This window comes from Acinetobacter sp. YH12129 (genome assembly GCF_013418685.1).
Lineage (GTDB): Bacteria > Pseudomonadota > Gammaproteobacteria > Pseudomonadales > Moraxellaceae > Acinetobacter > Acinetobacter amyesii.
This window is the reverse complement of the sequence record NZ_VPBP01000003.1, coordinates 57672-115342: the sequence shown is the minus strand read 5'-3', so window position 1 is coordinate 115342 and position 57671 is coordinate 57672. Positions and strand designations below refer to the sequence as shown.

Annotated in this window: 52 protein-coding genes (2 of these 52 cut by a window edge); 32 read left to right on the top strand and 20 right to left on the bottom strand. The window is 41.3% G+C overall.

The annotated features are described in order from the left end of the window. From FTU65_RS03005 to FTU65_RS02935, 15 genes are all read left to right on the top strand, one after another. Positions 1-32, top strand: the end of a protein-coding gene (locus FTU65_RS03005; protein ID WP_078191105.1) for an NADH-quinone oxidoreductase subunit B family protein. 646 nt of this gene lie to the left of the window's left edge; 32 of the gene's 678 nt are visible here — the last part of the coding sequence; its start codon lies off the left edge, out of view; its stop codon occupies positions 30-32. 87 nt (positions 33-119) lie between these two features. After that, positions 120-1907, top strand: a complete 1788-nt coding sequence (gene nuoC, locus FTU65_RS03000; protein ID WP_078191104.1) for an NADH-quinone oxidoreductase subunit C/D — start codon at positions 120-122, stop codon at positions 1905-1907. Positions 1908-1921: 14 nt separating this feature from the next. Beyond that, positions 1922-2431, top strand: coding sequence for an NADH-quinone oxidoreductase subunit NuoE (gene nuoE, locus FTU65_RS02995; protein WP_078191103.1), 510 nt, complete (start codon positions 1922-1924; stop codon positions 2429-2431). Next, positions 2428-3759, top strand: a complete 1332-nt coding sequence (gene nuoF, locus FTU65_RS02990) for an NADH-quinone oxidoreductase subunit NuoF (protein ID WP_168378564.1) — start codon at positions 2428-2430, stop codon at positions 3757-3759. Before nuoE ends, nuoF begins: the two co-directional genes overlap by 4 nt. 11 nt (positions 3760-3770) lie before the next feature. Beyond that, positions 3771-6449: an NADH-quinone oxidoreductase subunit NuoG gene (gene nuoG, locus FTU65_RS02985; RefSeq protein WP_180064947.1), complete on the top strand. Its 2679-nt coding sequence runs from the start codon at positions 3771-3773 to the stop codon at positions 6447-6449. A 3-nt stretch (positions 6450-6452) separates the two neighbouring features. Further along, positions 6453-7469, top strand: coding sequence for an NADH-quinone oxidoreductase subunit NuoH (gene nuoH / locus FTU65_RS02980; protein ID WP_078191100.1), 1017 nt, complete (start codon positions 6453-6455; stop codon positions 7467-7469). 18 nt (positions 7470-7487) lie between these two features. Then, positions 7488-8030 (top strand): NADH-quinone oxidoreductase subunit NuoI, encoded by a 543-nt coding sequence (gene nuoI / locus FTU65_RS02975; RefSeq protein ID WP_078191099.1) that lies wholly within the window; start codon positions 7488-7490, stop codon positions 8028-8030. Next, on the top strand, positions 8030-8548 hold the full coding sequence (gene nuoJ / locus FTU65_RS02970) for an NADH-quinone oxidoreductase subunit J (RefSeq protein ID WP_171262661.1): 519 nt from the start codon (positions 8030-8032) through the stop codon (positions 8546-8548). The genes nuoI and nuoJ overlap by 1 nt, the downstream gene beginning before the upstream one ends. Further along, positions 8548-8856, top strand: coding sequence for an NADH-quinone oxidoreductase subunit NuoK (nuoK, locus tag FTU65_RS02965; RefSeq protein ID WP_067665227.1), 309 nt, complete (start codon positions 8548-8550; stop codon positions 8854-8856). Before nuoJ ends, nuoK begins: the two co-directional genes overlap by 1 nt. Next, entirely contained in the window at positions 8853-10742 is a 1890-nt protein-coding gene (nuoL, locus tag FTU65_RS02960) for an NADH-quinone oxidoreductase subunit L (RefSeq protein ID WP_180009861.1), read from the top strand. Before nuoK ends, nuoL begins: the two co-directional genes overlap by 4 nt. 1 nt (position 10743) lies before the next feature. Continuing rightward, positions 10744-12357 carry an NADH-quinone oxidoreductase subunit M gene (nuoM, locus tag FTU65_RS02955; protein ID WP_180009860.1) on the top strand — a complete coding sequence of 538 codons (1614 nt, stop codon included), beginning with the start codon at positions 10744-10746 and terminating at the stop codon, positions 12355-12357. 3 nt (positions 12358-12360) lie between these two features. Beyond that, positions 12361-13905 carry an NADH-quinone oxidoreductase subunit NuoN gene (gene nuoN / locus FTU65_RS02950; protein ID WP_078192290.1) on the top strand — a complete coding sequence of 515 codons (1545 nt, stop codon included), beginning with the start codon at positions 12361-12363 and terminating at the stop codon, positions 13903-13905. Positions 13906-14031: 126 nt separating this feature from the next. Then, a complete protein-coding gene (gene upp / locus FTU65_RS02945; RefSeq protein ID WP_078192289.1) occupies positions 14032-14667 on the top strand; it encodes a uracil phosphoribosyltransferase in 636 nt (211 codons plus the stop codon). Between the two features lie 86 nt (positions 14668-14753). Continuing rightward, positions 14754-15047, top strand: a complete 294-nt coding sequence (locus tag FTU65_RS02940) for a cold shock domain-containing protein (protein ID WP_168378567.1) — start codon at positions 14754-14756, stop codon at positions 15045-15047. 97 nt (positions 15048-15144) lie between these two features. Continuing rightward, positions 15145-15897: an excalibur calcium-binding domain-containing protein gene (locus FTU65_RS02935; RefSeq protein ID WP_180009859.1), complete on the top strand. Its 753-nt coding sequence runs from the start codon at positions 15145-15147 to the stop codon at positions 15895-15897. Positions 15898-15940: 43 nt separating this feature from the next. On the opposite strand, the gene gigC is transcribed toward FTU65_RS02935, so the two are convergent. Further along, on the bottom strand, positions 15941-16825 hold the full coding sequence (gene gigC / locus FTU65_RS02930; protein WP_078191091.1) for a LysR family transcriptional regulator GigC: 885 nt from the start codon (positions 16823-16825) through the stop codon (positions 15941-15943). Positions 16826-16910: 85 nt separating this feature from the next. Here gigC and FTU65_RS02925 point away from each other — a divergent pair, with 85 nt between their 5' ends. After that, on the top strand, positions 16911-17672 hold the full coding sequence (locus tag FTU65_RS02925; protein WP_180009858.1) for a ferredoxin--NADP reductase: 762 nt from the start codon (positions 16911-16913) through the stop codon (positions 17670-17672). Positions 17673-18101: 429 nt separating this feature from the next. On the opposite strand, the gene FTU65_RS02920 is transcribed toward FTU65_RS02925, so the two are convergent. The 5 genes from FTU65_RS02920 to FTU65_RS02900 all read right to left on the bottom strand — a co-directional run bounded on the left by FTU65_RS02920 (position 18102) and on the right by FTU65_RS02900 (position 22046). Beyond that, positions 18102-18845 (bottom strand): amino acid ABC transporter ATP-binding protein, encoded by a 744-nt coding sequence (locus FTU65_RS02920; RefSeq protein WP_373683439.1) that lies wholly within the window; start codon positions 18843-18845, stop codon positions 18102-18104. Then, positions 18842-19525: an ABC transporter permease subunit gene (locus tag FTU65_RS02915; protein WP_078191088.1), complete on the bottom strand. Its 684-nt coding sequence runs from the start codon at positions 19523-19525 to the stop codon at positions 18842-18844. Before FTU65_RS02915 ends, FTU65_RS02920 begins: the two co-directional genes overlap by 4 nt. Next, entirely contained in the window at positions 19525-20268 is a 744-nt protein-coding gene (locus FTU65_RS02910; RefSeq protein WP_078191087.1) for an amino acid ABC transporter permease, read from the bottom strand. Before FTU65_RS02910 ends, FTU65_RS02915 begins: the two co-directional genes overlap by 1 nt. 70 nt (positions 20269-20338) lie before the next feature. Continuing rightward, on the bottom strand, positions 20339-21286 hold the full coding sequence (locus FTU65_RS02905; protein ID WP_180004747.1) for a transporter substrate-binding domain-containing protein: 948 nt from the start codon (positions 21284-21286) through the stop codon (positions 20339-20341). A 337-nt stretch (positions 21287-21623) separates the two neighbouring features. Continuing rightward, on the bottom strand, positions 21624-22046 hold the full coding sequence (locus FTU65_RS02900) for a hypothetical protein (RefSeq protein ID WP_078191199.1): 423 nt from the start codon (positions 22044-22046) through the stop codon (positions 21624-21626). Between the two features lie 349 nt (positions 22047-22395). Between FTU65_RS02900 and FTU65_RS02895 the strand changes: the two genes are divergently transcribed. From FTU65_RS02895 to FTU65_RS02880, 4 genes are all read left to right on the top strand, one after another. Beyond that, positions 22396-22674: a hypothetical protein gene (locus tag FTU65_RS02895; RefSeq protein WP_078191085.1), complete on the top strand. Its 279-nt coding sequence runs from the start codon at positions 22396-22398 to the stop codon at positions 22672-22674. A gap of 274 nt (positions 22675-22948) precedes the next feature. After that, on the top strand, positions 22949-24727 hold the full coding sequence (locus FTU65_RS02890; protein ID WP_180066336.1) for a mechanosensitive ion channel: 1779 nt from the start codon (positions 22949-22951) through the stop codon (positions 24725-24727). 69 nt (positions 24728-24796) lie between these two features. Next, on the top strand, positions 24797-24979 hold the full coding sequence (locus tag FTU65_RS02885) for a hypothetical protein (RefSeq protein WP_180066334.1): 183 nt from the start codon (positions 24797-24799) through the stop codon (positions 24977-24979). Between the two features lie 124 nt (positions 24980-25103). Beyond that, entirely contained in the window at positions 25104-25265 is a 162-nt protein-coding gene (locus tag FTU65_RS02880; RefSeq protein ID WP_180066332.1) for a hypothetical protein, read from the top strand. A gap of 92 nt (positions 25266-25357) precedes the next feature. On the opposite strand, the gene FTU65_RS02875 is transcribed toward FTU65_RS02880, so the two are convergent. The 5 genes from FTU65_RS02875 to FTU65_RS02855 form a co-directional block, all read right to left on the bottom strand. After that, on the bottom strand, positions 25358-26557 hold the full coding sequence (locus FTU65_RS02875; RefSeq protein ID WP_180025848.1) for an NAD(P)/FAD-dependent oxidoreductase: 1200 nt from the start codon (positions 26555-26557) through the stop codon (positions 25358-25360). A gap of 33 nt (positions 26558-26590) precedes the next feature. Next, positions 26591-27481: a 1-aminocyclopropane-1-carboxylate deaminase/D-cysteine desulfhydrase gene (locus FTU65_RS02870; RefSeq protein WP_180025847.1), complete on the bottom strand. Its 891-nt coding sequence runs from the start codon at positions 27479-27481 to the stop codon at positions 26591-26593. 130 nt (positions 27482-27611) lie between these two features. Continuing rightward, a complete protein-coding gene (locus tag FTU65_RS02865) occupies positions 27612-28730 on the bottom strand; it encodes an HlyD family secretion protein (RefSeq protein WP_180007511.1) in 1119 nt (372 codons plus the stop codon). 62 nt (positions 28731-28792) lie between these two features. Next, positions 28793-30442, bottom strand: coding sequence for an MFS transporter (locus FTU65_RS02860; RefSeq protein ID WP_180064940.1), 1650 nt, complete (start codon positions 30440-30442; stop codon positions 28793-28795). Positions 30443-30448: 6 nt separating this feature from the next. After that, complete coding sequence (locus FTU65_RS02855; RefSeq protein ID WP_180064939.1) at positions 30449-30997, bottom strand: TetR/AcrR family transcriptional regulator; 549 nt, start codon at positions 30995-30997, stop codon at positions 30449-30451. Positions 30998-31304: 307 nt separating this feature from the next. Here FTU65_RS02855 and FTU65_RS02850 point away from each other — a divergent pair, with 307 nt between their 5' ends. Continuing rightward, on the top strand, positions 31305-31508 hold the full coding sequence (locus FTU65_RS02850) for an NF038215 family lipoprotein (RefSeq protein WP_180004753.1): 204 nt from the start codon (positions 31305-31307) through the stop codon (positions 31506-31508). Positions 31509-31746: 238 nt separating this feature from the next. Here FTU65_RS02850 and FTU65_RS02845 read toward each other — a convergent pair whose 3' ends face one another. Continuing rightward, on the bottom strand, positions 31747-32205 hold the full coding sequence (locus tag FTU65_RS02845; protein WP_180004754.1) for a DIP1984 family protein: 459 nt from the start codon (positions 32203-32205) through the stop codon (positions 31747-31749). A 171-nt stretch (positions 32206-32376) separates the two neighbouring features. On the opposite strand from FTU65_RS02845, the gene FTU65_RS02840 reads away from it, so the two are divergent. Next, positions 32377-33000: a LysE family translocator gene (locus tag FTU65_RS02840; RefSeq protein ID WP_078192408.1), complete on the top strand. Its 624-nt coding sequence runs from the start codon at positions 32377-32379 to the stop codon at positions 32998-33000. 49 nt (positions 33001-33049) lie between these two features. On the opposite strand, the gene FTU65_RS02835 is transcribed toward FTU65_RS02840, so the two are convergent. Next, complete coding sequence (locus tag FTU65_RS02835; RefSeq protein WP_067764607.1) at positions 33050-33406, bottom strand: hypothetical protein; 357 nt, start codon at positions 33404-33406, stop codon at positions 33050-33052. A gap of 334 nt (positions 33407-33740) precedes the next feature. Here FTU65_RS02835 and FTU65_RS02830 point away from each other — a divergent pair, with 334 nt between their 5' ends. Beyond that, positions 33741-34523 carry a restriction endonuclease gene (locus FTU65_RS02830; RefSeq protein WP_180066330.1) on the top strand — a complete coding sequence of 261 codons (783 nt, stop codon included), beginning with the start codon at positions 33741-33743 and terminating at the stop codon, positions 34521-34523. A gap of 116 nt (positions 34524-34639) precedes the next feature. Here FTU65_RS02830 and metG read toward each other — a convergent pair whose 3' ends face one another. Further along, positions 34640-36697, bottom strand: a complete 2058-nt coding sequence (gene metG / locus FTU65_RS02825) for a methionine--tRNA ligase (protein WP_180004973.1) — start codon at positions 36695-36697, stop codon at positions 34640-34642. Between the two features lie 171 nt (positions 36698-36868). On the opposite strand from metG, the gene FTU65_RS02820 reads away from it, so the two are divergent. Both FTU65_RS02820 and FTU65_RS02815 read left to right on the top strand, forming a co-directional pair. Continuing rightward, entirely contained in the window at positions 36869-37663 is a 795-nt protein-coding gene (locus tag FTU65_RS02820) for a hypothetical protein (RefSeq protein ID WP_180066359.1), read from the top strand. Between the two features lie 242 nt (positions 37664-37905). After that, positions 37906-38316, top strand: a complete 411-nt coding sequence (locus FTU65_RS02815) for a hypothetical protein (protein ID WP_180039684.1) — start codon at positions 37906-37908, stop codon at positions 38314-38316. 49 nt (positions 38317-38365) lie between these two features. Here FTU65_RS02815 and FTU65_RS02810 read toward each other — a convergent pair whose 3' ends face one another. Beyond that, entirely contained in the window at positions 38366-38704 is a 339-nt protein-coding gene (locus FTU65_RS02810; RefSeq protein ID WP_168379311.1) for a hypothetical protein, read from the bottom strand. 661 nt (positions 38705-39365) lie between these two features. Between FTU65_RS02810 and apbC the strand changes: the two genes are divergently transcribed. Continuing rightward, positions 39366-40637: an iron-sulfur cluster carrier protein ApbC gene (gene apbC, locus FTU65_RS02805; protein ID WP_180064936.1), complete on the top strand. Its 1272-nt coding sequence runs from the start codon at positions 39366-39368 to the stop codon at positions 40635-40637. 501 nt (positions 40638-41138) lie between these two features. Here the strand turns inward: apbC and FTU65_RS02800 are convergent. Genes FTU65_RS02800 through FTU65_RS02790 form a run of 3 tightly spaced genes read right to left on the bottom strand, consistent with a single transcriptional unit; the run spans position 41139 to position 44627 of the window. Beyond that, positions 41139-43151 (bottom strand): TRAP transporter permease, encoded by a 2013-nt coding sequence (locus tag FTU65_RS02800; protein ID WP_180064935.1) that lies wholly within the window; start codon positions 43149-43151, stop codon positions 41139-41141. Continuing rightward, complete coding sequence (locus tag FTU65_RS02795; protein ID WP_257222191.1) at positions 43148-43642, bottom strand: DUF1850 domain-containing protein; 495 nt, start codon at positions 43640-43642, stop codon at positions 43148-43150. Before FTU65_RS02795 ends, FTU65_RS02800 begins: the two co-directional genes overlap by 4 nt. After that, a complete protein-coding gene (locus FTU65_RS02790) occupies positions 43620-44627 on the bottom strand; it encodes a TAXI family TRAP transporter solute-binding subunit (protein WP_067764588.1) in 1008 nt (335 codons plus the stop codon). The genes FTU65_RS02795 and FTU65_RS02790 overlap by 23 nt, the downstream gene beginning before the upstream one ends. A 430-nt stretch (positions 44628-45057) precedes the next feature. Between FTU65_RS02790 and FTU65_RS02785 the strand changes: the two genes are divergently transcribed. From FTU65_RS02785 to FTU65_RS02760, 6 genes are all read left to right on the top strand, one after another. After that, positions 45058-45651 (top strand): LysE family translocator, encoded by a 594-nt coding sequence (locus FTU65_RS02785; RefSeq protein ID WP_078192265.1) that lies wholly within the window; start codon positions 45058-45060, stop codon positions 45649-45651. Positions 45652-45763: 112 nt separating this feature from the next. Further along, positions 45764-46333, top strand: a complete 570-nt coding sequence (dcd, locus tag FTU65_RS02780) for a dCTP deaminase (RefSeq protein ID WP_005008040.1) — start codon at positions 45764-45766, stop codon at positions 46331-46333. A gap of 244 nt (positions 46334-46577) precedes the next feature. After that, a complete protein-coding gene (locus FTU65_RS02775; RefSeq protein WP_180021280.1) occupies positions 46578-48638 on the top strand; it encodes a hypothetical protein in 2061 nt (686 codons plus the stop codon). A gap of 10 nt (positions 48639-48648) precedes the next feature. Next, positions 48649-49338, top strand: coding sequence for a hypothetical protein (locus tag FTU65_RS02770; RefSeq protein ID WP_180064934.1), 690 nt, complete (start codon positions 48649-48651; stop codon positions 49336-49338). Positions 49339-49368: 30 nt separating this feature from the next. Continuing rightward, a complete protein-coding gene (locus FTU65_RS02765; RefSeq protein ID WP_180064933.1) occupies positions 49369-51549 on the top strand; it encodes a DUF6160 family protein in 2181 nt (726 codons plus the stop codon). Positions 51550-51599: 50 nt separating this feature from the next. Then, positions 51600-52901 carry a hypothetical protein gene (locus FTU65_RS02760; protein ID WP_180064932.1) on the top strand — a complete coding sequence of 434 codons (1302 nt, stop codon included), beginning with the start codon at positions 51600-51602 and terminating at the stop codon, positions 52899-52901. 62 nt (positions 52902-52963) lie between these two features. Here the strand turns inward: FTU65_RS02760 and FTU65_RS02755 are convergent, their stop codons facing one another. Then, complete coding sequence (locus tag FTU65_RS02755) at positions 52964-54679, bottom strand: proline--tRNA ligase (protein ID WP_180064931.1); 1716 nt, start codon at positions 54677-54679, stop codon at positions 52964-52966. A 96-nt stretch (positions 54680-54775) separates the two neighbouring features. Beyond that, positions 54776-57671 carry the 3' portion of an efflux RND transporter permease subunit gene (locus tag FTU65_RS02750; RefSeq protein ID WP_180064930.1) on the bottom strand. The gene runs 209 nt beyond the window's last position, so 2896 of the gene's 3105 nt are visible here — the last part of the coding sequence; the start codon falls outside the window, past its right edge; the stop codon is at positions 54776-54778.

Below are 57671 nucleotides of genomic sequence, written 5' to 3'. Positions count from 1 at the left end.
AAAACTTACGCTCAATGGATGAAATTAAATAATCACTGCGACGAAATATTGATACACCCGGACTGGGTGTAATTGTCGTTTTGATTGACTGAATTTGTATTAAATAGGAAGCCAAGCCAATGGCTGAAACTGACATTGCTATGCCAGAATCAACTCCAGTTGATTCCCGCCCTGCATTTGCAATTGTAGAAGAGCTCAAAACCAAATTTGGTGAGAACTTCTACGTGCAAACGACTTTTGAAGACTTTCCAACAGTCTGGGTTGAGCGCGCACGTGTACAAGAAGTTTTAATGTTCTTGCGTACGGTGTCACGTCCATACGTGATGCTGTTTGACTTGTCTGCGGTTGATGAGCGTTTACGTACACACCGCGATGGTCTGCCTGCATCTGACTTCACTGTGTTCTATCACTTGTTATCGTTAGAGCGTAACAGTGATATTCGTATCAAGGTTGCATTAGCTGAGAATGATGTAAACATTCCAACGGCAACCAATATTTGGCCGAATGCCAACTGGTACGAACGTGAAGCTTACGACATGTTTGGTATCAACTTCGAAGGGCATCCAATGCTCCGTCGTATCTTGTTGCCAACATATTGGGAAGGTCACCCGTTACGTAAAGAATATTCTGCACGTGCGACCGAATACACGCCTTATCGCCAAAACCAAGCGAAACAGGACTACGAACAAGAACATCTTCGTTTCGTACCTGAAGATTGGGGTATGAAGCGTGGGAACGATGATGAAGACTTCATGTTCCTAAACTTGGGTCCTAACCATCCATCTGCGCACGGTGCCTTCCGTGTGATCTTGCAGTTGGACGGTGAAGAAGTGAAAGACTGTGTACCTGACATCGGCTATCACCACCGTGGTGTGGAAAAAATGGCTGAGCGTCAAACATGGCACTCATTCATTCCGTATACAGACCGTGTTGACTACTTAGGTGGTTGTGCGCAAAACATGCCTTACGTTCTTGGCGTAGAGCAAATGGCAGGGATTACCGTTCCTGACCGTGCACAATGTATCCGTGTCATGATGTCTGAATTGTTCCGTATCAATAACCACTTGTTGTTCATTGGTACTGCGATTCAGGATGCCGGCGGTATGACCCCTGTATTCTATATGTTCGCTGACCGTCAAAAAATCTATGACGCGATCGAAGCGATCACGGGTTACCGTATGCACCCAGCATGGTTCCGTATCGGTGGTACAGCGCACGACTTGCCAAACAACTGGCAGCACCTCATTCGCGAAATCCTAGATTGGATGCCGAAGCGTATGAACGAGTACTACACTGCGGCACTGAAAAACTCAGTGTTTATCGGTCGTACCCGTAATGTTGCTCAGTATGATGCAAAATCAGCATTGGCTTGGGGTGTAACAGGTACAGGCCTACGTGCTACAGGTATCGACTTCGACGTTCGTAAATATCGTCCGTATAGCGGCTACGAAAACTACGACTTCGATGTGCCTTTAGAGTACGAAGGCGATGCTTATGCACGTGTTCTTGTTCACTTCCGTGAAATTGAAGAATCACTGAAAATCATCAAACAATGTTTAGACAACATGCCTTCTGGTGCATACAAAGCAGACCATCCATTGGCTGTTCCACCACCAAAAGATAAAACTTTACAAGACATCGAAACATTGATTACGCACTTCTTGAGCGTGTCATGGGGTCCTGTAATGCCAGCAGGCGAAAGCTCTGTAATGGCGGAAGTGGTAAAAGGTGCGTCGAACTACTACTTGACTTCAGACAAGTCAACGATGAGTTACCGTACACGTATCCGTACACCAACCTTCACGCACTTACAGCAAATGCCTTCTGTGATTAACGGCAGCTTAATGTCTGACTTAATCATTTATTTAGCGACAATTGACGTCGTAATGGCTGACGTGGATCGCTAAGGGGTAATCGCATTATGATGATTTTGACTGACAAAAAACCACGTGTGAACGTTGAAGGGATTTTAACTGCGGAAGAAATCCACGATATCGAACATCACATTGGTCACTATCCGTACCCACGCGCAGCATGTCTTGATGCGTTGAAGTGTGTACAACGCCGTAATGGCTGGGTAGATGATGCACAGATGAATGCTATTGCTCAATTGCTTAGCATGAGCCTTGCAGACCTAGAAGGTGTTGCTACTTTCTATAACCGTATTTACCGTCAACCAGTTGGTCGCCACGTAATTTTATTATGTGACTCGATTGCTTGCTTCTTGATGGGCGCGGAAACACTTGCTGAAGCATTCCAGCGTGAATTAGGCATTTCATTTGGTCAAACGACTGCAGATGGTCGCTTTACTTTATTGCCAATTTGCTGCCTAGGTAACTGTGACAAAGGTCCGACGTTAATGATTGACGAAGACACTCACGGTCTAGTTGAAGTGACTTCAATTAAACAGTTATTGGAGAAGTATGTATGAATACTGAACCAAAACCAATTTATGGCGACGGTAACCCAGAAACTCACCCATTAACTTGGCGTTTGAGCAAACAGGAACACGTACGCAGTGCAGATGATTACGAAGCACTTGAAGGTTATGCTGGCTTTAAGAAAGCTGTTGGCATGCAACCGAAAGAAGTGCTTGAAGTGATCAAAGCTGCGACTGTAAAAGGTCGTGGTGGTGCGGGCTTCCCAGCAGGGATCAAATGGTCGCTTATGGCACCAAATGATAACTCAGGTCCTCGTTACCTCATCTGTAATGCCGATGAAATGGAACCAGGTACCTTTAAAGACCGTCTGTTGATGGAAAAACTTCCTCATCAGTTGATTGAAGGTATGTTGATTGCTGCTTATACATTAGAAGCAACACAAGGTTATATCTTCATCCGTGGTGAATATATCGAAGCGGCTCAATACTTAAATGAAGCATTGGACCAAATTCGTGCCAAAGGTTACTTAGGCGAAAACATCCTAGGTACTGGTTGGAACTTTGAGTTACACGTGCATACCGGTGCGGGTCGTTATATCTGTGGTGAAGAAACTGCATTGATTAACTCGCTTGAAGGTCGCCGTGCGAACCCTCGTACTAAACCGCCATTCCCACAAGTTGCAGGTGCTTGGGGTCGTCCTACGATTGTTAACAACGTAGAGACTTACAACAACTTACCAGCAATTATGCTTCGTGGTCCTGAATGGTATATCGGTTTATCTGAAGGTAAGTCGAAAGATCCAGGTACTAAAATCTACGGTGCATCAGGTAAGGTAACTTTCCCAGGTCTTTGGGAACTTCCATTTGGTACAACTGCGCGTGAAGTGATTGAAGATCATGCCGGTGGTATGCGTGATGGTTTAAAACTCAAAGCATGGTTACCGGGTGGTGCTTCTACAGACTTCCTTGCTGCTGAACACATTGACCTTCCTATGGATGCTGAAAGCATCATGAAAGCAGGTTCACGTTTAGGTACGTGTTTGCTCATGGTGGTTGATGAAACTCAGTGTATGGTTTCTGCGACACGTAACTTAGAAGAATTCTTTGCGCGTGAATCTTGCGGTTGGTGTACACCATGCCGTGATGGCTTACCTTGGGCGGTTAAAGCGCTTAAAGCCTTGGAAGATGGCACAGGTAAGAAAGAAGATATCGATCACTTACAAGAACTTACTCGTAAGCTTTGGATTGGTAAAACTTTCTGTGCGCATGCTCCAGGTGCGATGGAACCGTTAATGGGCGCACTCAAACATTTCCGTGGCGAGTTTGAAGCTAAAGTCGTAAATGCGGCAGCTCAAACTAGCAACGTAGAACAAGCTTAAGGAATTCGACTATGGCTACAATTCATGTCGATGGAAAATCGTATGAAGTCAACGGCTCAGAGAACTTGCTACAAGCATGTCTTAGCCTTGGCATCGACATCCCATACTTTTGTTGGCATCCATCCTTAGGTTCTGTCGGTTCTTGCCGTCAATGTGCTGTGACTCAATACGCGAATCCTGAAGATACTCGCGGTCGTTTAGTTATGTCATGTATGACGCCTGCATCTGACAATACCTACATCTCGATTGAAGATAACGAAGCAAAGAATTTTCGTGCTTCTGTTGTTGAATTCTTGATGACCAACCACCCACACGACTGTCCAGTGTGTGAAGAGGGTGGTCACTGTCATTTACAAGATATGACTGTAATGACTCAGCATGACCGTCGTCGTTACCGCTTCACAAAACGTACGCATTACAACCAAGAGCTAGGCTCTTTCATTTCTCATGAAATGAACCGTTGTATCGCGTGCTACCGTTGTGTGCGTTACTACAAAGATTATGCGGGTGGTACGGACTTTGGTGTGTATGCAAACGCTTCGCGTGTTTACTTTGGTCGTCCAGAATCAGGTACTTTAGAATCTGAATTCTCTGGTAACTTGACTGAAGTTTGCCCAACAGGTGTATTCACAGATAAAACTCACTCTGAACGCTATAACCGTAAATGGGACATGCAGTATGCGCCAAGCGTATGCCAAGGCTGTTCTTCAGGTTGTAACATCTCTCCGGGTGAACGTTATGGCGAACTACGTCGTGTAGAAAACCGCTTTAACGGTGACGTGAACCAATACTTCCTTTGCGATAAAGGTCGTTTCGGTACAGGTTATGTGAACCGTGAAGATCGTCCACGTCAACCACAATTCCGTTCTGGTGCAAATGTGACTACAGTTTCTGTAGACCAAGCATTGGATACCGTAATTGAAAATATCCAAGGTAAAAAAGTATTGGGTATCGGTTCACCACGTGCGTCACTTGAATCAAACTTCGCACTTCGCGAACTTGTAGGTCAAGACAACTTCTCAACCGGTATGGCTCAAAAAGAGCAAAAACTTGTTGAACTTGCAGCTTCTATTATGCAAACCGAAGGTGTTTATAACCCTGGTATGCGTGAAATCGAAAGCTACGATGCTGTGTTGATTTTGGGTGAAGATCTGACTCAAACTGCGCCTCGTATGGCTCTATCTGTTCGCCAAGCTGCGAAAAATAAAGCTAAAGAAATGGCTGCAGAGCGCCGTACGCAAGAGTGGTTGGCTGAACCTGTACAACGTATTGCTCAAGATGCCAAATCTCCGATTTACATCCTTGCTGCAACTCAAACACGTTTAGCTGATGTTGCAACAGGTGAAGTTGTTGCATCACCTAACGACATTGCACGTTTAGGTTTTGCGGTCGCTGCTGCTGTCAAAGGTGAAGTGATCTTAGGTTTGGATGACGATGCAAAAGCATTTGCACAAACCATTGCTGACACTTTAAAAGCTGCGAAAAAACCACTCATCATCTCTGGTACAAGCTTGCAAGACGCATCAATCATGGAAGCTGCTGCACAAGTTGCACAGAACCTTGGTAATGCGGGCTTAACATTGACTGTTCCTGAAGTGAACTCAATGGGCTTAGCGATCTTTGGTGGTCAAAGCTTAGAACAAGCATTTGCACAAGATTACGATACCGTGATCGTGGTGGAAAATGACCTTTATCGTCGCTTACCAGCCGCGCAGGTGAATGCTGCACTTTCTGGTAAAGAAGTGATCGTACTTGATCATTCTGAAACTGAAACTGTGAAAAAAGCCAACATCGTACTTTCTGCTGCTTCATTTGCTGAAGGTGACGGTACTGTTGTCTCTCAAGAAGGCCGTGCACAACGTTTCTACCAAGTGTATGACCCAAGCTACTACAAACCTGAACTTGCGATCAAAGAATCTTGGCGCTGGTTACATGCCATTGAAACTGGCGTGAAAGGCAAAGCGATTTCTTGGACACTTCTTGATGATGTTATCGAGTCAGTAGCGAAAAACGTTCCTGCACTTGAAGCGATTCAAGACGTAGCACCAGATGCTGGCTTCCGTGTACATGGTCTGAAAGTGGCACGTGAACCACGTCGTTACTCAGGTCGTACAGCGATGCGCGCACCACTTTCTATTCATGAACCAAAACAACCAGTCGATAAAGACTCTGCGTTGACGTTCTCTATGGAAGGTTATGTAGGTAACCAAACTCCAGCTTCACTTGTACCATTTGCTTGGTCTGCAGGTTGGAACTCTCCACAAGCTTGGAACAAATTCCAAGACAACGTGGGTGGTCACTTAAAAGGTGGTGATGCAGGCGTTCGTTTATTCGATCGTTTAGCGAAACGTCCAGCACGTACTTTCGTTGCACCTGCACCTGTTGCGGTTAATGGTGAAAGCTTCCGTCTTGTACCGATGCATCACATCTTCGCTTCTGGTGAATTTACAGTGAAAACACCTGCGATGGAGTCGCGTATTCCTGAAGCAATGTTTGCTGTGGGTGAACAAGATGCAGCACGCTTAAATGTTCAAGATGGTCAACGTATCGCTGTGAAAGCAGGGGATGCTGAAATCGTCCTTCCAGTTCAAGTGATTGAATACTTACCTACAGGTTATATCGGTTACCCAGTGGGTCTAGCACCTACAGTATCGCTTGCAGAACCTGTTTCAGTCGCGGTAGGAGTGTAATTCATGGAACAAGAATTAATCCGTCAAACGCCGCTGTGGGCTGAAAACTGGCCAATCGCCTATTCAGTTCTTCAAGCAATTGTGATCTTACTGGTTGTGGTATTGATCGCTGCGTTGATGTCTTTTATTGAACGTCGTTTACTCGGCTTGTGGCAAGACCGTTACGGTCCGAACCGTGTAGGTCCGGGCGGTATGTTCCAGATTGTTGCCGACATGCTGAAAATCATGTTCAAAGAAGACTGGACACCAAAATTTGCTGACAAATTGACTTTCCGTATGGCTCCAGCAGTTGCGATGGCAACTGCGGTGCTATCGTTCATGGTTATTCCTGTTTCACCTTATCTAGGTGTTTCAGACATGAGCATCGGTCTATTGTTCTTTATGGCAATGGCTGGTATTGCGGTATACGCAGTATTGTTCGGTGGTTGGTCATCAAATAACAAATACGCATTACTTGGTGGTTTACGTTCTGCTGCTCAAACCATTTCTTATGAAGTGTTCTTGGGTATTTCACTAATGGGTGTGGTTGCGATTGCAGGCTCATTCAACATGCGTGAAATTGTTGAAGCTCAACGTGATGTTTGGTTTGTTATTCCTCAGTTCTTAGGTTTCTTGATCTTCGTGGTTGCGGGTGTTGCGGTAACTCACCGTCATCCATTTGACCAACCAGAAGCAGAACAAGAATTGGCGGAAGGTTACCATGTCGAATACGGCGGTATGAAATGGGGTATGTTCTTCGTTGCGGAATACGTCAACGTCGTATTGATCTCTGCATTAATCGTGACTTTATTCTTCGGTGGTTGGTTAGCGCCTTTCAACCTAGATATTCCATTCATTCCAGCTGCGTTCTGGTTCATTATTAAAACAGCATTCTTTGTAATGATGTTTGTCTTGGCTCGTGGTTCTTTAATGCGTCCACGTTATGACCAAGTTATGAACTTTGGTTGGAAAATTTGCTTGCCATTGGCGTTGGTTAACCTTCTGGTAACTGGTGCTGTGATTCTGATGAATCAGGCCTAAGACAGCAGGGAGAATAAAATGTTTAAATTTCTAGCTGGATTTGGGTCAATTGTACGTTCGTTGTGGATGGTATTCTCACACGCGACACGTAAACGTGACACCATTTTATATCCAGAGGTTAAAGCGGAAGACATCGTACCACCACGTTTCCGTGGTCGTATCGTGTTAACGCGTGACCCTGATGGTGAAGAGCGCTGCGTTGCATGTAACCTTTGTGCGGTTGCATGTCCAGTCGGCTGTATTTCACTACAAAAAGCTGAAAAAGAAGATGGTCGTTGGTATCCGGAATTTTTCCGTATCAACTTCTCACGTTGTATTTTCTGCGGTATGTGTGAAGAAGCATGTCCTACGACTGCGATTCAAATGACACCTGACTTTGAGTTAGGTGAGTATGTTCGTCAGGACTTAGTATATGAGAAAGAAAACCTTCTTATCTCAGGTCCTGGTAAATACCCAGACTATAACTTCTACCGCGTAACAGGTATGGCTGTTGCTGGTAAAGATAAAGGTCAGGCTCAACGCGAAAGCACACCAGTTGATGTACGGAGTCTATTACCATGATGTGGCCATTTTATTTGATGGCGCTTGTGGCCATCGTCTCTACCGTTCGTGTTGTAACTAACACGAACCCAGTACACGCTTTATTAAGCTTGATTATCTCTTTACTTGCAGTTGCAGGTATCTTCATGATCGTGGGTGCGCCGTTTGCCGGTGCCCTCGAAATTATCGTTTACGCTGGCGCAATCATGGTGCTATTCGTATTCGTCGTGATGATGCTGAATCTTGGTCAAAATACAGTTGAACAAGAAAGCAAATGGCTGACTTCTTCAGCGTGGGCATATCCTGCGTTGATGAGCTTTCTAATGGGTCTAATCCTTGTTTGGATGTTGAAGTCAGACTACACAACTGCAGGCACTGTCATGGGTGCTCAAGTTGTCGGTCCGAAAGAAGTGGGTACTTCACTCTTTACTCAGTACTTATTGCTGGTTGAAGTTGCTGCGATGTTATTGCTTGGCGCACTTGTCGCTGCATTCCATCTTGGCAAACGTGAGCCAGGTGCAGAAGAGGACAAAGAATAATGGGCAACATCCCTTTAGAACATGGTTTGATCGTTGCAACCATTCTTTTTGCACTGGGTTTTTACGGTGTGATGGTTCGACGCAACCTACTATTTATTTTAATGAGCCTTGAAATCATGATGAACGCTGCTGCTTTAGCGTTCGTTTTGGCAGGAAGCGCATGGGCACAGCCAGATGGTCAAGTGATGTTTATCTTGATCTTAACGCTTGCTGCAGCAGAGGCTTGTATCGGTCTTGCGATCGTCCTTCAGTTCTATCATCGCTTCCATCATCTGGATGTGGATGCTGCTAGTGAGATGCGCGGATGAGTTATTTATATTTAACAGTACTTTTCCCGCTAATTGGTTTTATCCTGTTGGCGGCAGGTCGTAAAAATCTTCCTGAATCAGTTGCTGCAATTATTGGTGCAGGTTCAGTTGGTCTTTCAGCTTTATTTGCATTAATTGCCGGTATCGATTTTGTTAATAATGGTTCAGTTGCAACAACTCAGCATCTTTGGACTTGGTTCAGTGCAGGTAACTTAGCACCGGGCTTCACGCTTCATTTAGATGGCTTATCATTATTGATGATGGGCATGATCACAGGTGTGGGTTTCTTAATTCACATCTTTGCAACATGGTACATGCGTGGCGAAGAAGACTTTGCACGTTTCTTCTCATACTTCAACCTATTCGTAGCAAGCATGCTGCTTTTAGTGTTGGGTGACAACTTAGCGTTGTTATTCCTCGGTTGGGAAGGTGTAGGTCTATGTTCATACCTATTGATTGGTTACTACTACCAAACACCTGCAAACGGTTTTGCTGCAATTAAAGCATTCACTGTGACACGTGTGGGTGACGTATTCTTACTGATCGCATTGTTCTTGATCTACCAACAATTCGGCACTTTAAACATTGCAGAAGTTGTAGCTGCTGCGCCAACAGTTTTGGTTCAGAGTTCTTCAATTGCGATTTGGACTGCATTGATGTTGTTCTTGGGTGCTGCAGGTAAATCTGCTCAGATCCCATTACAAACATGGTTAGCAGATGCGATGGCTGGTCCTACACCAGTATCTGCATTGATCCACGCAGCAACAATGGTAACAGCAGGTGTTTACCTATGTAGCCGTATGTTCAGCGTGTTTGAACAAGCGCCAGAAGTGATGATGTTCATCTCAATCACAGGTGCGGTGACATTGTTAGTTGCAGGCTTTGCTGCATTGGTACAAACAGACATCAAACGTATTCTTGCTTACTCAACTATGAGTCAGTTGGGTTATATGTTTATGGCTGTAGGTGCTGAAGCTTACCAAGCTGGTCTATTCCACATGCTGACTCACGCATTCTTCAAGGCATTATTATTCTTGTCTTCTGGTGCAGTGATTTTGGCTTACCATCACGAACAAAACATCTTCAAGATGGGTGGTCTATTCCACAAAAACAAATTCTTGTTTGCTTGTTTCGCGATTGGTGGCGGTGCATTGGCTGCGATTCCATTCATCACGATCGGCTTCTTCTCGAAAGATGCGATTCTTGGTGCGGTATGGGTGAAAGGTCAAGCGATTGCAGTTTATGACTGCTTGTACTGGACTGGTGTAGCAGGTGCGTTCTTAACTTCAATTTATACATTCCGTCTTATTTGGGTTGTATTCTTTGGTAAAGAAAACACGCCTTACCACGAAATCAAAGGTGTTACTTACTGGGGTCCATTGGCGATTCTTGCAGTGCTTTCAACTGGTTTAGCTTATGTATTAAAAGCACCAGTAACGAATATTTTAAATGCTGCACAAATCCCAGCGTTTAATATTCCAGAAGCACTAGAACACGGTATGCATAGCGCTGAATACACAGCTGTTGGTATTGCACTTGCAGGTCTTGCAGTTGGTGTGGTGTTATTTGCCTTTGCTTATGGTGCAGTGAAATCGTTCGCGAAAACTTCACTGGGCGCGGGTCTTGCAAATATCTGTCGTAATGCACTTGGTTTCGATGCTTTGTATAACATTGTTTTCGTTAAGCCTTATTTGCTACTGGCTAAAATCTTTGGTCGTGATCCAATTGACGGCTTATGGCTTGTATTGCCTGCACTTGTTAAAGGCGGTAATAGCTTTACAAGTTCACGTCAAACAGGTTCATTGCGTGAATACGCATCTAGTATGGCATTCGGTACGTTTGCATTACTATTGATCCTGGTCGTGATTCAGGTCGTGGGGAAATAAAATGGAAACTCCAAACAATTTAATTCTACCCGCTCTGATCCTTATTCCGTTCATTGCAGGTTTTGTATGCTGGCTTGTCGATAAACTCGACAAGCACTTACCACGCTATATTGCCTTAATTGGTATGCTATTAACGTTGGTGTTAACCGTCGTTTTATGGCAAAGCGGTACTTATAACTACGAGTTGGGTACACAAGCTCCACAGTGGGCTGCTCAATTTAACCTACCGTGGATTACCACTTTAGGGATTAACATTCACCTTGCGGTGGATGGTCTTTCACTGCTTATGGTGGGTTTAACTGCATTACTGGGTGTACTTGCGGTCGGCTGTTCATGGGGTGAGATTCAAAAGAACGTTGGTTTCTTCCACTTAAACCTACTTTGGTCTTTAGGTGGTGTGATCGGTGTATTCTTAGCGATTGACATGTTCCTATTCTTCTTCTTCTGGGAGATGATGCTAGTACCAATCTACTTCTTGATCGCACTTTGGGGTCATAAAGGGGCAGAAGGTAAGTCACGCGTTTACGCTGCAACTAAATTCTTTATCTATACTCAGGTTGCGGGTCTGATCATGTTGATCGGTATCTTGGGTCTAGTGGTTGTTGGCTTCCAACTTCACGGTCAAATCAGCTTTAACTATGACTTCTTGATGAGTGTTGCACACACTGTTGAGGCGAAAGCTCCAGCACTTGCGTATGCATTCATGATCTGTATGTTCATTGGTTTTGCGGTAAAACTTCCAGTTTTCCCTTTACACGGCTGGTTACCAGATGCACATGCGCAAGCACCTACAGCGGGTTCTGTCGACCTTGCAGGTATCTTGATTAAAACTGCGGCTTATGGTCTTTTACGTTTCGTTATTCCATTCTTCCCAGTAGCATCTGCTCAGTTTGCTGACATCGCGATCATTCTTGGTCTAATCGGTATTTTCTACGGTGCATGGTGTGCATTCCAACAAACAGACATGAAACGTCTGCTTGCGTACACATCTATTTCGCACATGGGCTTCGTACTTCTTGCTTTGTATGCAGGTAACATCCTGACATTCCAAGGCTTGATGATTATGATGCTGGCTCACGGTCTATCTTCTGCTGCATTGTTCATTATGTGTGGTCAGGTTTACGAACGTCTGCATACACGTGACATGCGTTTGATGGGCGGTATCCGTGGTCAGTTCCAATACCTTTCATTCTTCTTAATGTTCTTTGTTGCGGCACTTGTAGGTATTCCGGGTCTAGGTAACTTCATCGGTGAATTCCTGATCTTGATGGGTTCTTATGACAAGTTCCCTGTGTATACAATTTTTGCTGCAGTAAGCTTAGTATTTGCCGGTCTTTACGGTTTAATCCTGATCCACAAAGCGTTGTTTGGTACACCAAACGAAGAACAAAAACAGCATTACGCAAATCCGTTGAAAGACTTAAATGCGCGTGAAGTTGTGATTCTTTTAATCTGTGCTCTTGGTCTAGTATGGCTTGGTCTATTCCCACAAACGTTCCTTGATATTTCAAATTCAAGCATGGCGTGGATTGCAAATAGCTATATTCCAGTTCAAGAAGTCGTTGATGTTGTGCAGCAGATTGCTGTACAACCTGAAAATGTGGAGATGCAATAAGCCATGGACTTCACAATGTCATTTTCTGAGCTTATGCCATTAGCTCCTGTGATGATCGTGGCTTTAACTGCGATCGTCGTGATGTTGCTAATTGCAATCAAGCGTAACCACAATTTAGTTGCAACGACTTCCGTTATCGGTCTGAACCTTGCAGCCTTTTATATTATTTTTGTTTTCGTTGCAGGGCAGTATGCACCTGCAAACGTAATGAATTTGTTCATCGTAGATCCATTTACGATGTTGTACCAATTCGTGATTTTGATTGCAGCACTTGCTTGCTGCACATTGTCACATGCGTATATCGAAACCTATAAAGATAACCGTGAAGAACTTTATATCTTGATGCTGTGCTCTGTAACAGGTGCATTGTTAATGGTTGCAAGTTCGCACTATGCGTCTTTCTTTATCAGTCTTGAGTTAATGTCGATTCCTGTATACGGCCTATTGGCTTATACACACCAACGTTCACAGTCGCTTGAAGCGGGTGTGAAATATTTGGTGCTTTCAGCAACCGCTTCTGCGATGTTGTTGATGGGTATGGCTTATGTATATGCGTACACAGGTACAATGGCATTCGTTGCTGAACCAGGCAAAATGTTCACAACTTTCAGCCAACCGGGCGTAGTCCTTGGTCTTGCACTAATTGTCTTTGCTGTTGCATTTAAATTGTCTCTTGCGCCATTCCACAAATGGACACCAGACGTGTATGCCGGTGCGCCAGCGCCAATCGCGACATTCTTAGCGACTGTGGCTAAAGTGGCAATGATCGGTCTATTCGTTCGTTACTTCTTAGCTTCTGGCTTAATCCTTTCTGACAGCTTCATTACAATCGTGACCATTATTGCAGTATTGTCTATCCTTGCGGGTAACTTACTAGCAGTACGTCAAGTGAACTTGAAACGTATCCTTGCATATTCTTCAATCGCTCACTTTGGTTACTTACTTGTTGCGATTGTAAGTGCACGTAATACTGACTTTGTTCAAGTACAAGGCTTTGCAACATTTAGCAGCGTCAACGTTTATGTGATTACTTATGTATTAACAACGATTGGTGCGTTCGGTGTTGTGACACTGATGTCTAGCCCTTACAACAACAAAGACGAAGCAGGTAGTCTTGCTGAGTACCGTGGTTTGTTCTGGCGTCGTCCAGTGTTGACTGCAACACTCACTGTCATGATGTTATCTCTTGCAGGTATCCCATTAACAGCGGGCTTTATTGGTAAGTTCCTTGTGATCAAAACAGCAGTTGCTGGTGGTTCATGGTTCTTAGCTGCGATGGTTATCCTTGGTTCAGGTATCGGTTTGTACTACTACCTACGTGTGATGGTTGTGATGTACATGACTCCACCGGAAAACCCACGTATCGACGCTGTCGATCATTGGGGTCAAAAAGTGGGTGGTATTATGGTGCTTGGCGCAGCTGCTCTTGTGTTGTTGATCGGTGTATATCCAGATCCAATCATTGCAGTTTCTCAAGTGGCATACTTTGCGATCTCACCTGAATTACAACAGTTCATTTTTAGCTTAATTCAAAGTGGTTTTAACTAATGAATTAAGCAATTAATTTGCTTATTACAAAAAAGCCTCCTGTAAAGGGGGCTTTTTTATTTTTATCATTTGTTAAATAGCTTTATAATGGTTGAAATTTTATCTTAACCTTTTAGGTGTTCTCCCGTGGCTATCCATGAAATCCGTCATCCTCTTATTCGACATAAACTCGGCTTACTTCGTCGTGCAGATATTAGTACTAAAAACTTCCGTGAGCTTGCTCAAGAAGTGACTATGCTTCTGACTTATGAAGCAACGAAAGATTTACCAATGGTCGATCATGAAATTGATGGTTGGAATGGTAAAGTAACTGTAGATCGTATTGCCGGTAAAAAAATAACAGTCGTACCGATTTTACGTGCAGGTATTGGTATGTTGGATGGTTTCTTAAACCTGATTCCAAGTGCGAAAGTATCTGTATTGGGTTTAGAGCGTGATGAAGAAACTTTAGAAGCGCGTACTTACTACAAAAAATTAGTACCAGACGTACAAAACCGTTTAGCGATGATTATTGACCCAATGCTTGCAACGGGTTCATCGCTCGTTGCTGCTATTGACGTTCTAAAAGCCAGTGGTTGTAAAGATATTCGTGTCATGGTGCTTGTTGCAGCTCCAGAAGGCATTAAACGTGTGAATGAAGCTCACCCAGATGTGATCATTTACACAGCATCTGTAGACCAAGGTTTAAATGAAAACGGTTATATCGTTCCTGGTCTTGGCGATGCAGGCGATAAAATTTTCGGTTCAGTTCAAAAAGACTAATTTTTGCATCATGAACAGAAAAGGGGCTTTTATAGCCTCTTTTTTTATATACTAAAGACATTGGAATAAATGGAATAGGGTACTTTATGAAGTCCGAACAATATAAAGGTAAAGTGAAGCAGTACAATCCTGAAAAGGGCTTTGGCTTTCTTTCATGCGAAGAAGGTGATGTATTTTTCCATATCTCTGACTTTCCCGCAGATGGTGTCGAACCAAAACGTAATGATCGCGTGAAATTTAATGTGGTGGAAAATGGTGATCGTTATAAGGCCATTAACATTGAGCGTGAAGAAGACAAATCTGCAAAAGCTAAAAAATCTAAAGTCGTGGCAAATAACCAGTCGATTACTTCAGCATTGCTTTCAAATTTGCGTAAATAATGTAATTTTAAGATTTCTTTGAAATCGAAAGAGGTCTATAGGGCCTCTTTTTTTATTATCATAAGAGCATTAAAAGAAAAGATGATAGACAATTTTTATGTTTAAAGAGGGGAAAATCAAAAGCTATAACGTTGAGCGCGGCTTTGGATTTATACAACAAGATCAAGCAAAGGATTTATTTTTTCATATTCGTGATTTTCCTAGCCGACACATCGAACCACGTGTTGGAGAAAATCTCAAATACAGGATTGAAGCAGATCAAGGTAAATTTAAAGCTGTAAATATCATCCGTTTAGATTTGAAAAAAGAGCAGTCCACTCATGAACAGATAAATCCGTCATTTGAATCAATGCTAGATCGAGTAAACGATCAAGTTACTCCTCACGATATAGCCAAAGGCACAGTTTGGGGCAGTAAAATCATCAGTATTATTGGACTCATTGTGATTCTAGTTTTAGCTGTGGCCGTCTATAGTAAATATCAGCAGTACCAAGAACAGAAGCAACAACATTTACAACAGCTCATGCAAGAAAATGAAAACATCGTAAAAGAACAACGTAAAGCTCAGGGGGATTTACCCGATCGGGTGCTGTCTGAGCAAGGTGAAAAAAATCTATACGGAACAGCTTCAACGCAAGCTCAGTCTGTTGTTCAAGACACTGCGCAGGCACCTGCTTCAAGTGATTCGCCAAGGGCAGTAGAAAAAGCTCAGTTTAGTTGTGATGGACGACAGTATTGCAGTCAAATGCGCTCAAGAGATGAAGCTCAGTGGTTTATTAAGAATTGTCCAAACACGAAGATGGATGGTGATAATGACGGTATTGCTTGTGAGAATGATTCTAGGTGGTAATGGAAGCATTCACAAAAAAAGCGCCATTAGGCGCTTTTTTTATTTAGACAGATTTTTCACAAAATTGCATAAAGGCTTTGAGACCCGGTCCTTGGTATTTCTGACGATGTACCAACATGAATAATGGACGGGCAAGTTGCCAAAACGGCGTATCTAAAACCACCAATTGACCTTTTTCACGTAAAGGCTCAATTGCCAGTTTAGAAATACATGACATACCAAGACCACCTGCCACGATTTTTAGAATGGCTTCGTTATGACCCAAGGTTAAACGAATATTGGCATCTGGCAGGTCTTTTAAAATTGCGTTATCAAATACTTCACGTGTGCCTGAACCTTCTTCACGTAAGATCCATTCTACGTTATCAAAGTCAGCCGCAGTGAGTGCACGATCCAGCTTCGCTAAAGGGTGCTCAGGTGAACAGCACACAGCAAGTTCATCGTCACGCCAGTGAATACATTGCAGCTGTGGCAGATGACATGAACCTTCAATTAAGGCCAAATCCAACTGAAATTGGTTTACCGCTTCAATCATTTGGCGGGTATTGCCGACTTGAAGTTGTAAATGTGCTTGAGGCTGAATTTGTAGGAAATCTGCCATGAGGTCTGGCATCAAGTAGTCACTGATGGTTAGGGTCGCACCCAAACGCAGATCAATACTTTGTAGTTCGCCTTTCGCTGCTTGTTCAAAAGCTTCACAGCGCCCTAAAATTTCCAAAGCTTGTGGCAATAAAAAACGACCCAAGTCATTCAATTGCAAGCGTTTACCAAGTCGGTCAAACAGTGGAGCACCGAGACCATCTTCGAGGTCTGCCAATGCCATACTTGCTGCACTTTGAGTAAGTTTGACAGCATCACTGGCTTTGGTAACGGTACCTTCTTGAGCGACTGCTACAAAAACAGCCAACTGGCGTAAAGTCATGCGCATGAATCAGGCCTTAACATTTAAAAAATATTAATAAATTATGCTGTCATGCTAACATGAGCACAGTCTGTCACGCCACGTTCAAATCATGTCAATTGAAAAATTTAGCTTAGAAAAGGTTTTATCTGTACACCGTTGGACCAATACTTTGTTCAGTTTTACCATGACACGTCCTGCGCATTTTAAATTTACCGCTGGTCAGTTCGCACGAATCGGCTTGAAAGTGGGCGATGAATTGGTGGTTCGTGCCTATTCTGTGGTGTCGTCACCCTTTGATGAAACTTTAGAATTTTTCTCTATCGTCGTTCCAGATGGTGCTTTTACCTCGAATTTACAGCATCTACAAATGGGTGATGAGCTGTATTTAGAAAAAGTCCCTTATGGCTTCCTTACCTTGGCACGTTATCAGTTGCCATTGCCGAAGGACTTATGGCTGTTGGGGACAGGAACGGGTCTTGCACCATTTTTATCAATGCTACAAGACTTTGAAACGTGGTCTAAATACGAAAAAATTAATCTAGTCTACAGTGTGCGTACCGTATCAGAATTGGCTTATATCGAGCGTATTCAAGAAATCGCCGAGACCTTTGGTGAAGGGCATACGGGTTTTAAATTTATACCTATTGTGACACGTGATCCAAATGCACCGCTGCATGATCGTTTACCAGTTTTAATTGAAAATGGCGAGCTAGAACAGGCGGCGGGCTTAGCGTTTAATGTGGAAACGACGCATGTCATGTTGTGTGGTAATCCACAAATGGTTGATGACACCAAGGCAGCATTAAAGGCGCGCGGTTTGACCATGAACCGCCGTGGTGAAGGTAATATTGCTGTAGAAAACTATTGGTAAGGTGCCATGAAAAAAGCTCATCGATGGATGAGCTTTTTTATTTTCGGAAATTAAATAACTGATGTTATGCATGCAAAAGTAATTTTGCATTTTTAAAATGATTGTTAAGCCAATTCGACGGAGTCTTACATCAAGAGAATGAATAAAGGGATTAGCCTTCGGCTGGAGGTACTCTTACGAAGCACGCTTCTCATTAGGCAAAATGAGAAGCGTGCTTCGCAAGGAAACCATCTTGCGGTGCAATGCACCTCACCGACAAAACTCGTTCACTAGCGTCTAATTATCTAAAGTATCGCAAAAAAATTTTTGATTAGAAGAAGTCCTATCTCAAATACTTGCGGATGACGTTACCGCGTATCGTACTTTTATTTCAATCAAATTGCGCTTCTGATGTTACTGTGTAACATCAGTTAAATAAACGTTTTGATGTTAATGCAGAATTTTATTTAAGAACTGCTGCGCTCGTTCACCACGAGGGGCATTAAAGAAATCATCTTTACTGCAGTCTTCCATAATTTTTCCTTGATCCATAAAGATCACACGGTCCGCAACCTGACGCGCAAAGCCCATCTCATGGGTTACACACATCATGGTCATACCTTCTTTGGCAAGACCGACCATCACATCAAGCACTTCGTTAATCATCTCTGGATCAAGTGCCGAAGTCGGCTCATCAAACAACATGGCAATCGGGTCCATACTGAGCGCACGTGCAATCGCAACACGTTGTTGTTGTCCACCTGATAACTGTGCAGGGAATTTAGCGGCATGCGCACTTAAACCCACACGATCTAAATAAGCCAAGCCTTTTTTCTTGGCTTCGGCTTCTGATCGGCCCAAGACTTTAACCTGCGCAATGGTCAGGTTTTCTGTAATGGATAAATGTGGAAACAGTTCAAAGTGCTGGAACACCATACCAACACGACTACGCAATTTATTTAAATCGGTTTTTGGGTCATTAATGGAAATACCGTCGACCAAAATCGTACCGGCTTGAAAAGGCTCAAGTCCATTGACGGTTTTAATGAGTGTTGATTTACCAGAACCTGAAGGCCCACACACCACAACCACTTCACCTTGTTTAATTTGAGTCGTGCAATCGGTAAGCACTTGAAAATCTTTATACCATTTACTGACATTTTGGAGGTCAATCATCGTTTTTTGATCGGTCATACACTTAACCTCCGTTGTAATTTTTTAACTGCATAGGTGGCGATCATACTAATAGTGAAATACACCAAACCGGCAAACAGAATGTATTGAGTTAACAATGACATGAGGTCGCCTCGAACATAGTTGGTGCGGAAAAAGTCTAACAGTCCGATGGCATAAACCATGGTTGAATCTTGGAACAGAATGATGGTTTGCTGTAAAAGCAGTGGCGTCATTTTGCGAAAAGATTGCGGCAAAATAATTAAGCGCATTGCTTGGCTATAGCTCATACCGAGAGCATAAGCTGCAGAAGTTTGACCTTTAGGAATTGATTGAATCCCGGCACGGACAATCTCTGAAAAGTAAGCAGCTTCAAATAGCATGAAGGCCACGATACTCGAAACGAGGGCAGTATCAATCGTTAGATAGTTACCTGTGATCCCTGTGTAGATAAAGGGTACTGCAAAGTAGAACCACATCAGCACCAAGAGCAAAGGAATAGAACGAAAGAGGTTCACATAGCCTTTAGCAAAAATATTAAAAGCCTTAATCGAGGACAGGCGCATCAACGCCAATAAAGTCCCAATAAAGACACCACCAATGGTTGCCGTGATCACCACTTTGAGTGTGATGCTGAAACCATGCCATAGTGCAGGGCCAGACGCTTGGAGGTCTTGAATAAAAGAACTGAGCCATTCCATTATTTATCTCCTGCAATTAAGCCAGGAACGCGTAGGCGTTTTTCCAGAAAATTCATGAAACCAATTAAACAGATGTTGATCACGATGAAAATAATGGTGACGTAGGTATAAATTTCGATGGTGTTTTGCGTGTATTCACTGATGGTTTTCATCTGTGAAATGATTTCTGCAACACCGACCAAAGACGCAACTGAGGTGTTTTTGACACAGTTGGTCAACTCAGAGCTGAGAGGTGGCAAAATCGTGCGGAATGACTGCGGTAAGATCACATAGCGGTATAGTTGAGCCGTGCTAAATCCCATGGCATAACCTGCATTGGTTTGCCCCAAAGGAAGCGCTTCAATACCAGTCCTGACTTGCTCACAGACCCGTGCAGCTGTAAAAAGACCCAAGCCGACACTTGCGGAAATTAAGGCGGTCGTATTTGCCCCAAGGTCATTCATCCACCAGCTTTTAATCGCAGCAGGGAGGAAGTTAGGTACAACATAGAACCAAATAAACAGTTGAATCAATAAGGGTACATTTCGGAAAATAGTTACGTAGGCCGTACCAATACCTCGTGCTACAGGACTCGGTAGGGTACGCATAATACCCAAGATGCTGCCGAGCACCATCGCAATGCTCCATGCCACCAAAGCGATGACAAACAGCCAGCCGATTCCAATTAAAATCCAATTCAGGTAGGTCGAATCACCTACACCAGTAGATTGGAACAGCACACCCCAATTCCAGCTATAATTCATAGGAACTCCCTATAATGAGCTTAAGCCAAAATCCGTTTGGCTTAAGCATCTTTAGAATGTTTAGGGAAAGTTATTCGTCACGGTCATGTGGATTGCTAATCAATGCTTTTAATTGATCAGACATCGGGAAATTCAAATTGATATTTTTTGGTGGAATTGGCGTTTGGAACCATTTTTTATACATGTCATTGATTTCACCAGAGCTATAGGTCGCTTTGATTGCATCATCAACCACTTGTTTAAAGCCAGTATCGCCTTTACGTAGCATACAACCATAAATTTCTTGAATCGGTGCTGTACCCACGATTTCCCATTTATTTGGATCTTTGGCTTTCGATTTTTCACCCGCCAGCAAAATATCATCCATCATAAATGCCGCTGCACGACCATTTTGTAGCATGAGGAAAGACTCAGCGTGGTCTTTGGCAGAAATGACTTCACCAATACCTAACTCTTTTTCATGTTGACGAATATAACGCTCAGATGTCGTTCCTGCCGTGGTGACTAATTTTTTACCTTTAAGGTCAGCGAAGTCTTTAATCCCAGAGTCTTTTGCAGTAAGTAAGCGTGAACCCACTTCAAAGAAACCTGTTGAGAAATCAACTTGTTGTTGGCGTTCTTTATTGTTGGTGGTTGAACCACACTCTAAGTCGACGGTGCCATTAGAAACCAATGGAATTCGGTTTTGGCTGGTCACTAAGTTATAACGGATTTTTAAATCGGGAAGATTTAATTGTTTTTTTACTGCTTCAACTACTTTTAATTGAAGATCATGCGCATAACCCACAGGTTGGTTTGGATTATCTGCGATATATGAAAATGGAATCGATGAATCGCGATAGCCTAAAACAATCGTGCCCGATTTTTTGATCTTATCTAAAGTCCCTGAGTCAGAAACAGCAGCTTCACTTCCTGCAGCTTTATCCGTTGTAGGTGCTTTATTGTCACTACATGCGCTAAGCCCTAAAGTGAGCGCACTTGCACAGAACAAAGTTGCTAAATGTTTTTTTGACGTCATCGTTAAAACTCCTTTTACCCTGATTTAATATCCACTTTTTATGATCTTGTTACGTATTTAGTTTTATTGCTCTGTTTTTAAGAATGTTTCAACAATAAAAAAGAGATCATTTTCTACATCTTAGGTGATAAATCGAACAAGGCTCAAGCAAAATTTATTGCCGAATTGTTACTAAGAAATGGGATACGTTATGAAGATTTTTTATAAGTAAATTTGTTGTAAGTTGTTGAATATCATTTAAATTAATTTGATTGTGAAATAAATCATTAAAATAAAAGGGCATAAAAAAACCTCCAAATGGAGGTTTTCGGGATTAAACTTTAGTTTAATCTCCGTGTTAATGCACAAACATATCCATAAATTCACGAATTTCTTGAATCGCTGTGTCTACGTCGGAAGTCAACCAAGTCGGTTCAAAAAAGCCAGCATAATGCTCCAGTCGATCTTGGGGAACAACTAAGCGAATCGGGCATTCTTCTTCGAGCAAGCGCCAAGGAATAATAGGCACTTCATTATCTAAAAAAGCCGCAATATTTCGAATATCAATCACCATCGCATTGATGCATTCAGGGAATGGCATCACTGAAAACTCTTCAGTACGTCGGCGGAAATATTCCAAATCACCCCATTTCAACACATAACTTGGCTTACTAAATTCAATAATGCCAATAAGATGCTGATCACGAGTGTAATGAAGGGAACATTGATGAGTGACGTCAGTGTCAAGATCAAGCGTTACACCTTGTTGATGGTACGCCATAGATTTGATAACAGGTGAAAAATAAGGTGCATGATTATAGCTCATTTCATCCATCAAAAGCAGAGAATTCCATCTAGCTCAAAAAAAGCATTTATTATCGCAACACTTCTCACGCTGTAAATAAATACGATTGAAATGGTGCATTCAGTTCATTGTCCGATATTTATACCTTAGCGATTGATTTTAAATCTAAAAATAAGTCATCTATCTAAACAGTAACACGGAAATAAATTGAATTGATCTTTCAAGTTACATGTTTTCACGGATTGTAATTGTTCTTCACACAACAAAGGATATTGTATTGCTAGTATAAAAAGTGAACGACGAACAACAAAATAGCGAGGGGAATATGACACACGATTTTAATAAACCGCCCCATACCACCAGCGCAGAAGAAACAACACAAAAAAAACGTATCCCAGTGTATATGCTAATTTTAGTGGGTATCTTCTTAATCGCGTTATTATTTTATATGTTTGCAGATATGAAACCGTCTGCTTCGGATGCACCACCTGATCATCCTGCACCGAATGCACAAACTGCAACTGCCAATGATACGACTAGCGGTACAGCGGGGGATGAAGCTGTTGCCAATGATTCAAATACAGCAACTGCGACAGATCATTGATGATAAATACATGAGACAGATTTACATGATTGCAAGATCTGAACCTTAAGCATCTCATCAGAATGACACAAATAAAGCCTTGGTTATGCCAAGGCTTTTTTACATTCAATTGTGAGCTTTTGTTGGAGTTATGCATACTTTGGTTGATTAAAAAATACGCAAAAACTAAGGTGGAAAAGAAAGCTCAAGTTTAAAGCACCAATGCTGTGTGATATCGCGGCATACGTAAAAATGCACATAACAACAGATCATGTATAACAATGAGGGCGAACGTATGAATGATTATCTGGGTGGTCCGCGTGGCCGTTTTGATGCCATGTATTATTGGGAACAGTTTCACCCCATTTTAAGTGCAGTAGCAATTCTCCTGATTGGTTGGGTCATTGCTTTATTGATTGCTGCTGGCGTCAAAAAAGTTCTGCAACAATTAGGTACAAATCAAAAACTTTCAAATGCAACTGGGCACCGTTCCAATGTTGAAAATATAGTCTCCAGAGTAGTGTTCTGGATTATTTTGATCATTGCCGTCATTGGTGCGCTCAATGTGCTGAATTTGACCAGTGTCAGTGGCCCATTCAGTAATATGATTCAGCAGTTCTTGTTATTTATTCCACAGCTCTTGGCTGCGGTAGCCGTGGGTTTTATTGGTTGGATCGTGGCGAGTTTGGTCAAAGTCGGTTCAAAAAAACTGCTTGATAAAACCCAACTCGATGAAAAACTTAGTTCTGAGGTTGGCGTCAGCCCTATCAGTCAAAATATCAGTGAAATTGTATATTGGCTGATTTTGTTACTTTTCCTACCGATTGTTTTATCGATCTTGGGTTTGAACGGTCTATTGTTCCCAATCCAAAATATGGTCACTGAAGTTGTTTCTTATCTTCCCAATATCTTTATTGCCGGTGTCATCGTCTTTGTGGGTTATATTTTGGCGAAGATTGTGCGAGGTATCGTGGAAGGCTTGGTGAACAGTTTGAGTTTGCAGCAGCAAGTCGAAAAAGTGGGCATGTTTAAAAACGCAAAACTTGCTCAAGTTTTGGGTAATTTTGTCTTTGCTATAGTCATTATCACTGCATTAATTGTGGCTTTCGAAGCACTTGGTATCGAGGCGATTTCTCAGCCTGCAACAGCCATGTTACATGAGATCATGTATGCGATACCGAACATCATTGCCGCAGGTTTAATCTTAATCTTGGCCTATGTGGTGTCACGCTTTGTAGCGCGTCTAGTTGTGGATGTGATCTCGGGTACAGGTGTTGATGCTGTACCAGAAAAATTAGACATACAACGCTTTTTGGGCAAAACCAAAGTGTCGGATGTTGTCGGTTGCCTCATTGTATTTTTCACAATGTTGTTTGCGGTATCTGAAGCTGCTAACCGTTTAGGCTTTGAGCAAATCAGTGCCTTGATTGCCATGTTTATCCAGTTCGGTGCAAGTATTTTACTTGGTGCTGTAATCTTGGTGGTGGGTTTCTGGCTTGCCAATATTGTGGCAAATGTGGTGCAACGAGGGGAATATAACAGTTCACGTTGGTTAGGTAATTTGGTCCGTGTGCTGATTATGGGCTTGGTTGTAGCCATGGGCTTGCGTGCCATGGGTATTGCCGACTCGATCGTGAATTTGGCCTTTGGTTTAACGCTTGGTGCGGTTGCAGTTGCTTTCGCTTTGGCCTTTGGTTTAGGTGGTCGCAATCCGGCGGAACGATTGTTATCAGATCTTATCGATAAAGCGAAACGTGAAGCCAACGAACCGAATCCAGTACAGGAACAGGCGAAGGCAAAAACCACCTTTAATACGCCTACATCGTCTGTAGCGAGTCCAACGCCATCAACATCTGTGATGACTTCTGAAGTGAAAATCGACGATGGCTATCCAAACATTCAACAGGCTGCACCCGGCGTCAGTGAAAAAGAAACGGCCACGCCAGATCAGTTGGATGTAAACCCAAGTGATCAACCACAAAATAATCCATTTGGATCGACAGGCGAGGCTGAAAAACAGGTCGATGCACCTTCGGCACCTGTAACTCCGCCAAAACCGGATGACCCTAATTAACCTGTTCCGTCTTTAGAAAATCGGCCACGCTTAAGTGGTCGATTTTAATGCTCTATTAAGGAATATTGTATGGCAAAAGCACCGAATAAATTTTTAGCCCCAGTGATTATTGCAGGGATCACGGTGGGTTTTTTGGCAAGCGCACGACGCTTTATTTTTGCAAAATCAAAACGCACTAATTTGGAGCATGCAGAACAATCACCGCCAAACAGTGAAAAAAATTATACCAATCAGTCCAAAAATAATGATTGAAATTTACTCGAAAATTGGTATTTTAAGTAATAGTGATATATAGAATATTACTTAAAATATAAAAACTTAGGATTCATATTGCTGTCATGAATGACACTTATGATCCTTGCAAAGGAATGGCAAAATGGGGGTAATTTCAATGCTCAATACTTTAGTATCGACACTCAAACAAACCGCAAGCGTGCAACCACAACATATTTCAGTTGCCGTTGAAAAAATGGATCTGACAATTCAACGAACTTCGTCGTCGTCAGTATCATTATTTAAAACCGACTATCTTGAATAAGTCAGATCGGGCATAAAAAAAGGGCTGAATGAATCAGCCTTTTTTATGCAGAGATCATCTGCAGATTATGATTAATTCATTCTATGTCGAGATCAGACGTATTCAGAAGCCGCATGTGCAGAAGCCCATGCCCATTGGAAATTGTATCCACCTAAATGACCCGTTACATCGAGCACTTCGCCAATAAAGTACAAGCCTTTCTGTTTTTTACTTTCCATGGTTTTTGATGAGACTTCAGTGGTATCCACACCACCGAGTGTAACTTCAGCAGTACGGTAACCTTCAGTGCCTGATGGCTTCACTTCAAAGCTTTCTAAACGGCTTGCAATAAGTTCTAGTTTTTCATCACTAATATTGCCAATGGCTAATTCAGCTTGTTCAGGCCAAATCAGATTTTGTAATTCTATAACTACACTTTTCGGTAAGTGTTCATTGAACAGTGTACGCAGTAACACTTTGGGTTGACTAGATTTCTTAGATTTGAGGAAATCTAAAACATCTAAAGCTGGAAGGAAATTGATATTAAAGCGTTGGCCGACATCCCAGTAGTTTGAAAGCTGCAATGAGCTTGGGCCACTTAAACCACGGTGAGTAAAGAGTAGAGCCTCAGTAAAACTGTTTAACTCATTCGATAACGTGGCTTCAACAGCATTGCCGCTCAAGCGTGTGGTGACTTCTTTAAAACTATCGGAGAAAGTGAAGGGTACTAAGCCAGCGCGAGTGGGGTAGACAGAATGACCAAATTGTTTGGCAATCTCATAGCCAATTCCTGAACCACCTAAAGTAGGAATAGAAAGACCGCCACTGGCAATAACCACCGATTCTGCTTCAAAATAGCCTAGATTGGTTGCCACTTGAAAGCCTTGTTCTGGCAAGGCATTGACTGCTTTTACTTCACAGTTGGTTTTAATATCCACCAAGCCTGTTTTGTCACATTCTGCCAATAGCATGGCGAGAATTTCTTTTGCACCATTTTGGGTAAATAACTGCCCATGTTTGCGCTCTTCGTACTCAATGCCATATTCGCAGACCATACCAATGAAGTCCCAGTTGGTATAGCGAGTTAATGCTGAAATAACAAAGTGCGGATTATGTGAAATATAATTTTCTGGTTCGACATATAAATTGGTGAAATTGCATTTACCGCCGCCAGACATTAGGATTTTTTTGCCAACTTTATTAGCTTTTTCAACCACCAAAACTTTGCGTCCACGCTGCGCCGCTTTAAATGCCGTCATTAAGCCTGATGCGCCAGCACCTAAAACAAGGACATCATATTGATTTTGCGACATGGTAAGTTTCCGCGTGGAAGAAAGGACGCAGGATTATACGCTTTTTAGCGCTTCGGTTGAACCTTTCAGGCGACCTTGTAGGCCACCAGTATGAATCACTAAAACACGTTGATGGCTTGTAATTTGACCCCGCTCAATCATGCAGAAAATACCTCGCAGCATTTTAGCCGTATAGACCTGTTCTAATGGAATCGCATAGCGTTGCTCAAAGTCATGCATAAACTGTAAAAGTTCCGGCGTTGTTTTGGCATAGCCACCACAGCAAAATTCATCACTGATGCTCCAATTGGTTTTCTGCGTCAGCTGAGCAACATCGTCGCAAAGAAAATTGCCTTTGAGCGCTGAAAAGCCAAGAACATGTTGATGTTCAGCACTGGCTTCAATCAAGCCCGTTATGGTTCCACCTGTACCGACTGCACAGCAGATGAGATCAAAATTTTTTTGATTTTCATGGCTTAAGATTTCTCTACAGCCACGGATAGCCAATGCATTGGTTCCACCTTCAGGAATGACATAATGTTCGGGAAATTCCTGTCGTAATTGCGCTAAAGCGTCTGCTTGTTTCTGTTCTCGATACTGTTGGCGTGTGACAAAACTGAGCTGCATACCAAACTGTTCGGCGGTGGCTAAAGTAGGATTTCGGGCTTGATGTTGTAATTCTTCTCCACGAATGATGCCTAGACTACCGAATCCAAATAAATGTGCAGCATATGCTGTGGCTGCAATGTGATTTGAATAAGCACCGCCAAAGCTAAGCACCTGTTTAAACCCTAATTTCTGCGCCTCAATAAAATTATATTTGAGTTTATAAAATTTATTGCCTGATATTTGTGGGTGTACCAAGTCCAAACGCTTAATACACAAATCAACCCCTTGATATTGAATAGTCTGCTCAGGAATGGCGTGGGCGATAGATTCAAACATGTTGGTAATCGTTATCTTGGTGGTTAGAGGTCAAATAGGTAGGCATTGTAAAACGGTAGGTGCGGAAGATGAAATCCTTTACATCTTGTTCAGCTCAACTTTACTTAATGCACTTCACTACCAGCATCCGCTAACTAGCAACATCAACAGAGGTCACGACAGACATACCGGGTCTTAAGTTTTCCAAACCTTGTTGATTGGGATCAATCGCAATTTTCACGGCAATGCGTTGCACGACTTTGGTGAAATTTCCTGTGGCATTGTCAGGTTTCAATACACTAAATTCAGAACCAGCCGCAGGGGAGATTTGCTCAACTTTGCCGTAAAATTTTTGATGTTTCATGCCATCGACGCTGAACCACGCTTTTTGACCAATATGCATATCTGCAATTTGCGTTTCTTTAAAGTTGGCAGTCACCCAGCGCTGCTGTGGAATCAAATACATCAGTTGAGTGCCTGCCGCAACATATTGACCAATACGCGGGCTGACTTCGCCAAGTTGACCATCCATAGGTGCCACAATCGTGCTGTAGTCTTTGGTGGTCACTGCCTGATCAAATTGTGCTTTAGCACTATTCACTTGCGCTTTAAGCCCTGTCGCTGCAACTTGTGCAGTTTTGAATGATTCTTTGGCAACCAGTAAATTGGCTTCTGCTTGATGAAGTTGGGCCAAACTATTTTTAGCGTCTGCAATCGCTTTATCTTGTTCTGATTTCGATGCAGCGCCAGTATTGCCGAGTTGTTGGTAGCGCGTCATTTGTGCAAGAGCTAATTCATAGGCCGCACGTGATTGGTCCACTTTCGCTTCGGCTGCCGTAATATCTGCTCTGCGTTGTTCAATGGCCTGGCTTTGATTGGCAAGTGAGTTCTGTGCTTGTTCCACCCCAGATTCAGCCTGTGTGACTTTTTGATCATAGGTCGTTGCATCGATATGCATAAGCACTTGACCTTTTTTCACATGATCAAAATCCGTCACCAAAACATCTTTCACATAACCATTAATTTGTGATGAAAGCACCGTGGTTTTGCCTTTGACATAGCTATTTTCAGTCGACTCGATACTGTTATGAAATGGACCAATCCGCCACGCCCATAAGATCAGTGCAATCCCCAACAAGAGGATAATCAACATGAAAACCAGGGTACGCTGCGGCGTAGAAATAAGCTTGCTCGATGGCGCAGGCATAGCGGTTGCTGTTTGTGGTTGCTGCGGTGCTGCTTGCTCAGTGGGTTTATGGTCTTCGGTCATGTTGTTCTCAATATCAATTAGGTCATTGGGCGGTTGCTTATGTTGTTTAAGTCGGGAAAATTTTAACTACTATCCGTGCGTTGCTGTTGGCGTAATTGATATTTATTTTTGCCCATCAGCAATAAACCCCAAAGCAACAATAAAACGGCGAATATGCCATTTAAAAAAATCACATCGTTATAGGCTCGAACTTGGGCTTCTCGAGTGATGGTTTGATTAAGGCTACGTATGGCTTGTTGTTGGTCTAAATTGGGGTCTAAAGAATATTGATGCGCACTTTGCGCCAATTGTTGTAGGCGCTGTTCGACTATAGGGGAGGTTTTCGATAAATCATTATAAATCTGTGCCTGATAGGTTTGAGTACGCATTTGCTGATAGGTCGAAAAGAACGATGATCCGACCAGTCCCCCAAAGGTCTGTGTCGCAGAAAACAGCACGATAAACGTCACCATGTGCGATGGGCCTTTTTGCAAAGCACTGACAATGCCTGTAAGCAAAAGTGGGCCAATAAACATGCCACTAGCAAAGCCCACCAAAAACTGACTCCAATAAAAATCATGCGGTCGTACATCACTGGTCAGGTGGTAATCCAGTGCACAGGCAAAGAGCACGAGACCTGCTGCACCGAGCAGATGAAGCACAATTTTTTCTTTGGAAAAGGTCAGGGCACTAAACACTGTGCCTAAGACAATCCCAATCAGCACGACGGTATAAAAAGAAACGAATTGGTCGGGTCCCATGCCCATGGTTTTCAAAAAATTCACTGCCGCATAGCTTTGTTCAGACATGAGAAAGCGAATGGCAAAGGCACCAATAATAAAACTCACGGTAGACGATGTTCCGAGCCAGCGTGTGACAATAAGGGGGTTGACCCGAAAATGTTCATAGGTCAGACCAACAACTAAAAGAATCAAAGCGGCGATGAGTAAATAGGCCAACCATTCAGCTTCAAACCACCAAAGAATCGGGCCTTGAGTCAACACGATACATAGCAACGCAAAGCCGGGTGCCAATAATGCAAAGGTGAATAAATCTTGCTTTTCAAACACTTCGATACGTAGACTGCGTGGCAGTTTTAGAGAGACCACCATCGCCAAACAACATAAGGCTAGACCTAATTCAAAGGTGTAAAAAATAGACCAATCATTTACATCGACCAGATAGGGCGACATGATCCATGCCAGCGGTATCCCCAACTGCTGAAAGCCTAAAGCTAGATAAAGCCCACGACCAAAATGAGCACGTTTAAAGGCTTGCATGATGTAATACATCCCAAGCGAACTGAGTGGAGCTGCAAGTAAGCCACTGATCACCCGTGCAAAAATTGCCATTTCATAGGTATGGACAAATAAATGCAGCACCATCACCGCGATAAATAATACCAAGCCAATTTCTGAAAATAGCCTAAGTCCATATTGTTGGCGGGCTTTAAATAAGATCAGGTTAGAGCTGACATTGGCCATAACAAATGCCGCAGGGATCCATGCCGCTTCTGAAGGCGTTAATCCATATTCACCTTGTAGAAGGGGTAAATTTGCCGTGATAAATCCATTACTTAAACTCCCCGAGATCGCAACAAATAAACCGATAAAGAAGTATAAAAAACGCTTATAGGTGGGATGTGCAATGGCAGCCGGAGAGCCGGGCAAAGTCGGTTTTTCTTCGGGTGTCCAATCCGGAGCAGGTTCCAATAAACGCGGTGATTTGGACATGACGTGTTACCCGCAAATACCATGTAGTAAAAATTCCACGGCACGTTTGGCGAGTTTTTCCTGATCTGCCTCGGTATGGCCTTGCAAAGCTGCACGTAAAATGGAGGTGACCATGGCATAGTCTGCCGGTTTAAAGTCTACTCGGCAGCGACCATTTTGAATGGCCTGATCAATCATCGGTTGCAAAATGGCATCACGTCGTTGGTATATTTCAACCATGGCAGGATCATCCCGATCGATCACACGCCAATATTCCATTAAAGCCGTGAGATAGGGAATATTATAAATATGGTCTTGAATGAGGCGAATAAATCCATCATCGAACTGTGCATAATTAAGCGCACGCTGTTCAAGTCGGTTCAAGGCAGCTTGCATTAAGGCGAGTACCAACTCACGACGGTCATTAAAATTACGATAAAACGTCGCACGTCCAACTTGAGCCTGATTGATGATGAGTTGTAAAGGCGCATTGATCCCGTGAATACGGAATACCTCAATCGCAGCTTCTAAAAGCACTTCTCGGTTTTGCGCAGCGAGTTGTTGACGTGTGGACATTATTCTTTGACATCATCATTCTAAATTTATCTAGCTATTAAACGGACAAAAGTGTCCGAAGTAAAATCGTATTCGATAGCAGTTTTGTAACTTGTCTTCTATGTGGTTATAAGAAAATGAATAAATTATTTATTTTAAAAAGAAAATATTTTTCTATCGGCATCAATCTGCATCCGCATTGGAAAGACCGCCGAGACATAATTCCTGACAATTAACCCTAAATCGGCAGATAAATAAGGTGAATATCTACACAAAAATGCTATGCTGATTTTATAAGCAAGATAATTATAAAAATGGAGGGCATCCAATGAGCAAATTAAGTCGGGCTGTGCTGCCTATGCTGTGCCTGTACAGTTTTTGGATGGTTGGCTGTGATACGACAGACGAATTGCATCGTCCTCAAAATGAACATCGCACCATGATCATTGGTGGTGTCCCTGTAAATGACCATGACTATAAATTGCCCCGTGAAGATGTTGCACTCAATGAAGCCGCTGCAGATGACGATTAGCAGATGGATCCGTAAAAAAATTAGGGTGGACATACTGTCAGTACACGGTAGTGAGACGTGACATGTAAAGAGTCACAGATGCAGTGTGCTACGTCAGATGTGTGAACATTTTGAAGTAGACGTCTTACTTCTGCAGTTTAGTTTGTTGGATTAAAGCCTTACAAACATTTAAAAAGGCTCTGTACTCGCCCAGTATGCCCGAACTGGAATGAACCGTGGTTCAAATGCTTAAATCAGGTCAATCTATCAGGTCTATTTGCCAATTGGATGCCTGAATTTCTAAGTTATTTTGTCTAAGTTGCTGACTAATGCTATCGGCCTGTTTCTGTAAATCTGCCACTGCAATGGTTTTAATCCAACGGATTTCACTCGAGCTATAACGACCATTTTCACGGCGTGAGCTGTCAATCGCTTGTTGCAAGATACGATGCTGTTGGGTCAATAAATCACGTTCATTGAGCACTGAAAGCACGGAGCGTCCAGAACTGGTTTTAGCCTGTGCATTGGTGGCGTGAATCTTTTCAATTAAGCCATAAAGTTCTGTATTTACGGCAAATGCTTCTTGAATTAAAGCATTCGGTTCTTCGCTAGGTGCATCACCTTCTTGAATGAGCACGTTGTTATTGATTCGTTGTTGCAGCGACGCCAATTTTGTTTGTAAGTCACTGCGTAAAAGTAGGGCTTCGGCTAATTTCATTGTCTTGATATTAATTTGTACTTTTAGCGATCATGCGATGGATTAATGCAGTATTCAAGTTATTTATAGTGAAAAATTTGGTCAATTAAAATAAACACTGCAAATTATAGGGAGAAATTCAGAGATTCTATCTGTAAAATTGCCACGAATTTAAGTGAAAACGGTGTGACAGTGGAATCATTTTGGATATTAGGCTCGATTGCGGCAGCACTATTACTTGGTGCAATGAGCCCGGGGCCAACGTCAATTTATGTGGCGAAGAATTCCATTGCGATTTCACGTAAACACGGTTTATTTACTGCACTTGGTACAGGATTGGGCGCTGCAATATTTGGGCTTTTAGCGGTATTGGGTTTGCAGGCATTTTTATTGGCTGTACCTTCCGCATATTTGGCTTTAAAAATTTGTGGTGGTTTATACCTGCTTTGGATGGCATTTAAAATTATAAAACATGCCAAAGAACCGATTGAAGCTGGTGATGCCAGCAGCTCGCAGATGTCACTCCGTCGTGCCTTTACGACTGGTTTAATTACCCAGTTGTCGAATCCGAAAATTGCAATTGTATTAGCCAGTATTTTTACGGCACTTTTACCGAAAGACATTCCGACGTATTTTTACTTTGTACTGCCAGTTTTGTGTTTCTTTATCGATGCAGGGTGGTGCTCATTGGTCGCTGTAGCTTTGTCAGCAGAAAAACCACGTAAAGTCTATTTGAAGTTTAAAGCGGGTTTTGATCGGGCAGCTGGGGCAGTGATGACAGTGCTGGGTTTAAAGTTGATTTTTGGTATGAAGTGATTGAACGAAAAAAAAAAGCCTCTACGAATAGAAGCTTTTTTATGCAATTTTATTTGTTGCATTCTGGTTGTGAACGGTCAATAACTTGTGTACCTTCAACGCGATAGCCAATTTGACCAACAAGGAATGCTTGGTTTAGTTGAGTGATAACAACGTCTGAAAGTGCAACTGCACAGCGGTCTTTTTCGATAGCACGGTCAATTGCTGTTTTGAAATTTGGAATACCTAGTGGGAATAACACAACTGGTACTTTATCTTCACCAGTAACGCGCTGACCTTTTACGAATTGATTTGAGTTTAAATTATAGTTTTTTGTAGAAGCTACAGTCATATCCGCCATACGGATTGAACAGCCAGTGAAAGCCACTGTCGAAACTGCTAGTGCTGCAACCAATAATTTTTTCATGTTGTACCCCTAAGATTAATAAATTATAAAAAGCGAGCACATTTTATATAAAGATAGTGAAATATCAATAAATTAAATTTACTTTAATTTTAATAAGTAGTTTTTTTCATAGAGCGATTTGTCAATATTTTAGTTTTAGCTCTTTTTAGCATAGTGAATGCTTAAAGCTTTTAGTTGTTTGGAATGAATGGTTTCATTGGGGTCACAATGAATTTTCCCTCTCCTTTTAGGAGAGGGTTAGGGAGAGGTATATATTTGAAAGAGTTAAAATTTGTATGCGGGTTTGATTAAAAAATATAATCTATAGTAGTACATATTTAATAAATTGAAAAAAATGGCGAAAGATTGGTTTGATTTTCAGGAAAAAATAGCACAGCATTTTCGTAGTCTAGGAGTAAAGGCTGTTACCAATGAGACTATTACTGGTGTTCGAACCGAACATGATATTGATGTTTATGTTACTTCTAAATATTTAGGTACAAATATCAAATGGGTGATTGAAGCAAAATATTGGAAAACAAAAGTTCCAAAAGAAAAAGTTTTAGCCCTACGCACTATAGTCGATGATATTGGAGCAGATAAGGGTTTTATTATCTCACAAATTGGTTTCCAATCTGGTGCAATAGAGGCTACTAAAAATACAAATATTGAACTCTACACTTTAGATGAATTAATTTTTAAAACTAAAAGTTATATTCAAAATGAAATTTTAGAAACATATATTCAAAGAGCAAGGCTACTTGAAATAAGGTATTTTTCACATGAAAAATCTATACGAAAAGAATATGAATTAAGAGAAGAAATTTATGACACTCCAAAGTTCTCAGTTGCTTGGTTGTTGTTAACAATATTTGACGTATTAACAAAAGCTAAAAATAATTTGTATCCAATTGACTTAAGAACACATTTAATTGAAAAGGTTGGACATGATTTAGCTGAAGATTTTATTGAATTAGTTCAATGGTTAAACTTGAATCTTAATTGGTTGGATCAAAAGCTATTAAATGCTGAATATCAAATGATAATGGATGGTGTTTTTAAGCCATCTTTAGTTGAACTTAAAGCAGATCAAGAAGCTATATATGAATTAATTCAAAATATTAGAACTAATGAATAAAATCATCTCAAATTTATAAGAAGACCTCTCCCTAACCCTCTCCTAAAAGGAGAGGGAACTTAAAGCCAAAAAAAGCCCCTACAACGTAGAGGCTTTTTCTTATCTTAATCTAAAAATTAAGACACTTTATCACCAGCTTTAGCACCGCTTTCAGGTGAAATCACCCAAACGCCATCGCCATTACCCGCAGCTAATACCATACCGTTAGAAATACCAAAACGCATCTTACGTGGTGCAAGGTTAGCCACCATCACTACCAATTTGCCTTTTAAGTCTTCAGGTTGGTAGAACTCACGAATACCGCTAAACACGTTACGTGGCTCAGCTTCGCCGACATTTAAAGTCAATTGAAGCAGTTTGTCTGAACCTTCAACATGAGCTGCTTCTAAAACTTCAGCCACACGCAAGTCAACTTTCATAAAGTCTTCAATGCCAATAATCTCAGCTTCTCCAACTTTAGGTTCAGGTTTTTTCTCAGCTTTCTTCTCTTTTTTCTTTTCCGCTTTTGGTGCTTCAGCAGGCGCAGCTAAAGAATCTTTAGACGCATCGACCATTGCAGCAACCGCTTTCGGGTCTACACGCTGCATCAATGGTTGGAATTGAGCAATTTCATGATCCACCAAAATCGTTTTACCAGACGCAAAGTCGAAAGATTCTAATTTTAAGAAGCTTTGAACTTCTGCTGCCAAGGTAGGAAGTACTGGTGCAAGGTACACCGCCAATTGACGGAACAAGTTAATACCGACAGAACATACGTCATGAACTTGTTGTTCTTCGCCTTCAATTTTCGCTAAAGCCCAAGGCTTTTTCTCATCGATATATTGATTGGCTTTGTCAGCAAGCGCCATGATTTCACGGATGGCTGCAGAGAATTCACGTGCTTCATATTGAGCAGCGATTGATGCACCTGCATCAATAAAGCTTTGTACCAATTCAGGCTCTGCACACGTTGCAGAAAGTTTGTTATCAAACTTAGTATTGATGAATTTTGCACAACGGCTTGCGATGTTGACCACTTTACCAACAAGGTCTGAATTCACTTTCTGAACGAAATCATCAAGGTTCAAGTCAGAATCTTCAACTTTGTCAGAAAGCTTAGATGCGAAGTAGTAACGTAAGTATTCAGGGTTTAAATGCTCAAGATACGTTTCCGCTTTAATGAACGTACCGCGAGATTTAGACATCTTCTGACCGTTTACAGTCAAGAAACCGTTGACGAATAAGCTTGTTGGGGTACGGTAGTTTGCACCTTCAAGCATTGCAGGCCAAAACAACGCGTGGAAGTAAACGATGTCTTTACCAATGAAGTGATAGACCTCATTTTTAGAATCTTTTTTCCAGTAATCGTCAAAGCTTAGGTCAGGACGTTTGGTCTTGATGTAGTTTTCAAAGCTCGACATATAGCCGATTGGCGCATCAACCCAAACGTAGAAGTATTTGTTTGGCGCATCTGGAATTTCAAAACCGAAGTAAGGCGCATCACGGGAGATATCCCAATCAGATAGACCAGCTTCAAACCATTCATCGAGTTTGTTGGCAATCGACACAGGTAAACGACCTTCGTCACGTGTCCATTTTTGCAGGTATTCACCAAAGTTCGGCAGTTTAAAGAAGTAGTGATCTGAAGATTTCTCTACAGGTGTCGCACCGCTTAAAGTCGATTTTGGATTTAACAATTCAGTTGCGTTGTAAGTTGTACCACATACTTCGCATGAGTCGCCGTATTGGTCTTCCGCTTTACATTTCGGGCATGTCCCTTTAATGAAACGATCCGACAAGAACATTGCTTTTTCAGGGTCAAACAATTGCGTCACAGGGCGTACAGCAATGTTGTCCGCTTCACGGTTCTTAATGTAAATCTCTGAAGCGCGTGCTTGGTTTTCAGGGCTATTAGTTGAGTCGTAATGGTCAAAGTCAACTCTAAAGCCAGCAAAGTCACGTTCATGTTCTTTTTGCACATTGGCAATTTGCTGTTCAGGCGAAATACCATTGGCTTCCGCACGTAGCATAATCGCTGTGCCGTGAGCATCATCCGCACATACATAAGTCACGTTATGACCCATTGCACGCATGGCACGAACCCAAATATCAGCTTGGATATAACCGAGTAAATGACCCATATGAATTGGGCCATTCGCGTATGGAAGGGCGTTAGTAACTAAAATATTACGCACGGATATGACTCTCTCATTCGTATTTATGCAATGGGCTGTAATTTTACATGAGATAGCCAGTACTTGCACAAGGGAATAGGTGAAATCTTTGCAAAAGTAAAAAAATCTATATTGCTGACACAATTACAGTGATAATAGGGCATAACTGTGATGCCTAAGAGTAACAAGCCCATGTATGAAGATGACTATGAAGACGATCAGCCAATCACTCGTATTCCTCAAAATGAACAGTGTCATAAATTGGGGCATCACATTATCAAAGATGCGCAGCAATATTTAGAACAGATTTCAGCAGATGAGCATGCCTTACTGATTCAAACTCTGCGTCATTTGGCACAAGATGAGCCTTATTTCGATATTTTGGCCGATGAATTAGATCAGCCGGTAGAAATGAAAGTAGCGAATGATGCTTTAAATTTATTGTATTTTTGGCAACTGCTTCATCAACATGAAAATGATGCAGACTTTGATTTTCTGAATGTCATCAATAGCGAGTTTTTCCAAACTGAAATGTTGAAAGCCTTTGATGCTTTGAATATTGGTGAACATAAAGCAGCGCGCCGTCAGGTACTTTTAGATGCATTTAAACTGTATAAATTAGACATTCATGCAGGCTGTATCCCAGTGTTATATGCACAGCTTGAAGGCATCTTGACAGACGTGCTGATTCAAACGGGTTTCTTAAGTCAAAATGGCACTAAATTTGTCGATGTCTATAAAATTGTACCGGGGCTTAAAGGCAGTGAAATTAAAAGCCTTTGGCACAAATCTAAAATTGCCAATGAGTTAAATCCGTATTTTGCCGAATTGGCGGCCTATCAAATGGATAACAGCTCTACCGTAGCGATGACCCGTCATAATATTTTGCATGGTACCGATGTCGCGCATTTTAATCAGGGACGGAGTTTTATCCTGTTTATTTGGCTGTTTTCCGCAGTGAGCTTTATGAGTACGGTCAGCAAATAAGTTTAATTTCAAGAGATCAATGCATAGGAGTGGCATTGATCTCTTTGCATTACATCATCCTTTAAAATTAAAAGCATAGAGTAAAATCGACCATACATATTTGTATCAAGCCATTGTGAAAATAGGCAATCACATGGCGTTTTCCTGTGGTTGATTTGTTTCTAAATGCGTCTATTTCAGGTATCTGCTTCAAATCGCGTTATAACTATTGTTAGGCAATAACTGAGAATAGGGTGAGCGAGATGACAACAGAAAGCACATTAAATGATTTAAAAAATAAAGCATCAGAACTCGGTGATGACATACAACTCAAGGCCAAAGAGGCGCAACTAGAAGGCGAAAAAGCACTCGATGGTGCAAAGCATAAAGTTGAAGAGCTCAAGCTTGAGGGTGAAAAAGCCTTAAATGAGGCCAAACATGAACATGCAGAACAGCATGCAGAACAGCATGCAGAAACCAAAGACCGTCTAGAGCAGTTAAAAGCAGAAGCGAGTCATAAATTTGATGAAGCCAAAGTCAAAGCAGCTGAACTTAAACATGAGGCTGTCGAAAAATTTGATGAACTGAAGGTGCAGGCGACAGAGAAATTTGACGAGTTAAAAAAGAAAGCCTCTGACACACTGCATAAGTTTAAAAAAGATGACCAAGCTTAATTGGGTCTAATGAAAAAAGCCGCTCTATCTTGAGCGGCTTTTTTAGGTTTCATTGCTTTAATCCATCTAAATTTTCAGTCTTAATATTTTTGACTTGATCATCGACTACGGTAATCACGTAGCGCATATTGGCAATTTCATAGGTGTAATCTACCGCCAATTTTGCAGGCTGATTTTTCTCTTGCAGCGGATAGGACACCATTTTCATCGGAGAGGCTTGCATACGCGAGCGCATGAGATCGAGGCTATCACCAATCGCTACAGTTTGTCGGTCAGGTGTTTGAATGGCTTCAGTCATAACTTCTGCATGGGCTGCTGAAGTCAGGAGCATCAAGGCACATAAAGCCGTTTTATACATATTCTTCTTATACACAGTCTTCTGATACATCGTCATCCCCATTTTAAAAACTAAAAAGCACAAAATGTGCCTTTAGATTGCACATCCATCGCTTTGATTATTCTGTTGAAACGATTGAAATATAAACTGAAATTACGCTGTAAAAGTATGGTTGATATGTAATCAATTTAAAATTTAATGGCTTTGGTTTAGCCGCATAGATCAACTATAAGGGCATTTTAAGTGGCACACGCTTGAAAACTTGCTTGAAAGCTGACTAAATTACTCACTGATGTTACGCAGTAACATCAGACGCACCGTTTGCTTCAAATAAAAGAATGATACGCGGTAAGGTCATCCGCAAGTGTTTGAGACAGGACTCCTTCTAATCAAAAATGGTTTTGCGATACTTTGAATAATTTGACGCTAGTGAACGAGTTTTGCGGATGACAATGGTTTTGGGTACTTTTGCCAAAACAAAAGTACCTCCAGCCGAAGGCTAATCTCTTTATTCAAACCCTAGATATAAGACTCCGTTGAATAGACTTAAAAATCATTTTTAAAATGCGAAATTACTTTTAGGTGCGTAACATCAGTTACTCAACTTTATAAGCTTATAGGGATAAGTCATTCATCTCCCTCTTACTCTGGGGCAGATGAACAGGTAAACTATCGCTATTATCTTTTGATGTTCCTGTTTGGAGACAACATAATGTCGTGGCTTTCTTCTCTAAAATCTGTGTTTTCACCCTCCCAAGAGGTGAAAGAGGAGGAAATCCAACAGGTTTTACAAAACTATGTACTTCCCAATTCGAATAATGCCTTAAAAGACCGTATTACTCAGGTGAATGTGCAAGGTCAGATCTTACAGATCACGATTAATACCTTTCCTTCAGAAGCCGATGACTTACAAAAAATCCATGATGATTTGGCCGATGCATTGGAAAAATGTGGCATCACAGAATTAAATATGCACGTGATTCAACAAAAAACAGGGCATAAATCTGAAGGTGGTTGTGGTCATCATAATGCAGAGGGCGAAAGCTGTTCTAGCCAAGAAAAAGCAGAGAGTTCAGCAGCCAAAAGCCAGTTACCTCCAGTTGTGGATGCGTCTGCGAAAACACCTGAAGCAGCTGCTGAAGTTGATCCGAATAATCCGCCGATTCAAAAAGCGGCTCCACAACAACGTGATGTACCGAAACACCCACGCATTCAAAATGTAATTTTAGTGTCTTCAGGCAAAGGTGGTGTGGGTAAGTCAACCACGACAGTTAACTTAGCTTTGGCATTACAGCAATTGGGGCTAAAAGTTGGCGTTTTAGATGCGGATATCTATGGTCCAAGTATTCCAACTATGCTCGGTAACGCTGGCCGTACGCCTATGATTGAAGCTGAGCAATTTGTTCCTATTGAAGCTTATGGTTTGGCAGTCTTATCGATTGGCCATTTAACAGGTGATAACAATACCCCTGTGGCTTGGCGTGGGCCGAAAGCGACGGGGGCGTTAATGCAGCTCTTTAACCAAACTTTATGGCCTGATCTGGATGTATTGGTCATTGATATGCCACCAGGCACAGGTGATATCCAGTTGACGCTTGCACAGCGTATACCGGTGACAGGTGCTGTGATTGTGACGACACCACAAAATGTTGCATTAATGGATGCGACCAAAGGCATTGAGTTGTTTAATCGTGTACATATTCCCGTGATGGGCGTGGTTGAAAATATGTCGACTCACATCTGTTCGAACTGTGGGCATGAAGAGCAAATCTTTGGTACAGGTGGTGGCGACCAACTTTCAGCCCAATACGACATTCCGCTCTTAGGTCGTTTACCGCTGAATGTACAAATTCGTGAAAATGCCGATGCAGGGAAACCATCTGTGATAGCAGGTGATGATGCTGCTGAAAGCTACATGGCGATTGCACAAAAAGTTGCAGATGCATTACCTCAGGCTGAAAAAGATAAAAACCGTATTTTCTAAGGGTGAACTGAAATTTAAGTTGATCGTATTAAAATCTGGCCTCGTGCCAGATTTTTTATAACGTGGTATTGGGAGTGTTTGAAAATTATGAGTACTGAACTTTAGACATTCAACGATGTCTATGAATTACACATCTAAAAAACGATTTGCACAATTTCTTATTTTTCCTGCGATTATAAGCCGTCTGCCAAGGATAAAATTCTTGAGGCATATCAAAGGATGTCGCGTTTGTACTTAGTTTTTACAAAATAGCTTTCACGATATTTCTATTATTTTGGCTAGGATCAATTCTTTGAACGGCAGTAACTGTACAAACGCATTGTGTCTTAGATTTTTTGCCAAATGTCCTCTGTTACAAGGGGCTTAGCATTGAAAAAATATAGAGGAACAAATAATTTTAAATATTATTTGAAGTCATTAAAACCCACCCATCAAATGAGGGTACGCCTTAGTCTAAGAAATTAAAAAGCCCGGTAATTACCGGGCTTTTTAATTGGTTTTTTAGGAGGAAAGAGACGGGTTTGCTTTACGTTTAGCAGTGATAATATTCACCGTAATTACGATGATGACCATGATAATGCCTACAATATCTGTAATGGTTTCTGGAATAATCATACACAGCGCACCCACACCTAAAAAAATACGCCAGAACCAGTTGAGATAAGTCTTGAAATAACCTTCAACTGCGGAGCCTAAAGCGAGAATTCCTATCACTGAAGTGACAGTAATACTCACTATAGTTGTCCATGCAGGAAAGGCAAATTCTCGAGCATTGACTGCAACATTGGTGGTATCAATCATCAGCATGGCAGGGTTATAAACGAATAAAAATGGAACAATAAAACCAGCAAGAGATAGTTTTAAGGCCTGAAACCCAGTGCGCATTGGATCACCGCCTGCAATTCCTGCGCCCGCAAAGGCGGCAAGGGCAACTGGTGGGGTGATGTTTGCAAATAAACCAAAATAGAACACAAACATATGCGCGACTAATACAGGGATATCAAAGTTTGCGAGTGCTGGTGCTGCCATGGTGGCAGTAATGATATAGGCCGGAATAGATGGAAGCCCCATGCCTAAAATCATCGATGCAATCATGGTTAAAAATAAAGTGAGAAAGAGACTACCTGCACCTAAACTCATAATTGAAGAAGTCATTACTGAACCAAAACTTGTCAGACTTACTACGCCGATAATAATACCAACGACAGCACAAGCAGCCATCACAGATAATGATTGTTTGGCTCCATCAACGAGCGCATCTAAAATATCTTTTACACCCATTCGTGTTGATTTTCTTAAAGCTGCTACAAAGATGGTCAGGACGATGGTGTAGACAGCAGCATAGCTCACAGGAATATTTTGAAATAAGAAAAAGACCAGTGCCAAAATTGGAATAAGTAAATGTCCACGCTCTTTTAGAACTTCTTTTACTTTAGGTAAATCAGCTTTAGGTACGCCTTTCAGATCATCTTTACCCGCACGGAAATGAACTTGAGCCATGACGCCAAGGTAATACAATAAGGCAGGTAATAATGCGGCTAGTGCAATCGTGCCATAACTCACGCCAGTTGTTTCGGCCATAATGAAGGCACTCGCACCCATGACTGGCGGCAAAATTTGTCCACCGACGGATGCACTGGCTTCAACGGCACCAGCAAAATTCTTGTGATAACCAATTTTTTTCATCAATGGAATGGTAAATGAGCCTGTGCCAACAACATTGGCAACAGCAGTTCCATTAATACTGCCCATAAATCCACTTGAAATTACAGCAACTTTGGCAGGACCACCTTGTTTATGACCCGCCAATGCCATGGCAAGATCATTGAACAATTTCCCCATACCTGATTTTGCAAGAAAAGCACCAAAAAGGATAAATAAGAAAATAAAAGTGACGGATGCACCAATTGCCGAAGAATATAAGCCTTCGGTTTTTAAATACATATGTCCGAAAATGTCGCTGATGGTATAAGGGCGAGTAATTAATCGATCTGGCAACCAATCAAAGTGACTGATAAATGTATAGGTCAGGAAAATTAAACTTAAAATGGGCAGCATCCACCCCATGACCCGGCGAGTTGCTTCTATGACTAATACCACACTCATAATTGCAAACGCGATATCTAAGGTATTTGGAATACCACCTCGAGTGGTCATAATAGATTGATATTCTTTCCATAAATATAAAAAACTGAAGATGGAAAGCAAAGCCAAGAACCAATCGAGAAGTGAAATATGCTGCCGGGAGCTTGCTTGACGAGCTGGGTAGAGTAAGAAAATGAGTGCTAGGCCAATAGCGACATGGGCTGCACGCTGTATTAACTCAGGTAAAGGATTAAACGTAATAAATAAATGAAATAATGAATAAAAGATCGCTACAAATGCAACAAAGTAGGTAACAGATTTGCTCATATTGATTCGAGTAACAGATTCCCGATCAAATTTTTCTAATATGGCTTGTTGTTGTTTCTCATCGAGTTGTTCTAATACAACTTTATCTTCTTTGGAATTCATAGGCATTCTCCAATCCACCAAGACTTCCATTTGGGTTGATATTGAACCGAGATGTTGACCAAACTATAGTCTGGGTAACTTTGAAAAATAGACCAAATTTTTTGGTCAGCGAGGATCGTGCCTTGCATATTTCTAGAAATCACCCAGTTGATTTCATCTATATTTTGATTGACCCGCATTCTAATCACACCATTTTTTTGAAACTCAATGGGATAATTTGAGGGTGTACCTGCACCAAATGAAATCAAATCGGTGTGGCGCAGTAAAAACGTATTCTTTTGACGCTGATATTGTTCAGACCAAGCCGTCTTTTCTACTGAATGCTTCCACTGTAAATCAAATTGATCAGTTGAAATTTTGCATATATCAGTTTCAACTCTAACCTGCGTATACAGTGTTGGATAGCTAGCATAGATTAAGAAGAACAATATAAAAAATGCAGTATAAACTGCATTTTTTTGAAGCTTATTATTTTTTAGCCACTTCATCATAGTAGCGTTTCGCGCCTGGATGTAGAGGCGCTACAAGGCCTTGTTGAGCACCTTCAAGCGTGATTTCTGTTGCTGCTTGGTGTGAAGTTGCCAATTGAGGCAAACTGTCAAAGAAAGTTTTTGTTAGTTTGTAGACATCATCATCCGATATATCTGTGCGAACAACTAATGCATTTTTAATTGCGGCAGTTTGAATGTCCGCAGTATTGCCATATGTGCCTTTTGGAATAATCATCGGTAAGAAATAACTTTGATCTTTAGCTATTTCTTTGACTTTATCTGCATTGATTGAAACTAACTGTAGATCAAAGCTTTGTTGAAGTTCCATGAGTGATGAATTTGGAATGCCACTAGTCAGGAATGCTGCATCAAGCTTGCCACCTTTTAAAGCATCAGCGGCTTCAGCATAGCCTAAATAATCAACTTTAATATCTTTATAGGTGATTCCAAAACCATTCAACAGTGTGCGTGCATTTACTTCTACACCTGAATTTTGTGCACCCACAGCGATACGTTTACCTTTCAAATCTTCGATATTTTTGATCCCTGATTTTTTAGAGGTTACGATTTGTACGTAGTTTGGATAAAGCGCTGCGACTTGGCTGACATTCTCAACTTTACCATTTGCGAAACTTCCTGCTCCGTTCAGTGCTTCTGTTAAGCTGTCACTCATAACAAATGCCATTTCAACTTTATTCTGTTTGAGAAGGTTTAAGTTTTCGACTGATGCACCTGTAGTTTGAGTCTTAGAATTTACACCAAAAGTTTTGTTATAAATTTCTGCAAGACTCGTCCCAATCACATTGTAAGGTCCTGATGCTCCGCCAGTTGCAATGGTTACGAACTTGGTTTGAAGTTTGTCAGATGTAGCAGTTTCTGCGCTTTTTCCTTCCGTGGTATTTTTTGAAGTAGATTGATCATTTGAGCAAGCAGTAATACACGCCAAAGTAACCGAGAGTAACGTGAGTTTTGTCCATTGGTTCATAGAAACGTCCTTTTACACATAAATTTTGAATATTGATTTGATGAGTTTTAATTTCCACTACTCAATTGAACATAACTTAATCAATTATTTTTGAAAAGTATTTTTTTTTGATTTTTTAGTCTCCAATAAATAATGGTTATGCGTAAGAATGGCATGGAGCTATATCGTTTATTTTAATAATATTTTGTTACGTGTAAAAACTGTAGGGTATACATGGAATCATGTGAAATTTCTTTTATAAATATAAGTTCAAGATATTTCTTTGAATTGTAAGGTGCTCTGAATGACTGTTCAGCTAAGGTTTTGTTTTTCTATTTAAGTTACTGAATTTATAATTAAATAAGGAGTTTTTTATAAGCATTTCTATTTTTTATTTTGCTAATACGAAACAACTGAATTAATCTTCGCGGATTAAGTTTGAGGTCAAAGTATGATTTCATGGTTTTTTATTGGTCTAGTTATCAGTATTTTGTTAACGCCAGGACCAACCAATACCTTACTCGCATCTTCGGGTATTCAAGTTGGGCTACGTAAATCATTCCGACTCATTCCAGCGGAAGCCTTTGGTTATCTTATTTCGATTAGCCTATGGGGTTTTCTCATTGGTAAAATTTCCGTACATCTGCCTTTACTGCCGACCATTTTAAAACTGTTTAGTGCTGGCTATATTCTATTTTTGGCTATGCGATTATGGCGTACAGCAACTGTTGCTGAAAATTTTAATCAAAAGGGCATTCGTGCACGCGAACTCTTTGTTGCGACGTTATTAAATCCTAAAGCACTATTATTTGCATCTGCGATTTTTCCTGCATTGGCTTGGCAAAATGCGCAGTATTATGTAGCTCACATGCTGATCTTTTTGTTGTTGATCGTTCCTATTGCATTTTTTTGGACCTTCCTTGGTTCCGTTTTGGCATCGAATAAAATTAGTTGGCTCAATCAAGCCAATTTACAACGAACAGCATCGCTAGTCTTGGTCAGTTTTTCGATACCACTGAGTTATTCTGCGATTTTAAAACTCTAAAATGATTTGAAAATGACTAAATCCGCTTAGTTCGGCAAAGCTTATTTTCATTAAGTCGGATTTCAGTTAAAGTACCACGCAATAATTGATTTAAGTTTTTGGATAGAGATAAATGGCTATTAAGTCTGATCGTTGGATTCGCGAAATGAGCGAAAAACACGGCATGATTGAACCGTATGCAGAAAACCAAGTCCGTTATGATGAAAATGGCGAAAAGCTTATTTCGTATGGCGTGTCGAGCTATGGTTATGACGTGCGTTGTGCTCGTGAATTTAAAGTCTTTACCAATGTTCATTCAGCAATTGTTGACCCTAAAAACTTTGACGATAAAAGCTTTATTGATATCGAATCAGACGTTTGTATCATTCCGCCGAACTCGTTTGCACTAGCACGTACAGTCGAATATTTCCGTATTCCACGTAATGTGTTAACCGTTTGTTTAGGTAAATCAACCTATGCTCGCTGCGGTATTATTGTCAATGTGACACCTCTTGAACCAGAGTGGGAAGGTCACGTAACTTTAGAATTTTCAAATACAACCAACTTGCCTGCACGTATTTACGCGGGTGAAGGTGTCGCACAAATGTTGTTCTTTGAATCAGACGAAGTGTGTGAAACCTCTTATAAAGACCGTGGTGGTAAATACCAAGGTCAAACCGGTGTGACATTACCGAAAGCTTAATCCTTCGGATTGAGTTTAAAAAAGCGGGCGAATTAGCCCGCTTTTTTGTTGGGTCATTCATCGGAAAATAGACCATTCGGTGGGGAAGTTTTTGCAATTGAGTAATTATTCAGCATAATAAAAAGTTAAGTGACTGGTCTATCACAAGTCTCCATTTAAGGAATAAATGGACAATAACATCAAAGCCAGTTCTCAGGAATAAATATAAGAGAGATGCAGAGCATCTGATAAAAGGAAGGTCGAGATGACTCAATTCACCCAGGCTAAGTTATTCCGCCAGAGTTGCTTAGCAGCCGCAGTCAGCATGTTCGCTGCACCATCTGTTTATGCGCTTCAAGATTTATCAGATGAAGCACTTTCAGCCACAACGGGTGAAGGTGTTGCACTCACTTTAGAAAATTTCAAAATGGTCTTTCAAGGCCCAAATGACCGTTCTACAGCTTCTAGTTATGCGTCAGGTATGGTTGATCCAGGGAAAAACGATACAGGTTTTATTCGGATTATTCCTACTGGTGAAAACTATGAACAATTAGGGCAGCGTGCTTACGATAAAATCTACAAAGCAGCTTATGTTGATGCTTATCAGCAAGGCCGAGTTACGGGCTATAACGGTGTTTATGACTCAACTTTCTTAAGTTCTAAAAGCACTTATGAGACCAATAATGCTACACGTATTACCAATGAAACCATAACAACATATTCAACAGAATATCGTGGTCGATTAGTACAGTCTTATCTTGAATCGCCAACGATGAAGGCATATTACGATCAGCGTTATAAAGACTATTATAATGGGTCATCGTGGTTAATGGATTTCGAGGAAGATGGAACAACGAAAGAATCAATTACTCCAGGACTAAAAGAAAAGTCACAAACTGCTGCTTTAAAAAATACCTATGAAATGATTGAGTTACTATACGGTAACAATAGTACGGGTAATTTACCGACCACTTCGACTTTTTATAAAAATTATGTCTCAGGAAAAATTACACGTTCAAATATTATAGATACGACAAAAAATGCTCAGTTGAATGCCAAAGCGGCAGAAACCCTCAATCAGTTGGCAACGGACTATGCCAAGCTTGAAGCTCAAAAGGCGAGTGATTCAGCATTAGCAACTGTGAAAAAAAATGCTGAAATTACAGCAAAACAAATTGCCTCGACTGCGACCGTATCGAGCCTCAGATCGAAAGCAGATGTTTTTATTTATGGTTTAGCATTATCCAATAGCAAAGACAAAAATGGCAAAAGTTCATTAGCGACGCGCTATACAGACCAAGGGTTTAATTGGGGGACAGCTGAAAATCCGTGGCTTTTCCATGCGGGAAATCAAGATGTTGAACAATTTGCGAAAGATAATAAGGGGAATGTTGGTTACTTAGCCATTGAGGCACCATTAAAGAAAATTGCGGCAGATGATGCATCTAACAACATCAAACTTGGTTTGTGGATGGATGTATTTTCACGGTCTTTGAATTCAAGCAATGTTGTTGATCCGATTACCGGTGCGCCGACCAGTGGCTTGGATAAAGACTATCGTTTACGTACTCAAATTGTTGCGAATGGTTTGAGCTTCAATGGTTCACAAGTTCGAATTTTTCAAACCCTAAAATCAACCAATACCAATTACAACCAAACCTTAGGTTTAGCTAGCCTAATTCGTATTAACACCAACGATCGTGCTGAATCACTCAGTATTAATGATGGTGATTTGGATGCTCGCGGCATGCGTATCAGTACAGCTGCACGCCCTGAATTGGATGATGGAACAGCAGCGACACCAGCGATGGATCGATCTGCAGCTCCAATCTTTCATGAAACTGAAGGTCTATATTTATATAGCCCAAACATCAATTTAGTTTTAGGCAATATGTATCAGCCCTTTATTGTGGGGTCGGAAGGTCGAAATATTATTTTGGAAGTGACACGTATTCCAAATGTACCTTCTATTTACAGTAAAATTTATACTTACTATACGGATATCGCTGGTAATACCACAGGTACATCGGGTTTAACTGCTGCAGACTTTAAAGGTTCAACCTGTAATGTCTATAGTTGTGGCACGGAGTTAAAAGCAAACTCTTCAGATGCGACAGCACTATATCAAGGACGTAATGCAACACACAGTAGCATTGCGATCGGTACAGTAGAGCGCTTGCCTGGTAATCTGTTGAATGCAAAAAGTACGGATACTGCGACAGGTGTGGTGTTTAAAGGTGTCAATGGACAAAGCACGAATTTAGGATCTGTTGCCATAGATGGCGTATTGATTCAGCACTTAAAAATAAGAACAACAGGGCTGTAGGAGAAATCACATGTATAAAATTTTATGCGCTGTTGTTTGTGCTGCACTGACACAAACTCATGCAGGTTTAGTGTCTATGGATAATAGGGAACTTACCGCTGCAACCGGTCAAGGCGGTGCAGATCTCAGTTGGACGCTTTCATTAAACCATCAATACGCCAATGATATGTCGAAAAACAACATTTCTATCATGGATGCGAATGGTAAAACTACTCAGGCTTTTTATGGATATCAATGTTCATCCAATGAATTTTGTCGTTTAGCACTTGCGCCCAATAATCATGTGGATGCGAATGGTAATAAGAAATGGTTGGTGTTTAAACAGTTTCAAGGAACGTTACAAATCGATCAATTTTCTTTAGATGGCGTGACGATCATCAATCGTGAAGGTAATCCACAAACGGCTATGCAGCTGACATTTTATGATAATAAACCATTAAAAATTAGAAATTTAGGTTTTGCTACCTTGGCAGTAGAAACAGGTACGACAGGTAAGGAGGGGTATGAAAATACCAGTACTTATACGACCTATACTGAAAAGAAAGCGGACGGAACGACAACAACTTTAGCAGTACCTGATTTTGATCGTGGTGCAGAACAAGGATTTATGGGTGTTAATGTGCATGGCAATATGCATATGAGTGGAAAGTTAAACATCTTCAGTTTTAACTGTACTGGAAATGGTGCAGGTCGCTGTTAATCAGCTGTGACTGAATATAAGGATATAGTGATGAAAAAAATAACAACTTTAACGGCACTCGCAACCAGTATTTTACTTGCTCAACATGCATATGCTTTTGAAGCGATGACCGATGAAAGCTTGGGTGCAGTTACGGGCCAAGATGGTATTTCGATTACCTATGAAGTTTCTAGAGTCAAAGTCGATCAGTTGAATTGGGTTGACCCGACCGACCAAAATAAGATGAAAATGGGTTTGCACAATGTACAAATAGATGGTGTTGGGCAAAGCACCATTACATCAAAATTAGATTTTGATGTTGGGACTACGGATGCTGGTGTAGGCATGCGTATTGTCGCAAGTGTCAGCCCATTTACTGCTGTTGCGCAAAATATTATGCTGCTGTGTCAAGGCGCAACGTGCCAAACGCCTACGCAAAATTTAGGTTCACTTGCGATTGCAACATCTTCACCTTTAAAAGTATTACTTGAAACCAGCAATGGTCTATTTAACCGTAATGATACGGCGTATATGGAATTTCAATTGCAAAATGCCAGTATTAGTCATGGTATGAATGGACATAGCGTAACCTTAAAGGACTTTAACTTTAACTTTGCTGGTTCAGGTTATATGTATGTCGCAGCTGATGAAGGCATTGTTCTCACCACAAAATCCACAGGGAGCAAAGACCATACGGTCAATTTGGGGCGGGTAAAGGACACTTCAGATGTGCATAGTTCACGTAGCGATGCCACAAACCCCGGCGTTAATATCGATTTACGATACGGTACCGATGGTGGTGCGCAGCGCAATTTAATTCGTATGGGAGCATCGGGTGCTGTCACTAATGCACGAGTTGCCTTAAATGCCAATCAAGACGGAATCAAAGATTTTGGTCTAGCAACGAAGGCTTCTGGATATGAGTCCGTTGGTTCAGGTGGTTTACATTTAGGTGTGCGCGCGGATTTCACTTCAAAGGATGATCCTAGCCTTGTTGCAGGTCAAGCACCGACAACCTTAGAAATTGGCCATACGGGTATTGGTAGTTATGCCATTGAATTTTCTAATTTAACGTCTTTAGTTGCTGATAAAAATGCCTATATTGATTTTGGCGATATTTATATCAATACCATTCAAGCAAAAAGCCTTGATTTTCTGGTAAATGATAAATTAAAAGCAACATTAGGTTTAACCAATAATGTTTTAACCCAGAATCTGTCAAATCAAACGGCGGGCGGAAATTTTGCACTAGTGGCGATTCGTGGTATGGATTTTCAGTCCATCGCGCGTACAGCACGATTTATTTCTGATAACTCAATTGCCGCAATTGCAAGTAATGACAATAGTTGGGGGATTGGTATCCCGATTTATAATATGAATGCTAACGTTGCATTATCAGAGAAAAAATACAGTTATAAAAATGCGGCTGAAAAATCAGGTATTGGCTATAACCTTGTAATGAGCACAGATGGTTATGGTGTTGATAAAAAAACAGGAACACCAAGTACAACTTCTATTATTTTGATTGATGGTAAAAAAGGTATTAATGGTCAAGAAGTCAATTATTATGCTGGCTTAAGAAACATCAATGCACTTATTCAATCTGATGGTGTGATTGGTTATGAAAATGATGGCATCTATGTACGTGCAGATAATTTATTGATTGCAGCTAATGCCGAGTTAGCGATTGGTCAACTTCCGGGTTCAACCTATAACTGTGCGACTACAGCTTCTGCCAAATGTGGGACTACAGTACCTTTAGATAATTTCTCTAAACGTGATGATGTGTTGACGAATATTGTGTTTAAACTTGATGGTAAAGGTGAGCTATTTATAGTACCGGGTCTAAATGACACTGCAGAAAATAATTATTTATCTTTCCGTGGAAGCTTTGAATTTAAAGCATTAACTGATGCTGAAAAGAAAGATCAAAAAGTTATGGGAAGCTATTTAAGTTTGATGAATGAAGATGTAAATGCCAGCGGTGTCGTTTCAGCTTCAAGTATCAATATTAATAAAATGCAGGGCGATCTAGGCTTTGATGCTCGAATTAAAATGAAACAAGATTCGGTAGAGTTTGATAATCAGGTAAAATTCAATCCAACCAATAATATGTCTAAAGCGTTTCGTGCAGAAGTTTCGATGTTAACAAATGGCAATATGCAAAAGATGGCGGATATTGCCCTAACCGGTGGAACAATGCGAAGTACGATGGGGATTACTCCACGCTAGTAAAATTAAATCAATAACAAATAAATAAAATAACGAACAGGGAATTTGTTATGAAAAAGAAGTTAATCAGAGGTTTGATATTCTCGACATTTGCGATGAGTAGCTTATCTCATGCAATGATGGCTTTAGATGATGAAAGCTTATCAAAAGTTGATGGTCAAGCTTTACTCTCCATGGAATATACGCAGGGGTATAATTCTGTGGATGAGAGTGGACAAGCCGTTGACCAATCCAAAGTTGGCTTTTATAAACTTGGTTTGGAAGCTGAAATGGAGCTCAATGCCAATATTAAAAAGCTCCAATTGGGTTGTGGTGGTGCAAATGGCTCAGGTGCTTGTGATATTGATATTGATCATATTTCACTGAGTGGCTTGCCTGCAAATAGCAATTATACGTCGGATGAACGTGCGGCAACTTCAGCTTTGCTGACCAATCCTTTTATCGAAATTGCAATTAAAAATCCGAAATCAGCGGCAACACGTGAAGTGATGGGCTTTCGTTTGAGCGCTGAAAAAATTTCTGGATTAATGACATTAGGTACAGAAAATAGCAATACACCCAATGGTATCAATACCTTTAGTGGTTATATGAAAACAAAAGCGTCTGCGGGTGTTGCAACAACTGCCGAGCGTGTGATGGACTATGCTTCTACGCAGCAATATATTGAAGGAGCAGTTAAGGGGACATTATTTGGTGCAGAAGTTGATCTACCGCTTCACTACAAATCAGATAATTATTCTTTTAATTTAAAATCAACCACAGCACCTTTTACGATTCCAGCTACTGTCGTGAGTGGGAATAGAATGACAGATGTACAGTTAAAGGGTACAGGAACAGTTGATCGTCTTGATTTTAGTGGTCCATTAGAAGCTCAAATCTCTCTACTCGGTTTAAACATTAATTTGGATAAAGATGTGACGGGGTATCTTACTGGGCTAAAAACCGATATTACGGTAAATCAAAGTTTAGGTTTGATTCACGCACTTTATCTAAATAACCCTGCTTCGCTATCTTTACAAGCTCAAAAAATAATCTGGCCTGGTGCTGCAGTCGCAGCAGAAAGAGGGTGGTGGCTGGCGATGGAAGATGAAGTCGATTTGGGGAGTATTACACCTTCAGATAAAGTGGCGATTACGGATGAAGTGTTGAAACAAACGATCGCTGGAATTAACCATGACTTAAGTACCAATGTTCGTAATTGTGGAGATTTAATCTTTGGTTGTGTTGCAGGTTCGGCTTTAGATGTTAAAGAAATTAAAAACCCGTCATTAATTGATTTCCCATTAAACAATTTAAAACTTTCTGGACAGGAGTTTCGTTCTAACTGCTTCGGCGGGCTGAAATTCTGTTAAGGCTTAAAATATTTGATATAAAAAATCCCGCACCTAGCGGGATTTTTTATGTTTAGCGCAAATTATTTTGCAAGTTTCGCTAAAAGGTCTTCTTTACTGAGGTTGCTTGATTCTTCATCACGGCGACCTTTGTATTCAAATGTACCAGCATCCAAGCCTTTCTCACCAATCACAATACGGTGTGGAATACCCGTTAATTCGATATCAGAGAATTTAACCCCTGGGCGTTCATTACGGTCATCTAATAATACATCGTAACCAGCAGCTGTTAATTCTTCATACAGCGCTTCAGCAGCTTCCATTGTACGCGGTGACTTATGTGCATTCATGGGCACAATAGCAACTTCGAAAGGAGCAATTGCAGACGGCCAAATAATCCCTTTGTCATCGAAGTTTTGTTCAATCGCAGAAGCAACAACACGGGTTACACCAATACCGTAGCAACCCATAGTCACAACGAGAGGTTTGCCATCTTCACCTAAAACTTTGCAGCCAAGCGCTTCAGAGTATTTTTGACCCAACTGGAAGATATGACCAACTTCGATACCACGTTTAATCAAGATTGTACCTTGACCGTCTGGAGAAGGGTCACCTTCAACAACATTACGAAGGTCATAAACTTCGGTGTATTGTGCATCACGTTCCCAGTTTACACCTACAGCATGTTTATCGACTTGGTTTGCACCAGCAACAAAGTCTGAAAGTACAGACGCTGCACGGTCAACAATAACGGTAATGCCTTTTTCGGTTAAGCCTTGAGGGCCACAGAAACCAGCAGTTAAGCCTAAGTCAGCTAATTGTGCTTCAGTTGCAAAAGTTAAAGGAGCAGCAATTAATGGGTGTTTTTCTGCTTTAATTTCATTCAGTTCATGGTCACCGCGTAAGAATAAAGCAATAACTGGTGCAGCTTTACCTTCTTCAGCAACACCTTGGACCAATAATGCTTTGACAGATTGAGCAGGGTCTGATTTAAGGAATTCAGAAACATCAGCAATAGTTTTTTGATTTGGTGTATCAACAATTTCAAGTGCTTTAGTTGGAGCAGCACGTTCACCAACTAGTACGGCTTCAGCCATTTCTACGTTAGCAGCATAATCTGACTCTGTAGAGAATGCGATGTCATCTTCACCGCTAGACGCAAGGACGTGGAATTCATGTGAACCCGAACCACCAATTGAACCTGTATCTGCTTGGACTGGACGGAAATTTAAACCCAAACGAGTGAAAATTTTGCAGTATGCAGCATACATATTGTCATAGGTTTCTTGTAAAGATGCTTGATCCACATGGAAAGAATAAGCATCTTTCATAATGAATTCACGTGAACGCATTACGCCAAAACGTGGACGAATTTCGTCACGGAATTTCGTTTGAACTTGGTAGAAGTTCGCAGGTAATTGCTTGTAACTTTTTAACTCGTTACGTGCAAGATCAGTAATCACTTCTTCATGCGTTGGTCCAAGAACAAAGTCATTGTTATGACGGTCTTTAAAACGTAGCAGTTCAGGGCCATATTGCACAAAACGACCTGATTCTTCCCAGAGTGAAGCAGGCTGAGTGACAGGCATTAGGACTTGAAGTGAACCGGCACGATCCATCTCTTCACGGATAATCGCTTCAACTTTATTTAATACGCGAACGCCCATCGGCAGCCAAGTGTATAAACCTGAAGCCAATTTACGAATCATCCCAGCACGAAGCATTAACTGATGTGAAATAACTTCAGCATCGTTTGGGGTTTCTCTTAACGTTGCAAATAAAAAGCGACTCGCGCGCATGGAAACTGTCCTAAAAAATTAAGCGTTAAAGTAGAGAGTATACAATAAAAAATGAGGCGAACATTTTTCAATGTCCCCTCAATTTAGATTTTGCAATTATGACATGATTTTTTTGGCTTGACGTGCAAGGAAGTTTCGGAAATCATCCAAATAGGTAAAAATCACTGGAACAACCACGAGTGTCAGTAAGGTAGAAGTAATCACTCCGCCAATCACGGCATGTGCCATTGGCGCGCTTTGTTCACCGCCTTCACCTAGACCAAGTGCAAGCGGAACCATACCCATCACCATTGCACTGGTGGTCATTAAAATGGGGCGTAAACGGGTTTTACCTGCTTCAATAATTGCGTCATAACGATCTACACCATGATCCATGGCTTTTTTAATAAAGTCGATGAGTAGAATTGCGTTCTTTGTCACCAAGCCCATGAGCATAATAATCCCGATAATGGAAAAGAGGTTCATGGTTGAATTAAATAAGAATAAGGCTAAGAACACCCCAATCAATGATAAGGGCAATGAAGCCATAATGGCTGCAGGGTGAATGAAGCTATTAAATTGTGAACCCAAAACAATATAAATAAATACAATAGAGAGGGTAATCGCTGTCATTGCATAACCCGCAGACTCAGCCATATCTTTATTGGCACCTTGCGTGACAAAACTATAACCTGGTGGCAAGTCGAAGTTTTTCTCTATCTCATTGATTTCGGCACCAATATCACCCGCAGGACGTCCTGCTGTGTTGGCTTCAACCATTACTTCACGTGCCAGATCACGACGGTTAATTTGTGAAGCACCAAGTGTTTCTTCAAAGCTTGCCACACTTGCCAATGGAACTAAAATAGGTAAGCCTGCAGCATCGGTTTTTTGTGATGTGATGTACATGCTTTGAATGTCAGTTGGCAGTCGACGCTGATCTTCAGTGAGTCTTAAATTTACATCATAGGTTTCGCCTTTATCATCCTTCCACGTTGTTACATTATCACCCGCAAGAAGAGGGCGTAATACATTGGCGATTTGATTGACGGATAAACCTAAATCACTGGCTAAAACGCGATTGATATGTACACCTAAGGTCGGTTTAGGTTCTTTGAGTGAGCTTTCTAAGTCGACAATACCTTCGACTTTGGCAACTTCAACCAAGAATCGATCTGAAATGCGTTGTAACTCATCTAAGTCTGGTCCTTTAATCGAGATCATTACCGGCTTTTGGCCGCCCGATACTGTTTCATCAGCTGAGGCAATCGAGGTAATGGTAATACCTGCTACATGTTTTAAGCGGGTACGGAATTCATTGTTGAGATCCGTTAATGTTTGACTACGCTCCGTACGTGGTGAAACAGTGACACGAATGCTAGCATGGTTTTTACCCCGATCAGTGGCACTATTAATTGCACCATAAGTGGCTTTGACTTCTGGATGTTGGCGAATGATACGATCTACTTGCTTAAGCTTAGCCTGCGAATATTCAAGGGTTGCATCAATTGGTGTTTCAAATTTGATCCGAATTTCACCTTTGTCTGGTACGGGTACAAATTCAGTTCCGATCATTTTGGATAAACCTAATGCACCAAATAAAGACGCGACGGCGATTAAAAGGGTAATGAGCCTAAATTTTAAAGCAAGCTTGAGTAATTTTTCATAATGATGGCTTAGGTTGTCGAGCTTGCCCGAAATCCAGTTAAAAAAACGTTTGATTTTACCCGGCTTTTTATTTGGATCTTGGCGCTCTGCCCAGTGAGCAGACAACATCGGGTCAAGGGTGAAACTCACAAACATTGAAATCAGTACAGCGGTACTGACGGTTACACCAAATTGATAGAAGAAACGCCCAATAATGCCGCCCATAAATGCCACAGGTAAAAATACCGCGACAATGGTCAATGTTGTGGCCAATACAGCTAAACCAATTTCTTTCGTGCCGTCGAGTGCAGCGGTGACGTGGTCCTTGCCCATATCGGCATGGCGGACAATATTTTCGCGTACTACAATAGCATCATCAATCAGGAGACCGATACTCAGTGAGAGAGCTAGTAGGGTCATCATATTGATGGTAAAACCAAAAATCCAAACAAAGGTGAGGGTACCTAGTAGTGAAATCGGTAGAGTTAAACCTGTAATGGCTGTCGAACGAAATGAGCCGAGAAATAACAAAACAATGAGTACCGCAAGTACTGCACCTTCAATAATCGTACGTGCCACGTCTTTAATGCTGCCACGAATACCTTTTGAAGAATCAACCACAATTTCTGCGGTCGTGCCTTGCGGCAATTGCTGTTGGATTTTACTTAAGGTTTTACCGGTATTATCAACCACCTCAATTACATTAGAGTCCGAACTTCTCAGAATGTCGACAGCGACGGCTGTTTTACCATTCAGATAGGCACTCGACTCCATTTCAGCTTGGCTATCTTCGATTTCAGCAATTTGTTTGAGATAAATCGGCGCGCCATTTTTATTGGCAACCACTAAATCTCCGAAAGAATTTGGGTGAATAACCCGAGATTTAATTTCGACCACCAATTCTGAGTTCTTTTGTTTTAAAGTCCCCCCCGGAACTTCAATATTTTCAGATTTTAGGGTGTTTATAACTTGGTCTATCCCAATCCCGAAACTTTGTAATTTTTGTGGATTTACTTGTATCCGAATTTGACGCTGCGCATCGCCCAATAAATTGACCGTACCAACACCGGGAACCGTTCTAAGCTGTGGCACAATCCGTTGATTCAGATAGGAACTCAAATCACGTAAAGACATGTCCTTCGATTCAAAAACAATCGACATAATCGCACTGGCAGTAGGGTCGTAGCGTTCTACAATCGGGTCATCAATTTCATCACGAAATTGTGCGGTTACTGGTGCAATTTTATCTCGAATATCCTGTGCAGCTACAGAGGACGAGACATCTAGATTAAATTCGACAATAACCGTGGATAAACCTTCACTGGACTGTGAAATGACTTGCTTGAGGCCTGAAATCGTATTGATC

Excerpts from the sequence above, each read along its gene's own strand:
- FTU65_RS02915 (WP_078191088.1), bottom strand. The coding sequence starts at position 19,525 with ATGGAATGGCTCAGTTCTTTTATTCAAGACCTCCAAGCGTCTGGCCCT.
- FTU65_RS02765 (WP_180064933.1), top strand. The coding sequence starts at position 49,369 with ATGAAAAAAATAACAACTTTAACGGCACTCGCAACCAGTATTTTACTT.
- nuoL (WP_180009861.1), top strand. The coding sequence starts at position 8,853 with ATGAGTTATTTATATTTAACAGTACTTTTCCCGCTAATTGGTTTTATC.
- FTU65_RS02775 (WP_180021280.1), top strand. The coding sequence starts at position 46,578 with ATGACTCAATTCACCCAGGCTAAGTTATTCCGCCAGAGTTGCTTAGCA.
- FTU65_RS02820 (WP_180066359.1), top strand. The coding sequence starts at position 36,869 with ATGTATGAAGATGACTATGAAGACGATCAGCCAATCACTCGTATTCCT.
- FTU65_RS02810 (WP_168379311.1), bottom strand. The coding sequence starts at position 38,704 with ATGTATCAGAAGACTGTGTATAAGAAGAATATGTATAAAACGGCTTTA.
- nuoF (WP_168378564.1), top strand. The coding sequence starts at position 2,428 with ATGAATACTGAACCAAAACCAATTTATGGCGACGGTAACCCAGAAACT.
- FTU65_RS02900 (WP_078191199.1), bottom strand. The coding sequence starts at position 22,046 with ATGGCGTACCATCAACAAGGTGTAACGCTTGATCTTGACACTGACGTC.
- FTU65_RS02770 (WP_180064934.1), top strand. The coding sequence starts at position 48,649 with ATGTATAAAATTTTATGCGCTGTTGTTTGTGCTGCACTGACACAAACT.
- FTU65_RS02790 (WP_067764588.1), bottom strand. The coding sequence starts at position 44,627 with ATGAACCAATGGACAAAACTCACGTTACTCTCGGTTACTTTGGCGTGT.
- FTU65_RS02880 (WP_180066332.1), top strand. The coding sequence starts at position 25,104 with ATGGGGGTAATTTCAATGCTCAATACTTTAGTATCGACACTCAAACAA.
- FTU65_RS02920 (WP_373683439.1), bottom strand. The coding sequence starts at position 18,845 with ATGACCGATCAAAAAACGATGATTGACCTCCAAAATGTCAGTAAATGG.
- FTU65_RS02835 (WP_067764607.1), bottom strand. The coding sequence starts at position 33,406 with ATGAAAAAATTATTGGTTGCAGCACTAGCAGTTTCGACAGTGGCTTTC.
- apbC (WP_180064936.1), top strand. The coding sequence starts at position 39,366 with ATGTCGTGGCTTTCTTCTCTAAAATCTGTGTTTTCACCCTCCCAAGAG.
- FTU65_RS02865 (WP_180007511.1), bottom strand. The coding sequence starts at position 28,730 with ATGACCGAAGACCATAAACCCACTGAGCAAGCAGCACCGCAGCAACCA.
- FTU65_RS02940 (WP_168378567.1), top strand. The coding sequence starts at position 14,754 with ATGAAGTCCGAACAATATAAAGGTAAAGTGAAGCAGTACAATCCTGAA.
- FTU65_RS02800 (WP_180064935.1), bottom strand. The coding sequence starts at position 43,151 with ATGAATTCCAAAGAAGATAAAGTTGTATTAGAACAACTCGATGAGAAA.
- FTU65_RS02935 (WP_180009859.1), top strand. The coding sequence starts at position 15,145 with ATGTTTAAAGAGGGGAAAATCAAAAGCTATAACGTTGAGCGCGGCTTT.
- nuoJ (WP_171262661.1), top strand. The coding sequence starts at position 8,030 with ATGTGGCCATTTTATTTGATGGCGCTTGTGGCCATCGTCTCTACCGTT.
- FTU65_RS02885 (WP_180066334.1), top strand. The coding sequence starts at position 24,797 with ATGGCAAAAGCACCGAATAAATTTTTAGCCCCAGTGATTATTGCAGGG.
- dcd (WP_005008040.1), top strand. The coding sequence starts at position 45,764 with ATGGCTATTAAGTCTGATCGTTGGATTCGCGAAATGAGCGAAAAACAC.
- FTU65_RS02925 (WP_180009858.1), top strand. The coding sequence starts at position 16,911 with ATGTCAATTGAAAAATTTAGCTTAGAAAAGGTTTTATCTGTACACCGT.
- FTU65_RS02760 (WP_180064932.1), top strand. The coding sequence starts at position 51,600 with ATGAAAAAGAAGTTAATCAGAGGTTTGATATTCTCGACATTTGCGATG.
- FTU65_RS02850 (WP_180004753.1), top strand. The coding sequence starts at position 31,305 with ATGAGCAAATTAAGTCGGGCTGTGCTGCCTATGCTGTGCCTGTACAGT.
- FTU65_RS02785 (WP_078192265.1), top strand. The coding sequence starts at position 45,058 with ATGATTTCATGGTTTTTTATTGGTCTAGTTATCAGTATTTTGTTAACG.
- FTU65_RS02795 (WP_257222191.1), bottom strand. The coding sequence starts at position 43,642 with ATGATGAAGTGGCTAAAAAATAATAAGCTTCAAAAAAATGCAGTTTAT.
- nuoN (WP_078192290.1), top strand. The coding sequence starts at position 12,361 with ATGGACTTCACAATGTCATTTTCTGAGCTTATGCCATTAGCTCCTGTG.
- FTU65_RS02875 (WP_180025848.1), bottom strand. The coding sequence starts at position 26,557 with ATGTCGCAAAATCAATATGATGTCCTTGTTTTAGGTGCTGGCGCATCA.
- nuoG (WP_180064947.1), top strand. The coding sequence starts at position 3,771 with ATGGCTACAATTCATGTCGATGGAAAATCGTATGAAGTCAACGGCTCA.
- FTU65_RS02860 (WP_180064940.1), bottom strand. The coding sequence starts at position 30,442 with ATGTCCAAATCACCGCGTTTATTGGAACCTGCTCCGGATTGGACACCC.
- nuoK (WP_067665227.1), top strand. The coding sequence starts at position 8,548 with ATGGGCAACATCCCTTTAGAACATGGTTTGATCGTTGCAACCATTCTT.
- gigC (WP_078191091.1), bottom strand. The coding sequence starts at position 16,825 with ATGCGCATGACTTTACGCCAGTTGGCTGTTTTTGTAGCAGTCGCTCAA.
- nuoE (WP_078191103.1), top strand. The coding sequence starts at position 1,922 with ATGATGATTTTGACTGACAAAAAACCACGTGTGAACGTTGAAGGGATT.
- FTU65_RS02755 (WP_180064931.1), bottom strand. The coding sequence starts at position 54,679 with ATGCGCGCGAGTCGCTTTTTATTTGCAACGTTAAGAGAAACCCCAAAC.
- nuoC (WP_078191104.1), top strand. The coding sequence starts at position 120 with ATGGCTGAAACTGACATTGCTATGCCAGAATCAACTCCAGTTGATTCC.
- FTU65_RS02890 (WP_180066336.1), top strand. The coding sequence starts at position 22,949 with ATGAATGATTATCTGGGTGGTCCGCGTGGCCGTTTTGATGCCATGTAT.
- FTU65_RS02895 (WP_078191085.1), top strand. The coding sequence starts at position 22,396 with ATGACACACGATTTTAATAAACCGCCCCATACCACCAGCGCAGAAGAA.
- FTU65_RS02910 (WP_078191087.1), bottom strand. The coding sequence starts at position 20,268 with ATGAATTATAGCTGGAATTGGGGTGTGCTGTTCCAATCTACTGGTGTA.
- FTU65_RS02830 (WP_180066330.1), top strand. The coding sequence starts at position 33,741 with ATGGCGAAAGATTGGTTTGATTTTCAGGAAAAAATAGCACAGCATTTT.
- FTU65_RS02870 (WP_180025847.1), bottom strand. The coding sequence starts at position 27,481 with ATGTTTGAATCTATCGCCCACGCCATTCCTGAGCAGACTATTCAATAT.
- FTU65_RS02845 (WP_180004754.1), bottom strand. The coding sequence starts at position 32,205 with ATGAAATTAGCCGAAGCCCTACTTTTACGCAGTGACTTACAAACAAAA.
- nuoM (WP_180009860.1), top strand. The coding sequence starts at position 10,744 with ATGGAAACTCCAAACAATTTAATTCTACCCGCTCTGATCCTTATTCCG.
- FTU65_RS02905 (WP_180004747.1), bottom strand. The coding sequence starts at position 21,286 with ATGACGTCAAAAAAACATTTAGCAACTTTGTTCTGTGCAAGTGCGCTC.
- nuoI (WP_078191099.1), top strand. The coding sequence starts at position 7,488 with ATGTTTAAATTTCTAGCTGGATTTGGGTCAATTGTACGTTCGTTGTGG.
- FTU65_RS02815 (WP_180039684.1), top strand. The coding sequence starts at position 37,906 with ATGACAACAGAAAGCACATTAAATGATTTAAAAAATAAAGCATCAGAA.
- nuoH (WP_078191100.1), top strand. The coding sequence starts at position 6,453 with ATGGAACAAGAATTAATCCGTCAAACGCCGCTGTGGGCTGAAAACTGG.
- FTU65_RS02855 (WP_180064939.1), bottom strand. The coding sequence starts at position 30,997 with ATGTCCACACGTCAACAACTCGCTGCGCAAAACCGAGAAGTGCTTTTA.